The sequence below is a fragment of the Clostridium sp. genome, from assembly GCF_029258205.1.
In the GTDB taxonomy this organism is placed as follows: domain Bacteria; phylum Bacillota; class Clostridia; order Clostridiales; family Clostridiaceae; genus Sarcina.
The window spans coordinates 1-41,340 of sequence record NZ_JARHZJ010000025.1 but is presented as its reverse complement, the minus strand read 5'-3'; the positions used below and the strand labels follow the sequence as shown (position 1 = coordinate 41,340).

37 protein-coding genes, 1 tRNA gene and 1 riboswitch are annotated in these 41,340 nt (G+C 27.0%); of the genes, 9 read left to right on the top strand and 29 right to left on the bottom strand.

Annotated elements, in window-relative coordinates:
* Positions 1-752: 7alpha-hydroxysteroid dehydrogenase (hdhA, locus tag Q1J60_RS03420; RefSeq protein ID WP_300258532.1), on the bottom strand; the 752-nt coding region annotated here is incomplete at its 3' end.
* 231 nt (positions 753-983) lie between these two features.
* Between hdhA and Q1J60_RS03415 the strand changes: the two genes are divergently transcribed.
* Positions 984-1,610 (top strand): GntR family transcriptional regulator, encoded by a 627-nt coding sequence (locus tag Q1J60_RS03415; RefSeq protein ID WP_300258529.1) that lies wholly within the window; start codon positions 984-986, stop codon positions 1,608-1,610.
* A gap of 51 nt (positions 1,611-1,661) precedes the next feature.
* On the opposite strand, the gene Q1J60_RS03410 is transcribed toward Q1J60_RS03415, so the two are convergent.
* Positions 1,662-2,414: an MJ1433 family protein gene (locus tag Q1J60_RS03410; protein WP_300258527.1), complete on the bottom strand. Its 753-nt coding sequence runs from the start codon at positions 2,412-2,414 to the stop codon at positions 1,662-1,664.
* 229 nt (positions 2,415-2,643) lie between these two features.
* Positions 2,644-3,147 (bottom strand): GNAT family N-acetyltransferase, encoded by a 504-nt coding sequence (locus tag Q1J60_RS03405; protein WP_300258524.1) that lies wholly within the window; start codon positions 3,145-3,147, stop codon positions 2,644-2,646.
* A gap of 498 nt (positions 3,148-3,645) precedes the next feature.
* Positions 3,646-3,749: riboswitch (TPP riboswitch) on the top strand.
* Between the two features lie 91 nt (positions 3,750-3,840).
* On the opposite strand from Q1J60_RS03405, the gene thiT reads away from it, so the two are divergent.
* Together thiT and Q1J60_RS03395 are read left to right on the top strand one after the other, a co-directional pair.
* Positions 3,841-4,536: an energy-coupled thiamine transporter ThiT gene (thiT, locus tag Q1J60_RS03400; protein ID WP_300258521.1), complete on the top strand. Its 696-nt coding sequence runs from the start codon at positions 3,841-3,843 to the stop codon at positions 4,534-4,536.
* A gap of 108 nt (positions 4,537-4,644) precedes the next feature.
* The gene (locus Q1J60_RS03395; RefSeq protein ID WP_300258518.1) at positions 4,645-5,721 is read left to right on the top strand and encodes a pyridoxal phosphate-dependent aminotransferase; all 1,077 of its coding nucleotides are present in this window, start codon (positions 4,645-4,647) and stop codon (positions 5,719-5,721) included.
* 142 nt (positions 5,722-5,863) lie between these two features.
* Here the strand turns inward: Q1J60_RS03395 and cax are convergent, their stop codons facing one another.
* The 5 genes from cax to Q1J60_RS03370 all read right to left on the bottom strand — a co-directional run bounded on the left by cax (position 5,864) and on the right by Q1J60_RS03370 (position 11,067).
* A complete protein-coding gene (gene cax / locus Q1J60_RS03390) occupies positions 5,864-6,910 on the bottom strand; it encodes a calcium/proton exchanger (protein ID WP_300258516.1) in 1,047 nt (348 codons plus the stop codon).
* 399 nt (positions 6,911-7,309) lie between these two features.
* Positions 7,310-8,593: an alkaline phosphatase family protein gene (locus Q1J60_RS03385; RefSeq protein WP_300258513.1), complete on the bottom strand. Its 1,284-nt coding sequence runs from the start codon at positions 8,591-8,593 to the stop codon at positions 7,310-7,312.
* Between the two features lie 308 nt (positions 8,594-8,901).
* The gene (locus Q1J60_RS03380) at positions 8,902-9,315 is read right to left on the bottom strand and encodes a hypothetical protein (protein ID WP_300258510.1); all 414 of its coding nucleotides are present in this window, start codon (positions 9,313-9,315) and stop codon (positions 8,902-8,904) included.
* 349 nt (positions 9,316-9,664) lie between these two features.
* Positions 9,665-10,570: a DUF368 domain-containing protein gene (locus Q1J60_RS03375; RefSeq protein ID WP_300258507.1), complete on the bottom strand. Its 906-nt coding sequence runs from the start codon at positions 10,568-10,570 to the stop codon at positions 9,665-9,667.
* A 410-nt stretch (positions 10,571-10,980) separates the two neighbouring features.
* Positions 10,981-11,067: transfer RNA gene (locus Q1J60_RS03370), tRNA-Leu, on the bottom strand.
* A gap of 193 nt (positions 11,068-11,260) precedes the next feature.
* Between Q1J60_RS03370 and Q1J60_RS03365 the strand changes: the two genes are divergently transcribed.
* On the top strand, positions 11,261-12,202 hold the full coding sequence (locus Q1J60_RS03365; RefSeq protein WP_300258504.1) for a DUF6414 family protein: 942 nt from the start codon (positions 11,261-11,263) through the stop codon (positions 12,200-12,202).
* 38 nt (positions 12,203-12,240) lie between these two features.
* Here Q1J60_RS03365 and Q1J60_RS03360 read toward each other — a convergent pair whose 3' ends face one another.
* Positions 12,241-13,110 (bottom strand): methionyl aminopeptidase, encoded by an 870-nt coding sequence (locus tag Q1J60_RS03360; protein ID WP_300258501.1) that lies wholly within the window; start codon positions 13,108-13,110, stop codon positions 12,241-12,243.
* A gap of 516 nt (positions 13,111-13,626) precedes the next feature.
* Here Q1J60_RS03360 and Q1J60_RS03355 point away from each other — a divergent pair.
* Positions 13,627-14,565, top strand: a complete 939-nt coding sequence (locus Q1J60_RS03355) for a hypothetical protein (RefSeq protein ID WP_300258499.1) — start codon at positions 13,627-13,629, stop codon at positions 14,563-14,565.
* A gap of 294 nt (positions 14,566-14,859) precedes the next feature.
* On the opposite strand, the gene Q1J60_RS03350 is transcribed toward Q1J60_RS03355, so the two are convergent.
* From Q1J60_RS03350 to tig, 10 genes are all read right to left on the bottom strand, one after another.
* Entirely contained in the window at positions 14,860-15,432 is a 573-nt protein-coding gene (locus Q1J60_RS03350) for a hypothetical protein (RefSeq protein ID WP_300258496.1), read from the bottom strand.
* Positions 15,433-15,516: 84 nt separating this feature from the next.
* Positions 15,517-15,774: a hypothetical protein gene (locus Q1J60_RS03345; protein ID WP_300258494.1), complete on the bottom strand. Its 258-nt coding sequence runs from the start codon at positions 15,772-15,774 to the stop codon at positions 15,517-15,519.
* 20 nt (positions 15,775-15,794) lie between these two features.
* Entirely contained in the window at positions 15,795-16,016 is a 222-nt protein-coding gene (locus Q1J60_RS03340; RefSeq protein WP_300258491.1) for a hypothetical protein, read from the bottom strand.
* Between the two features lie 35 nt (positions 16,017-16,051).
* A complete protein-coding gene (locus Q1J60_RS03335) occupies positions 16,052-16,498 on the bottom strand; it encodes a hypothetical protein (RefSeq protein ID WP_300258488.1) in 447 nt (148 codons plus the stop codon).
* 216 nt (positions 16,499-16,714) lie between these two features.
* Positions 16,715-17,308: a ribosome biogenesis GTP-binding protein YihA/YsxC gene (gene yihA / locus Q1J60_RS03330; RefSeq protein WP_300258485.1), complete on the bottom strand. Its 594-nt coding sequence runs from the start codon at positions 17,306-17,308 to the stop codon at positions 16,715-16,717.
* Positions 17,308-19,638, bottom strand: coding sequence for an endopeptidase La (gene lon / locus Q1J60_RS03325; RefSeq protein WP_300258482.1), 2,331 nt, complete (start codon positions 19,636-19,638; stop codon positions 17,308-17,310). The genes yihA and lon overlap by 1 nt, the downstream gene beginning before the upstream one ends.
* Positions 19,639-19,759: 121 nt before the next feature.
* Positions 19,760-21,472, bottom strand: coding sequence for an ATP-dependent protease LonB (lonB, locus tag Q1J60_RS03320; protein ID WP_300258479.1), 1,713 nt, complete (start codon positions 21,470-21,472; stop codon positions 19,760-19,762).
* A 109-nt stretch (positions 21,473-21,581) separates the two neighbouring features.
* Positions 21,582-22,889: an ATP-dependent Clp protease ATP-binding subunit ClpX gene (gene clpX, locus Q1J60_RS03315; protein WP_300258476.1), complete on the bottom strand. Its 1,308-nt coding sequence runs from the start codon at positions 22,887-22,889 to the stop codon at positions 21,582-21,584.
* Between the two features lie 39 nt (positions 22,890-22,928).
* Positions 22,929-23,513, bottom strand: coding sequence for an ATP-dependent Clp endopeptidase proteolytic subunit ClpP (gene clpP / locus Q1J60_RS03310; protein WP_300258473.1), 585 nt, complete (start codon positions 23,511-23,513; stop codon positions 22,929-22,931).
* A 191-nt stretch (positions 23,514-23,704) separates the two neighbouring features.
* On the bottom strand, positions 23,705-24,991 hold the full coding sequence (tig, locus tag Q1J60_RS03305) for a trigger factor (protein ID WP_300258470.1): 1,287 nt from the start codon (positions 24,989-24,991) through the stop codon (positions 23,705-23,707).
* 1,014 nt (positions 24,992-26,005) lie between these two features.
* On the opposite strand from tig, the gene Q1J60_RS03300 reads away from it, so the two are divergent.
* Complete coding sequence (locus tag Q1J60_RS03300) at positions 26,006-27,592, top strand: DEAD/DEAH box helicase (protein WP_300258467.1); 1,587 nt, start codon at positions 26,006-26,008, stop codon at positions 27,590-27,592.
* Between the two features lie 34 nt (positions 27,593-27,626).
* Here the strand turns inward: Q1J60_RS03300 and Q1J60_RS03295 are convergent, their stop codons facing one another.
* Positions 27,627-27,869, bottom strand: coding sequence for a hypothetical protein (locus Q1J60_RS03295; protein ID WP_300258465.1), 243 nt, complete (start codon positions 27,867-27,869; stop codon positions 27,627-27,629).
* A 179-nt stretch (positions 27,870-28,048) separates the two neighbouring features.
* Here Q1J60_RS03295 and deoD point away from each other — a divergent pair, with 179 nt between their 5' ends.
* Entirely contained in the window at positions 28,049-28,756 is a 708-nt protein-coding gene (deoD, locus tag Q1J60_RS03290; protein ID WP_300258462.1) for a purine-nucleoside phosphorylase, read from the top strand.
* 40 nt (positions 28,757-28,796) lie between these two features.
* Here deoD and Q1J60_RS03285 read toward each other — a convergent pair whose 3' ends face one another.
* The 5 genes from Q1J60_RS03285 to Q1J60_RS03265 all read right to left on the bottom strand — a co-directional run bounded on the left by Q1J60_RS03285 (position 28,797) and on the right by Q1J60_RS03265 (position 35,228).
* Positions 28,797-30,080: a zinc ribbon domain-containing protein gene (locus Q1J60_RS03285; RefSeq protein ID WP_300258459.1), complete on the bottom strand. Its 1,284-nt coding sequence runs from the start codon at positions 30,078-30,080 to the stop codon at positions 28,797-28,799.
* A 10-nt stretch (positions 30,081-30,090) separates the two neighbouring features.
* Entirely contained in the window at positions 30,091-30,435 is a 345-nt protein-coding gene (locus Q1J60_RS03280) for a hypothetical protein (RefSeq protein WP_300258456.1), read from the bottom strand.
* A 179-nt stretch (positions 30,436-30,614) separates the two neighbouring features.
* A complete protein-coding gene (locus Q1J60_RS03275) occupies positions 30,615-31,523 on the bottom strand; it encodes an exonuclease domain-containing protein (protein ID WP_300258453.1) in 909 nt (302 codons plus the stop codon).
* Positions 31,524-31,765: 242 nt separating this feature from the next.
* Positions 31,766-34,687, bottom strand: a complete 2,922-nt coding sequence (locus tag Q1J60_RS03270; protein WP_300258451.1) for an insulinase family protein — start codon at positions 34,685-34,687, stop codon at positions 31,766-31,768.
* Between the two features lie 271 nt (positions 34,688-34,958).
* The gene (locus Q1J60_RS03265; RefSeq protein ID WP_300258449.1) at positions 34,959-35,228 is read right to left on the bottom strand and encodes a hypothetical protein; all 270 of its coding nucleotides are present in this window, start codon (positions 35,226-35,228) and stop codon (positions 34,959-34,961) included.
* Between the two features lie 169 nt (positions 35,229-35,397).
* Between Q1J60_RS03265 and Q1J60_RS03260 the strand changes: the two genes are divergently transcribed.
* A complete protein-coding gene (locus tag Q1J60_RS03260; RefSeq protein WP_300258446.1) occupies positions 35,398-36,552 on the top strand; it encodes an amidase domain-containing protein in 1,155 nt (384 codons plus the stop codon).
* A gap of 136 nt (positions 36,553-36,688) precedes the next feature.
* Here Q1J60_RS03260 and Q1J60_RS03255 read toward each other — a convergent pair whose 3' ends face one another.
* The gene (locus Q1J60_RS03255; protein WP_300374880.1) at positions 36,689-37,414 is read right to left on the bottom strand and encodes an N-acetylmuramoyl-L-alanine amidase family protein; all 726 of its coding nucleotides are present in this window, start codon (positions 37,412-37,414) and stop codon (positions 36,689-36,691) included.
* A 159-nt stretch (positions 37,415-37,573) separates the two neighbouring features.
* Here Q1J60_RS03255 and Q1J60_RS03250 point away from each other — a divergent pair, with 159 nt between their 5' ends.
* Positions 37,574-38,152, top strand: a complete 579-nt coding sequence (locus Q1J60_RS03250; protein WP_300258440.1) for a flavin reductase family protein — start codon at positions 37,574-37,576, stop codon at positions 38,150-38,152.
* Positions 38,153-38,284: 132 nt separating this feature from the next.
* Here Q1J60_RS03250 and Q1J60_RS03245 read toward each other — a convergent pair whose 3' ends face one another.
* The 3 genes from Q1J60_RS03245 to Q1J60_RS03235 all read right to left on the bottom strand — a co-directional run bounded on the left by Q1J60_RS03245 (position 38,285) and on the right by Q1J60_RS03235 (position 41,306).
* Positions 38,285-39,856: a ClC family H(+)/Cl(-) exchange transporter gene (locus Q1J60_RS03245; RefSeq protein WP_300258437.1), complete on the bottom strand. Its 1,572-nt coding sequence runs from the start codon at positions 39,854-39,856 to the stop codon at positions 38,285-38,287.
* A gap of 682 nt (positions 39,857-40,538) precedes the next feature.
* Positions 40,539-40,796 (bottom strand): DUF1653 domain-containing protein, encoded by a 258-nt coding sequence (locus Q1J60_RS03240; protein WP_300258434.1) that lies wholly within the window; start codon positions 40,794-40,796, stop codon positions 40,539-40,541.
* Positions 40,797-40,868: 72 nt separating this feature from the next.
* A complete protein-coding gene (locus Q1J60_RS03235) occupies positions 40,869-41,306 on the bottom strand; it encodes an ACT domain-containing protein (protein WP_300258431.1) in 438 nt (145 codons plus the stop codon).
* Positions 41,307-41,340: the final 34 nt, after the last annotated feature.

Sequence of the window (41,340 nt, the reverse complement as noted above, 5' to 3'; positions counted from 1 at the left end):
GGCATTCCAAATCCACCTGATACATCAATAATTTGTCCTGTAGTAAATTTAGAGTCATCACTTGCAAAATATAATACTGTTCCTGCAATTTCTTCTGGTTTTCCCATTCTCTTAATAGGAGTGTGTTTTAAGAAAAACTCTTTAAATTCATCAGTTAATTTATCATTTACTGCATCTGTTGCTGTCATTCCAGGTAATACTGCATTGCAACGAATATTCTCTCTAGCACATTGTACTGCTATTAACTTTGTTAAATAATTTATTGATGCCTTACTTGTCCCATATGCAATTTGCGAAATATCTGGATATAAACCTCCAATAGAAGATATATTTATAATACTACCACCACCATTTGATGCCATATGTGGTATAACAGCTTGTGAAGTTATAAATACACTTGCAAGATTTATATCAATAGTTTTTATATACTCTTCATAACTTGTATTTTTTATATCTAAATCTTTTTTTGGATCTGATGTTCCAAAATTATTAACTAAAATATCAATTTTTCCTTCTTTTTTTATAACTTCATCTACCATAGAAATATAAGTTTCTTTTTTTGAAGCATCATTATAAACAACTTTTACATTAAATCCTTTATCATTTAATTCTTTTGCTCTCTCATTAGCACGCTCTAAATTTCTTGCTGCCATGTAAACAATCGCACCTTCTTTTGCAAAGCGTTTTACACATTCAAGTCCAATTCCTCTAGTTGATGCTGTAACCAATGCTACTTTATTTTTTAACACCATAATAACCTCTCTTTTTTATAATATATTTTTGTAATTACAAATATTATATATAACATCTATAACTTAGTAAAGTAAATAATTGTTTTTGTAGCAATGCAAGTTAATAAAATATCCCTATTAAAAGATTTATCAAAAAATTAAAAACCAATCTAATATAATTTACAAATACATTATCTAAGTGATAAAATCAATTTAGTGCAATATATTAATCATATGGAGCGTGATATTATAATGGCTAAACGTACAAAAACGCCAAACTACATAAAAATAGCTATTGATATAGCTAATAGAGTTTTAAATAATGATTTTAAAGAAGGAAGTAAAATTACAGGTCGTACAACCCTAGTTAGCATATATAAAGTTTCACCTGAAACTATAAGACGCTCATTAGCCTTACTTAAGGATATGAACGTAGTATCTGTTAATGAAAAAAGTGGAATAATCATAAATAGCAAAGAAAATGCCAAGGACTTTTTAAGTAAGTTTAAAGCTCAATCTGACTTTACAACACTAAGTAATGATACTTATAAAATATTAAAAGCTAAGAATGAATTAGATAAACAACTTGAGAAAAATATAGAAAATATAATAGAATTTGCTACGCAACTTAGAAATGTAGGAACTGTTATCCCCTTTGAGAGCATTGTTGAAAGTGAAAGCTTTGCTGTTGGAAAAAGTATTGGTGATCTAGATTTTTGGCAGAATACAAAGGCAACTATAATAGGAGTTAAAAGAAAAGGAGAAATGTTCCTTTCTCCAGGACCTTACTTCAAAATAATGGCTGATGATATAATAATGTATGTTGGAGAAGATGAAGTTTTAAAAAACGTAAAAAACTACATATCAAATAATCAATAATTTTCAATAAAAAAAGTATGATATAACCTTTAAGAGGATATATCATACTTTTTATAAATAACTACATTCTTTTTCTTTTAATGATCTTTTATCAAAAGGATTTGTAATTAATGCTTTTAAGAATAACTGTGGATAATTAGATTTTAATTGTTTCATATATTGAATCCATTCAAAGGTTAAATACCTATAAGCAACATTTATATCTTTTGCTAAATGTTGAATTTCGTAATCTTCTAATTCATGAGAACATCTACTACTTAACTCTTCTCTTAAATGTAGTATTGACATAAGCATATCTGAAAACTCTTCGTGCTCTATTAACATTGGATTAGTTATTAAGTTTATAACCAAATCTTTTTGAGCATTTAATTTCTTTTCTAAAGCTATTAAATTAACTTTTTTAATATTTATATCATACTCATATTGATCTACTAATTTTTCTAAATTTTTAAATTCATTTTTATTCCATTCCTTAGTTACTAAAGCCTCTTTAGCAATTATTTCAGTATTATCATCTGCATAAACAAATATATTTAAAATATCTGTTCCTAGTTCACTAAAAAATACTCCTATAAGCATACTTAGCTTATCCCTTAAATGCTCTTTTTCCCTTTTTTCAAGTAATTTATCAATTACTAAAGTAGTGAAGAATACTTCCATAGGTATAAAGGCTATATCTGCAAAAAGAAATATTAATGTATGATGTAAATCTTTAAATATAAGATAATGCACATAATGTAAAATTATAGATAATCCTATTAATCCAATTCCAATCATAAGAAACTCTTTCTTTTGTTTACTCATTCTTGTCCTCCTCATTTATTATTAAATATTCTCAATTAGTAATGTCTAGATTTTTATACTATCATATTATATCACTGATTTTAAAGGTTTTTTAAACTTTTTTAAATTCAACTTATAAAGTATATATATTTTTATATTATTTCTAATTTTACATAACCTTAGTGCAATTTTAACAATAAAAAAACCAATTCATAGTCTATATAAAACTATAAATTGATTCATATCATAATCACATTATTGATTTTTCAAGACATAAGAAAGGTTCTACTATATCTCTCATAGACATCATTTCTCCTACATGTACATATCCTAAGTTTTTATATAAATTAACTGCATTTTCATTTTTATGATAAGCACTAATTCTTATAGAATTGCATTTTTTTTCCTTTGCCATTTCTTCTACAAAATCTATCATTTTTCTTCCATATCCTTTTCTCCTATGAGATGGTGAAACAGCTATTCTATGAAATGATAAAAATGGTCCATCAACTTTCCATTCAATATCATTATAAACATCATAAGCATAATCATTAATAGTTGCAACAGCTACTATTTCTCCAGATGCTTCTATTCCATAGAGATGTTTATTGGAGATATCTTTAAATATTATTTCAGTATTAGGATAACTTTCATTCCAATTATAAAGTCCTCTTAAATTCATTTCTTTTACAACATTATCATAAATATTTTTAACCTTGTTTAATTCATGTTCTTCTATTAATCTTATTTTCATTCCTCTTTTTACCTCTTATAATAAATTAATTTAAAATAATGTTTTATTCAAAAATTAAATCAAAACTTCACCCCATGTTCATATCTCCTTTAAATATTAATAATAAAATAGATTTAATTAGATAAAGTTTCATTTGTAAATTATCTTCTTTAAAGATTGTTGATTACTTATCGTGGAATAATTTTATTTTATTCAACAGAAAAAGTCAAAGAATTTTCTGTTAACATTTTTCTATTTAAAAGTTATTAATATTTATCTTTCATTTGCTTTTTATATGCCACATTTAATGGTGTTAAGTGAAATTTATGTTAAAAAAATTAATTTTCATATAAATACTAAATGATAAAATAAGGATTATATTAATTAATACATCTATACAAAACAATTTATATATTTTAAGATTTAGCTAAAAATATTAATTTAAACATTATTTATAATATTTAGAAGAATATTGCTTGACCTAATTATTATTAGCATATAAAATAAACTTAGAATTATTTCATGTGCTAGGGGTGCCTTTAGGCTGAGAGATGATTAATTATCATTAACCCTCAACACCTGATCTGGTTAATTCCAGCGTAGGGAAGCGTTTAGGGCTGTATTAAAACCGGATCTATATTTAGATTCGGTTTTTTTATTTACATTCTTTAGACTCTCTGAGCACACTTAAAGTTTAAGGAGGGAGTAAAAACTATGATGTCATTTTCACAAATAATAAATGATTTTATTCAAAGTTTTTCATCAATTAATTTAGGAGGAAATTTTAAGGAAATTGTAACTAATCCACTAACAATTCTTACTTTAATAGGAGTCCTAATAATATTAGTTTTACTTATAAAGAGTAAAGACATCAAATTTGATGCAAAAATGCTTACAACAATAGGAATTGCTTTAGCACTTACTGCTGTATTAAACATGCTAAAGATATATAAATTTCCTCAAGGTGGTGGAATAACTTTAGGTAGTATGATTCCTATAATACTTATTGCTTATGCTTATGGTCCATTAGTTGGAATGCTTACTGGATTTTTATTTGGTATAATTTCCTTATTCATAGATCCATACATACTTCATCCTGTACAAGTACTATTTGATTATCCTATACCATATATGGCTTTAGGAGTAGCAGGATTCTTTAATAACCATAGAATTTTCGGAGCTGTAGTAGCAATATTTTTAAAATTTTTAGCTCACTTTATTTCAGGAGTTGTTTTCTTTGGATCCTTTGCTCCTGAAGGAATGTCTCCAATTCTATATTCATTTTTAGTAAATGGTTCTTTAATAGGTGCTGATGGTTTAATATGTGTAGTGCTTTTAGGCATTTTACCTGTTAATAGACTTATTAAAGCTATAAGTTCTAAAAGCGTAATAAATAAATACGCAGCTTAAAATAAAGTAAGGTCTAGATTTCATTAAAATCTAGGCCTTTTTATTTTTTAATTAAAGAATTATACTATAGTTAAGAGATAAAAAGTTATATAAACTTAGGAGGTACTTATGAGTATTAATCACGGTGCTAATTTATTTGATTTGTCAAATGAATTAGGTCTAAATAAAACAGATATTAAAGATTTTAGTTCAAATATAAATCCCTTTGGAGCATCTAAAAAAGCTAAAAATTCAATTTTAAATAATATTGATATTGTTTCTATATATCCAGATCCTAAATATACAGACTTAAAGAAATCAATCTCTCAATATTGTCATTGCAAAAAAGAGAATATTATAGTTGGTAGTGGAGCTACAGAACTAATCTCCTCTTTTATAAGCATTATTAATCCTAAAAAAGCTTTATTGCTTTCTCCATCATATTCAGAATATGAAAGTGAACTAAAAAAAATAAATTGCAAAATAACTAAGTTTTTTTCAAAGGAAGAAAATAACTTTAAAATAGATGTTAACAATTTAATAGAAAACATAAACTCTTCAAAATTTGATTTAGTTATAATTTGTAATCCTAATAATCCTACTGGATTTGCTTTTTCAAAGGATGAAATTTCTCTATTATTAAAAAATACTTCACCAATATTCATGGTTGATGAAACTTATGTTGAGTTTACAGAACCTGAAATTTACTCCTCTACTCCACTTGTAGATATATTTAACAATCTATTTGTAATTAGAGGAACTTCTAAATTTTTCTCAACTCCTGGTATAAGATTAGGTTATGGACTAATTTCTAATAAAGAAATTAAAAAGTCAATGCTTGAAAAACTTGATTTATGGAACATAAATATCTTTGCTACAACAATGGGAGAAATTATGTTTAAAGATAAAGAGTATATACTATCAAACACATCAAAATTAAAAAATGAAAGAGATCATCTATTTAGAGAATTAAGTTCAATAAAAGACTTAAAAGTATATGAAAGTTATAGTAACTTTATACTTTGTAAAATTACATCTAAAAAATTTACTTCTACAGAACTTTATAATAAGCTTTTAGAAAAAGGATTGATAATAAGAAATTGTTCTTCTTTTGAAGGTTTAAATGAATATTTCTTTAGAGTTTGTGTCTTAAAACCTGAGGATAATAAACTTCTTCTAGAAAATCTTAAAAATTTCTTTTTATAATTTAATATAAAAAGAAGTTGCATATATAATTTTATTATTAATTATATATGCAACCTCTTTATTTTGAAAGTATAACCTATTTTTATTTAATATTATAATTACTTTTTAAAAATTACCTAGTTTATTTAATTGATCTTTTAATTTAAACAATCATAAACATAGCTGCTATTATTATATAAACAGCTAAAAGTTGAACTCCTTCAAGCCAATTTGATTCTCCATCATTAACAACTCTATTAGCTATAAGTACTGAAACTATTAAAGCTACCAATTCAAAAGCATTAAATATTATACTCATAGGCTTAAATATAAGACTTAAAAATATTAAAACTGGAGCCACAAATAAAATAACTTGTAAACTTGATCCTATGGCTATTTCTATTGAAACATCCATTTTATTTTTCATTGCCATTATTATTGCTGTACTATGTTCTGCAGCATTACCTATTATAGGAATTAATATTATACCTACAAAAAGTTTACTTAATCCAAGAGTATCTGTCATTGGTTCAACTGCTCCAACTAAGAACTCACTCTCTATGGCAATTATTACTGTAGCTACAATAAGTACTGTTATGGCTTTTTTTAATGACCACTTAGCTTCTCCATCTTCTTCATCTTGTTCTACTGCATATATATCCTTATGAGTAAAAAATGAGAATATTAAGCTTAATATGTATATAGCAAACATTACTACAGCAACTATTACACTTATACTTTCATACTTTGTATTTAAAAATTCTGATTTTATTGTATGCATAAATATAGCAGGAATTGTTAGTCCAATAACAGCAAATAATAACATACTTGAACTAGTTTCCATTACTTTTTTATTGAAACTTTGTGTTTTATATTTTAATCCTCCCGCTAACATACTAGCGCCTAATACTAATAATATGTTTCCTATTACAGATCCTGCGATAGAAGCTTTAACCACATCAAACAAACCATCTTTTAACGCAAAAAATGATATTATAAGTTCTGTAGCATTTCCAAAGGTAGCATTTAAAAAACCACCTAATTTTGGCCCAGTATAAAATGATATTTCCTCTGTTGCCTCTCCCATAAGACCCGCTAAAGGAATTATTGCCAATGCAGATAATATAAACATAAGAGTTGGAGAAAAATGCATAAATTCACCTATAATACTTATAGGTATGAATATTAAAAGCCATTTTAGTATTTTCATCTTTAGTCCTCCATATATAAAATAATTTTTACCAAAGATAATTATATCACTTTTATTAAAATTTTAACATTTTATTCTTATTTTATCTATTTAAAATAGTAAAGTTAAATTTTATTTTTAACCAAAATTAATCTATGAAGTATATTATGTAAATTAATATTACCTTTTATATAAGCCTTTAATTATACATTTAGTAAATTTCTCTCATAAAACTTTCTCTAAATTATTATTTAAAAGTAAAAAAAACGCTATTTTAAGCGTTCTTTTAATTAATTACATATCTACATTGTGAAATAATTTTTGGCAATACTTTTTCTACTATTTTAAAATATCATAATTTTGCGACAATTTCAACAATTTTATTTAATTAATTATTTTATTCAAAATTATAGAAAATTATTATAAATTCAATATCCTTTCTTCAACTATTCCATCTGCATTTTGAAAAGTAAAGCCTAATATTTTTCCTAAAGTTGGTCCATGATTTATAAGCTTACCTTCATCTAAAACAAAACCTGATTTTACTCCTCTTCCAAAAGCTAAAAAAAATGTTCCATAATCTTTTTTTCTAGGTGAATATCCATGAACAGCTTTGTAAGTATGTTTATTCCTTATATCTTTAGTTTCCTCAATAACTTTTCCTTCATATTCATTTGAAAAATAATATCCTCTAGTAGCCTCTACCATAAAATCACATTTATCATTAGCTCCAGCTTTTATAGCTTCTTCTCTATTTAATATATACTCTAAAACTCCTTTTTCCTTAAGATCCTCTAAAACCTCTAAACATTTTTCCTTATCTTTTGGGTTTTTATCATTTAAATAAATATAAGCTGAGCCTCCACATTCTCTAGCCATTGCTTTAAAACTTTTAAGTTTTCCATCTTTTAATTCTATTAAACCAGCTTTCCTAAGAGCACTGTTAAACCTTATTACCTTATCAGTATCTATTGCACTATGGTCTCCTAGCAAAACCAATGTTGTATTTTCATATATTCCTGCATCTTTTAAACACTCTATTATTTCTCCTACTCTAATATCATGTCTCTTCAAAGCCTCTAATGCCTCCAAACTTTCATATCCATAATCATGCCTATGAGAATCCACATCTATTAGATGAACCATAGTTAAATTAGGCTTGTATTTTTTTATTGTTTCTTTAGCACATGCTGTAACAAAATTATCTAAATAAGGCTCTTTTGTACCTTTTCTAAGAGAACTAAACTTTTTATTCATATTAAATTGATAGATTTTGCTTCCAGCTAAAGCAGACATAATTATTTGATTATGCCAAGGTTTTGTCTCAAATATTTCTGGCATATTATAATCTATTTTCATTTTTCCTGTAACTGGCCAAACTACTGAAGCTGTTGTAAGTCCATTTTTCTTAGCTAATTCAAAAAGAGTTTCTCCCTTTATTTTATTTCCGTACCAGTTCCAATTTGGATTTTCGTCCTTAAAATTCAATACTATATTATTTGTGATTCCATGATTAACTGGATATTTTCCAGTTACAATAGATACATGAGCCGGATATGTCAAAGAAGGATATATTGTTTCTACATTCTTTATAAGGGCACCTTCCTTCATTAGTTTAGATATATTAGGTAATTCCTTCATTATTTCAATGTCTTTTGAAGATACTGCATCTAAAGATATTACCACCATGTATTTATTATTCATTTTTCTTATCATCTCCTGTTCCTATTAAACTATTTTAATTATTGTATCTTATATGTCAATAATAAATTTCATATTACTCAATATTTTAATAACTCTTTAAGTTCTTTATAGATAGACTTATATCTATCTGTTTGTAATTCACTTGAAATTTTTTACCTTCATCAAATCTTGCATTTCTCACATTTTCTAAAAAAATACTTACTCTCCATTATACTTTCATTTTCTTACTCAAAAATATAAAATAAAAAGGCTTATATCAAAATAACTTTTGTTATTATATTTTGATACAGCCCATTCTAGATTTTTTATTATCCTATTATATCTTTTGCCATTTCCTCTAATTTTGCTTCTCCATCTTTTTCTGAGAAGTTATAGAAACAATTAGCTACTTGTATTTTTTTAGCTCTTGATATATTTAAATCTTTACTTATTTTTTCTAAGAAATCAACTTCTTCTATATCACAATCCTCATCAACAAGCCCTATTCTAACAAGTTCAAAATAAACAATATTTTTAACCTTTTCTGATGATTTTTTTATTATTTCTATTGATTCTTCATATGAAAGATTTCCTAATTCCTCTTCTTCTAAACCTAATTCCTTCATATATGTACGAATTAAATCTTCTTCTTCTTTTTTGATATTCTCATCAGCTACAGCAAATTCAGTTACTAAATTTATAAGCGCTAATCCTTGTTCTTTATTTAATTCTTTTAAAAACATTGCTTATCCCTCCATACAAATAAATTTTAGCTTATTAATAATATACTATAAAAAATTTAGTATAACAAAGTCTTTATAGTTAATTTTCAATTAATAAACGACTAAAATACTCTATTTCCCTTATTATATTCTAAAAATCTACAATGTTAAAGAAATTAAGTTGTATTAAAACTATAATTTGGTGAAATTATCAAGGAAATTCCCAATAAAAAATAACCAGTAGAATTTTAATTTTTCTACTGGCTTTATTATTAAATCTATACATTTTATTAATTATTCGAATTGTATAAGTTATATTTAAAAAACTATCTATATAATAAAATACACAGTAAGATATTTTATTATATACTTATAAACTTTTTTCTTTCCTCTCAAGGTATCCTTTTAACTGTTGTAGACCTAAAATTAAAGCTCCACCTATAATAAAGAATAAGAAATTAAAATTACTTAAATTCATAGCAGCCTTTGGAATCTTTAGTGTAGTTGGTCCCATAAAAACTGCATATATAGATCCAATCATTAATCCTATTATAAAATAAATCATTTGAGATCTATAATTTGAAAGTAAGAATTTTATTAATCTTATTGTAGTTATTATTCCTACAATTACTCCTATTCCAAAAATTATAAGCATAGGTAAATAACTAAAATTAAATGTTAGAACTTCTTTAACTCCATTTATTACTGGTGCATAAAGACCAAATATTAAAAGTAATGTTGAACCTGATATACCTGGTAAAACCATTGCTGATATAGCAATCATTCCAGCAAAGAAAACATATAATGCAAGTGGTAATGAAAATTCATTTAATACTAAGCTTGTTCCTTCAGCACTTCCTGTAGCTGGATTAAAATATGTTATTGCAGCTACAATAGCCATTCCTAAAATAGAATATATTATGTACCCATAGTTTTTCTTTAATGATTCTTTATCTTCACTAATTATTATTGGTATAGAAAATATTATAAATCCAGTAAATAAAGAACTGATTTTATATATTTCTTTATCAAATATTGATGCTATAAATAGTATTGATAAAATCATACCAGTTATCCAACCTATTCCTAATTTTAATAGAAATATTATAGCATCTTTTTTGCTTACGTCAGTTTTTTTTGCAGATGTTAAAGCATTTAATGAACTTATAAACTTATTATAAAATCCCATTATAAAAGCTATAGTACCACCCGAAACTCCTGGAACACTATCTGCCAGAGCCATTAAGAACCCTCTTATAAAGTTAATCACATACATAACCTGTCTCCTTTAAAATCTTATATTTAATATATTATTTTACTATATCCAATTCATTATATAATTCTTCTAATGTAAGATTATTATTATAACAATATTTACTTACTTCTAAATATACAATAAATTAAAATCATATATTTGATTAAAATTTAGCAAAGTTTAAAATTACTTAAAAAAGTACTAAAAGATTTTAACTTTTAGTACTTTTGATTTATTTCGCATCTTTTAATATACTTCTTATGTATCTATCTGTTTTAAAGATAAGATTAATTTTAAATAGTATTATAACTCTCGTACAATAAATTAAGTATAATCCTACTGAAAGCAAATTCACTAAGATTAAATAAATAGCAACAATTATAATCTCTATGTCTTATTAATAAAAAAACATCTGATAATTCTCAGATATTTGGTGCCGAAGACGGGACTCGAACCCGTACGAGTGTTAGCCCGGCGGATTTTGAGTCCGCTGCGTCTGCCAATTCCGCCACTTCGGCTTGAACATTTTCATTATATATCAATTGTACCTCTATGTCAATACATATTCTTCCATATATAAACTTTAAATTTTAATATTAAAAATACTATTAAATTTATTAAGTTTATTATACTTTTATCTTTAATATTCATAGCATGGAAATATTTATAATATAAATTATAATATCATAATTTTAATTTAGGAGAATAATAATGAATGATCTTTTAAACCTATTTATATACATAGATGAATACTTAATAAAAAGTCTATCTTCTGTATATCTAAATGGATATATAGATATACGTACTTCTAAAAGAATTTGTGACAACACCTTAGCAGGAAGAATTCATTTAGATGAAAATAATAAAATATTCTGTAGTGATGGAAAAAGTCGAATATATAATAAAGGCTTTAAAACTAGTAACAGATCAAATGACTTTAATGAAACAAATTTTTATGGAAATGATAAAAGTATAGAAAATAGACTATTCGGAAGAACTGAAGAAGAAATCAAAAGAATCTATACCTCTTTTGAAATACACCATACTATGCTTAAAAGAATGACTACATCAAAAGTTCTTAAGAACCTTGAGAATTCACATTTAGTTGATTCTAATATTTCTGAAGGAGATTTTATAACAACAAAAGGACGCATAACGGAAACTTCACTCTCTGCTTACTTAGATTCAATAATAAGCTTAATAGAATGTTTTCCATTAGACATATTAGATTCCCTTTTAAAAGACAAAAACTTAGGTAAATTAAACTTTTCTATAATATTAAATTTACTAAAATCAATTAAAGATAAACTCTCTTTAAATTCAACTGAAGATATAATTATGAATTGTTCTAGCTATACTGCAATACTTAATACTAATTCAAAATACTTTTTAAATGGTGATTGTTACGTTTTTGATAAATGTAATTGTAATTGCAATGTTTTAGGAAAAGTTATAAAAGTATGTACAAATAATAATGATTGTATAAATTTATTAAGAAAACTTACACAGGAAAATTATTATATTGATTTATTAAAGTTAATTCATCCCTATTTAGATTTATTCAAAAATCTAAATATACCAATCCCTAAATGTCCAGAAACTAAAGTTAAATCACCAGCAATACTAATAGCACCAATAAGCATGTATTTTTAAAGCCCTCTAAATTTAATTAGAAGGCTTTAAAAATTTTATTATTTAGCTATTATTTCAATTCCATCCTCTGTCACTAATATTGTATGTTCCCATTGAGCTGAAAGTGATCCATCCATAGTTAAAGCAGTCCAATCATTTTCTGCATCTACAAACACATCATATTTCCCTTCATTTATCATAGGCTCTATTGTAAAGATCATACCTGGTACTAATACCATACCTTCTCCAGCGTCTCCATAATGGTATACAAATGGATCCTCATGAAATTTTAATCCTACTCCATGGCCTCCAAAATCTCTTACCACTGAATATCCATTCTTTTCTGCATGCTTTTGAATTGCCTCTCCTATATCACCCAAGAATCCCCAAGGTTTAACTGCTTCAATACCTTTTTCTAAACATTCTTTCGCTACTTTAACTAATCTTTTTGCATTTTCACTAGCTTCTCCAATAATAAACATTCTTGAAGCATCCGAATAATATCCATTATATATAGTAGATACATCAACGTTTATTATATCTCCTTCTTTAAGAATTATATTTTCATCAGGAATTCCATGACAAACCTCATCATTTATAGATGTACACACACTTTTAGGAAATCCACCATAGTTAAGGGGCGCTGGAATAGCTCCTCTACTTACAGTATAATCATGCACTATTTTATTTATATCTTCAGTACTCATTCCTGCTTTTATTTTTTCTTCAACTAAATCTAAAACAGCATTGTTTATTTCTGCACTTTTTCTTATACCTTCTATTTGTTCTTCATTTTTTATTATATCTCTAGTAGGAACTTCAAATCCTTCTCTAGCTAAATTTTCTATTCTCTCATCAAACTCCATATGACATTTTTTATATTTCTTACCACTATTGCACCAACATAAATCATTTCTATTTATTCTCATTTTACTGTCTCCTTATAAAAACTTTAAATAAATCTTAAAGTATATATTTATACTTTTAAGTATATACTAAGTTATACTTTTTTCAAGTTTATACCTTATTAATAATATTATAAAAAATCTAAGGTTAATGTAATCTATAATCTCCAATACCTATAATACTAAAATAACAATCTAAGCTTTATCACCTTTATCTATAAAAAGAGCTATATTTTCTTTTATTATACTCATTATAATTCATCAAATTATATATAACTCCCTTTATATTAATCCTCTTTGCAAATATTATCATACTAAGTTCCTCCCATTTATCCTTTTTATAATAATATGTAATATTTGTTTCAATTATTAAAAATTATTGTAGTTTTATTTTAATACTTGTCTTTTATCATTTTCTTCTATAGACTCTAAAATATATCTATCAACTGAATTATTTAGTATATTTTATTCAAAGTATAAAAAAATTACAATAATAATAAAAAATAAATTATATGCATATAATTTATTTGAGGTGATTTTATGACTTTAAAAAACAAAAATAATTTAATAAAACAGATTAGTTTTATTACCATTATTTTAATTTCTTTTATTTTAATTTCTTTTATTTTAATATTTACCTTAAAATATAATTCTACTAAATCTGTTATTAATCAAAATACTATTAAAGAAACTGTAAAGTCAGATTTAAATGGTGATGGGAAAATAGATTATTTATATATAGAATTAGGAAGTGAAAATAAATATATGCTCCATGCAAATATTAATGAAAAAAGCTATGAGTTAACTCCAAATAAAACGATTAATTCTCTAGGTAACTTTTCACCTAATTGTCCTATAAAATTAAACTTATTAGATTTAGACAGGAATACTATTCCAGAGATAATTGTTCAATCTTTTGAAGAAAACAATTCTATACAACATTTATTTAAGTGGACTGAAAATGGATTTGAAGATATATTCTGCTCTACAAACAATATATTAGGGATTGTAGATTCAAATAATGGAAAAACTCCTAAGATACTTTCTTTTTCCTTAAGTAACAGTAAAGAAGATATTCAAAAATATATGCTTTTAAATAAAAAGCTTAAAAACATATCCTATGATACGGTTGAACCACCTGGTCTATATTCTATAACTTCTTTTATAGACATAATATCTCTAAATTATGAAATATCTGAACTTCCAAATATATTTGCAAGTTATATATCCAAAGAAGATCTATCTCAAATATGGAGATTAGAAAAAGAATCTTATTATTATGACTTTCAAGATGCTTTTTTTAAGGATATAGATTGGAATAATACTGGAGAAGTTACTAATTGCTCTTGGACCTTAAACTTTAATAAAATTCCCAAAGAAAACACTAATAATAAATCACAAGTTAATTTAATAATTCAATTAGAAAAAATTAATGATATATTTTTAATAAGTTCAATAAATTTAAACCTTAACAAATAAAAAATAGACTGTATAATAATGAGGTGCACCACGTTAAGTAGACACGGCATAAAAGATTAAACTCTACTTAACTGGGTGATTTTTTATGGAGATATGATTACAAATAGGAATTGTTTAATGATATAGAAATATATCTTGCTACAATACCGATAGATTTCAATCGAAACTAAAAAAAACGCACTTCAGTTGAATACCTAAGTGCGGCTTAAAATAATGTAGCTTTTTTTAGTTATTTCTACTTTATTAGGTCCATATAATTTTGATAACTTCCCTTTTTACTAAAATATATATAATCTAATAAGTTATTTTTCCTTCCTTATACATCTTTAAAACCTTATCTAAAAATCTAGCTCTTTGAGGATCAACAAAATTTCTAAGTGAAAGTATCATAGTAACTATTGGATCCATACTTACATCACCACTAACATTATTTGATGCTCCTAAATTTCCTCCTCCCATATTTCCGCTCATCATGTTAGCAAGAGCTCCTAATCCCCCCATGTTTCCCATTTGATTCATTGCTGGAGATCCACTACCTAATAATCCCATAAGTGAACCTAAATCCCCCATAGGGTTTCCACTTCCCATTATATCTGATAAAGGATTATTCTTGTTGTTCATATTTCCATTCTCGCTACCTTTATTCTTTGAATAATTATTTTTCACTCCATCATTATTATTTAAAATAGAATTTATGGAATTCATATCAAATCCATCATTGCCCATGGAAGATAAAACTTCTGATACTTTGTTAACATCAACATTTCCAAGTCCTAACATGTCTAACATCTGAGGATTTAATCCTCCCATAAAATTTCCTTGATTTGAATTTTCGCTAACTTTATTTTTACGTCTACGCTTTGACATCTCCTATCCTCCTCAATAAATTTATATATATGTATTATAATTTTTTATTTTTTAGGAGGGTTAAAAAACCCTCCAAAAATTATTCTAACAACAATCATAGCCGCAGCTATTTGCGTTTACACCACCACATAGCCAGAATAATAAGAATAAGATATATGCTCTATCATTGCATAATAAACCTGATTGACAAAGTATTAGCAATGTTGGTAATGTTGTACAAGCATTAAATCCTGAACAACCAGTGTTTCTACTTTGACTGCAGCAACAATCATGTTTTTTATGCTTGCATTTGCATTGGCATTGGCATTTACATCTGCATTTGCAGCATTTCTTTCTACTCATAAAAATTCACTCCTTTTCTATTAGCAACATCTATTATTGCATCCACAAGCATTAAATCCACCACATAGTAATGATAATAAAATTAAAATATATGCTCTATCGTTACATAATAAACCTGAACATTGTAAAACTAAAAGAGTTGGTAGTACTGTACAAGCATCCATTCCTGTACATCCGCCATGTCTACTATGTCTATCATAGTTATCATGACTATTACAGCAACATTTTTTCTTTCTACTCATTTCTCTTTACTCCTTTTCTATTTTCTAAACATTTATTAACATCCACAATTTCCTAATAATCCATTACAATTATTGTTTCCACAATTATTTCCGAATCCACCACATAAAGTTGCTAAAATAATTATCCATATTATAGAGTTACATCCAAATCCGTAATTTCCGCCTCCACAGCAACATTCATCTTCACAGCAGCAACAACATCTATTATTACCATATCCGCCGTATCCGCCACCACATAGCAATAATAACCAAATTAATGTCCATATTCCGCCTCCGAAGCCAAAGCCACAGTTATTTCCAAATCCACCACAATTGTTTCCAAATCCACCACAAGAATTATTTCCTAATCCGTTAAAATTATTAACTCCTCCTATAGATTGTCCACAATTATCAAAAGAATTTCCAACACCTGAAGTATTACAGTATCCTGAATTACCATAATTGTCATTTGACATTCCTTCTAAGATTTCATTTAAGTCCATAAATGTTACCTCCATATATTTTCTTTATACTATATAGTATTCCCTTTACAAACTTTTGACACATATTTATGGAATATTTTCTACTTTTTGTAATAAAAATTAATAAAAGTGCATATACTTCAAAAAAGAAGCTGTGAAGATAAAATCTTCACAGCTTCTTTAATAATATATTCTAGAAACATCTAAAAATTTAATTTTATATTTTAATTTATGCAATTAAATTTCTTGAACTAAATTATCAAAAAGATAATCTACAAGCTCATCTTTTCCTTTTTTATTTAATGAAGAGAAGAACTTAAGTTTATAATCCTTAGGCAATCCTAGAGTTTCTTTTATAAGCTTTTCGCTTTTTCCCATTTGGTTATTAGATATCTTATCACTCTTTGTTGCAATAACTTCAACTTCATATCCATAATGCTTTATCCATTCATACATTTGAATATCATCAGCAGTAGGCTTATGTCTACAATCTACTAATAAAACAACCTTCTTTAGAGGACCTCTATTTAATAAATATCTTTCTATTGTAGCACCCCAAGATGCTTTCTCTTTTTTAGATACTTTTGCGTATCCATAACCAGGTAAATCTACTAAATAAAAATCCTTATTTAATAAGAAGAAATTTATTAATCTAGTTTTTCCTGGAGTTTGACTTACCTTTGCTAATCCTCTTCTATTAGTTAATGAATTAATTATAGAAGATTTTCCAACGTTTGATCTACCAACAAAAGCTATTTCTGGTAGATTATCATCAGGATATTGTTCTCTCTTAACCGCTGATATTATAAATTCCGAACTTTTTATTTTCATTATTTTTCAACTCCAACCAATGCATTTTCTAATACATCATCAATTTTATCTGCAAGTATTATATTTAAACTATCCTTAACTGTTTTAGGAAGTTTAATTACGTCCTTTTCATTTTCCTTAGGAACTATAACTGTATCAATCCCTACTCTTCTTGCTGCCAAGCATTTTTCTTTTAAACCACCAATAGCTAAAACTTTTCCAGTTAAAGTTATTTCTCCAGTCATAGCAACATTATGTTTAACCTTTTTACCAGTTAATGCTGATACTAAGGCAGTAGTCATAGTAACCCCTGCAGAAGGACCGTCCTTTGGAACTGCACCTTCTGGAGCATGTATATGAATATCTTTTTTAGAATAAAATTCATCCTTTATTCCTAATTCTTTCATATGAGCTCTCACATAAGAATATGCAGCTCTTGCAGATTCCTTCATTACATCTCCAAGTTGTCCAGTAAGATCTAATCTACCCTTACCATCCATAACCATTACTTCTACTGGTAAAGTATCTCCACCATAAGCAGTCCAAGCCATTCCTGTAACTACTCCAACCTTATCTTCTTTATCAATTTTTTCATAGCTAAAGATTTTTGGACCTAAGTATTTTTCAACTAACTTAGTAGATACATTTAAATTTTTCTTATCTTTTTCTATTATATCCTTTATTCCTTTTCTTATAACATTAGCTATTTGTCTTTGAAGATTTCTTACTCCAGATTCTCTTGTATAGCTATCTATAATAAGTTTTAAAGCAGAATCAGATATAGTAATTATTTTATTATCAACACCATGTTCTTTTAATACCTTTGGTACTAAATATTTCTTAGCTATTCTGAATTTTTCTTCATAAGTGTATCCTGATACTTCTATTAATTCCATTCTGTCTAAAAGAGGTCTTGGAATTCCATCTAAAGAGTTTGCTGTTGTTATAAACATAACCTCTGATAAATCAACATCTACCTCTAAATAATGGTCTCTAAAAGTTTTATTTTGTTCATTATCAAAAACTTCTAGTAAAGCATCAGCTGGATTTCCTTTAAAATCCATTCCTAACTTGTCAATTTCATCTAGTAAAAATACCGGATTCATACTTTTAGCTTCCTTTAATCCAGTAACTATTCTTCCTGGAATTGCTCCAACATAAGTTCTTCTATGTCCTCTTATATCTGCTTCATCTCTAACTCCGCCTAAAGACATTCTTACAAAATGTCTATTTAATGAAGTTGCAACACTTTTAGCTATAGAAGTTTTACCTACCCCAGGAGGTCCAACTAAACAAAGAATAGGACCTCTTAATGAATTACTTATTTGCTTTACAGCTAAATATTCAAGAATTCTATCCTTTACATCCTTTAATCCATAATGATCTTTATCTAATACTTTTCTAGCATCTTTTATATTTAAAGTATCCTTAGTAAATTCTCCCCAAGGCATGTCTAATAAATTTTCTAAGTAAGTTCTTGTAACTCCGCTATCTTGAGAATATGAAGATGAAGACTTAAGCTTTGAAATTTCATATTCAGCTTTTTCTTTAACCTGATTTGGTAATTTTTTCTCATTTATAACTTTTTCAAACTCAATTACAGCTTTCTTATTATCATCATCTTCTCCAAGTTCTTCTTGTATTACCTTCATTTGCTCTCTTAAATAATATTCTCTTTGTCCTTTATCCAAATTCTTCTTAACCTTAGTTCCAATTCTCTTTTCTATTTTAGCTACTTCAATCTCTTGTTTCACGTAAAATATTAATTTTTCTATTCTTTTCTTTAAATCTAAAGTTTGAAGAATATCCTGCTTGTCCTCTTGTTTTATAAGAGCATATGAAGAAATTAAATCTGTAACCTTATTTAAATCTTTTTCTTCTTCTAGATTATCAAATAAATCAACACCATTTATTCCACTACTTGCTGTAATATCTAAAAACTCAAAAAAGTCATCCTTTAACTTTCTTGATAAAGCTTCAAATTCATGGTCAATTTCATTATCAATCTCTATTTTTTCTATTGATGCTTCAAGTAATTCCTCTTTATCAAAGAATTCATCCATCTTTGCTCTTTCAATACCTTCTACTAAAACCCTTATAGTGTTTTTTGGCATTTTTACAATTTGCTTTATTTCACATATTGTACCTGTCTTAAAGATGTCATCTTCACTTGGATTGTCAATCTCTATATCTTTTTGAGCTGCTAAAAATATCTTTTGATCTCCTGCCATAGCTTTTTCAACAGCTTCTATTGACTTTTCCCTACCAACGTCAAAGTATATAACCATATTAGGAAATACAGTTAAACCTCTTAGAGGAATTAAAGGAAGAATTAATTTATCTTCTTTCATAAATATCCCCTCCAAAAAAATTAATAACCACATATTATATAAATATATAGCCTTTAACAAGTATACACATATTACAAGTTTTTTTCAAGCTTATTTAATTTCATAAAAGAAAACTAACACTTTAAGTATTAGCTTTCTTTAGAGATTCTGCATTTAAAGCACTGGTACCAAAAAATGATGTATTATCTTTTAGTGTTAAGCTATCTTTTTCTATACATTCTTCTTCACAAAGTGCAATATTTAATACCTCTTCAACCACTTTAACTCCAACTATTTTTATTCCATCAATGTCCCTAGTTATACTACTTAAATTTTCCTTTGGAACAATTACTAATTCTACTCCTGCTCTCTTTGCTGCTAATATCTTTGCATTTACTCCTCCTATTGGTTTTACCTTTCCTTTTATTGATATCTCACCAGTCATAGCTACTCTATTATTTACAGGAACTCCTTTTATAGCACTATATATAGCTGTAGCTATACTTATTCCAGCCGATGGGCCATCTACTGGTATTCCTCCAGGAAAATTCACATGTATATCATAGGATTTTGAATTTAAATTAAATATGTTATCTAATACTGTTAATACATTCTGTACAGAACAATATGATGTACTTTTTCTCTTTATTTTCTTCTCTCTACCTCCTAGTTCTTCATCATCAACTATTCCAGTAATTTTTATACTACCTATACTATTACTTGATAGCTTTGCAGTAGCTTCTATTTCCATTAAAGCTCCATTATTAGCTCCATATATAGCTAACCCATTTACATATCCAATTTCAGGTTTATCATTTATCACCCTTTCCATTCTAGGATTGTATTGACCATTTTCAATGACCCAATAAATATCACTCTCTTTTATATAATCTCTATTTTCATTTATTGCAAGGCCAGAACATAATTGTACCAAGTTTATAACTTCTCTTCCATTAGTACAATATCTAGATACTATGTCTAACCCTTCATCACTTATTTTATAGCCAACCTTATTTATGGCATTTAAAGCAATTTTTCTAATCTCTTCAACTGTTAATCCCCTAAAAAATATTTCTACGCATCTTGACCTTATAGCTGGAACTATTTCTTCTGGACTCCTTGTAGTAGCGCCAATCAATCTAAAGTCTGCTGGTAATCCATTATCAAATATTTCTTTTATATATCTAGGAGTATTTGGATCTTCTGAACTATAATAAGCTGAGTCTAAAAAAACTTTTCTATCCTCTAACACTTTGAGAAGTTTATTTAATTCAATAGGATGTAATTCTCCTATTTCATCTATAAAAAGTATTCCTCCATGAGCTTTTGTTACAGCACCTGGTTTAGGCTGAGGTACCCCTGCAATCCCTAAGGATCCTGCTCCTTGATATATTGGGTCATGAACAGAACCTATTAATGGATCGGCTATCCCCCTCTCATCAAATCTCAAAGTTGTGGCATCTATTTCAACAAATTTAGATTCATTATTAAAAGGTGATGCTACCATTTTCTTAGCCTCTTCTAAAATTATCCTGGCAGCTGCAGTTTTTCCTACCCCTGGTGGTCCATATATTATTACATGTTGTGGATTTGGACCACAAAGTGCTGCTTTAAGCGCTTTTATCCCCTTTTCCTGTCCTATTATTTCTTCTAAATCAATTGGTCTACTTTTTTCTGTTAAAGGTTCTGTCAGTTTTATCATTCTTAATTTATTTAATTTTTCCATTTGTTTTTCATTTTCTTTTTCTAATATACTATTATCTTTCTTCTTATTGGCAAATGACTTGCTCATATATATATAGAATAAAATTGATATAAGTAATTGTAAAAACATTATAAATGTATAACTATTCATCTCTAATACCTCCCGTTATATAAGGTTAGTATTTACCTATTTTTGTGATAATATTCCAACAAATTCATAAAATCAAAAAAAGATGCATAAATAATATGCATCTTTTTTATTAAGCAGTTTCTATATCTTTCCTAGCTTTATTTTTCTTCTCAGTTCTTAAATTCGGTCTAACTTCTCCTTCTGGAAGCTTTTCAAGCTCTGGACCTTTTCTATCTTTTATTGTCTCTTCAGTTATAGTAGCTTTTACAATATTCTCCTCTGATGGTATATCAAACATTATATCCATCATAGTTTCTTCTACTATGGATCTTAATCCTCTTGCACCAGTTTTTCTATTTATTGCTTCATCTGCAATAGCTTTTAAAGCATCCTCTGTAAAATCTAGTTTTACATTATCAAGCTCAAATAACTTTTTGTATTGTTTAACTAGAGCGTTCTTTGGCTTAGTTAAAATACTTACTAAAGCTTCGTTATCTAAAGCTTCTAAAGTTACTAAAACTGGTAATCTACCAATAAATTCTGGTATTAAACCGAATTTTAATAAATCTCCAGGCATTATATCCTTTAAAAGCTCTCCAACATTCTTTTCGCTTTTTCCTTTAACCTCAGCACCAAAACCTATAGAACTCTTAGTTTCTCTTTTTTCTATTATTTTATCTATTCCATCAAAAGCTCCACCACAAATAAATAAAATATTTGAAGTGTTAATTTGTATAAACTCTTGATGTGGATGCTTTCTTCCACCTTGTGGTGGTACTGAAGCTGTTGTACCCTCTAATATTTTTAATAAGGCTTGTTGAACACCCTCTCCAGAAACATCTCTTGTAATAGATGGATTTTCTGATTTTCTAGCAATCTTATCTATCTCATCTATATATATTATACCTTTTTCAGCTCTTTCAACATCATAATCTGCATTTTGAATTAGCTTTAAAAGTATATTTTCAACATCTTCACCAACATATCCTGCCTCTGTTAATGTTGTAGCATCTGCTATAGCAAATGGAACATTTAACATTTTAGCAAGAGTTTGTGCAAGTAGTGTCTTACCTGAACCTGTAGGTCCTACTAAAAGTATGTTACTTTTTTGTAATTCAACATCATCTTCTGCCTTATTAGCATTTATTCTCTTATAATGATTATAAACAGCTACTGCTAAAGATTTCTTAGCTCTATCTTGACCAACAACATATTGATCTAAATAATCCTTGATTTCTTGTGGCTTTGGAAGATTGCTAGCTTCTAATGGTGATGATTGTGTATTTCCTTCAAATTCATCTTCTATGATCTCTGAACAAAGCTCTATACACTCATCACATATATAAACACCAGGACCTGCGATTAATCTCTTAACCTGTTCCTGACTTTTACCACAAAAAGAACATCTTAATTGCTTTTTATCTTCAAATTTTCCCATTTCATCCACCTCAACTTTCAATGAGACTTAAGTTGTAGATTATTTTCTTTCTATAACTTTATCTATTAATCCGTATTCTACTGCTTCTGATGCTTCCATGAAATAATCTCTCTCAACATCTATTTTTATTTTTTCAAGAGGTTGATTTGTATTTTCACTTAAGATTTGATTTAATTTATCTTTTATCTTTAGTATTCTCTTAGCATGAATATCTATATCAGTCGCTTGCCCTTGGAATCCACCTAAAGGTTGGTGTATCATTATTTCAGCATTTGGCAATGCAAATCTCTTTCCTTTTGCTCCTGAAGATAATAAGAATGCTCCCATAGAAGCGGCCATTCCAATACAGATTGTAGATACATCAGGCTTTATATATTGCATAGTATCATAAATTGCCATTCCTGAAGTTATTGAACCTCCTGGCGAATTTATGTAAAGATGTATATCTTTATCTGGATCTTCACTTTCTAAGAATAATAATTGTGCAACAACAAGATTAGCAGTTACATCATTAACCTCTCCACTTAACATTATTATTCTATCTTTTAATAATCTTGAGAATATATCGTAACTTCTTTCGCCTTTACTTGTTTGTTCAACTACCATAGGTACTAAATTACTCATTAAATTCCCTCCTTTTTTTAAAAAACTCTAATTATAATATTGACATATATATTATAAAAACATACATTATCATAATTATTATATAAAAAAAATATCTATTTGTTAATTAATCTTTTTCTAAACAAACTTTTAATTTTAAAATAATTGCCAAGAAATACTTCCTGGCAATTATCTGAAAGTTTATTTATTTATTATTTTAAAGATTCAAATAACATTTTTAAAGTTTTTTCTCTCTTAACATCTAACTCTAAAGCATCTCTTTGAGCATTTAATAATAAATCAACCATTTTCTCAGTTTCTGCTCCATTTGAGTACATTTTAGCAACTTCTTCTGCTTTTGCTTTTAATTCTTCTTCAGTAGCTTCTATAGCTTCTGCTTCAGTTACAGCACTTATAACTAAATCAGTTTTTACTTTTCTCTCAGCATTTTCTTTCATGTAAGATTTCATCTTATCTTCAGTGCTTCCAGTAAACTCATAGTATTGCTCTAAGCTTAGTCCTTGTTGTCCTAATCTCATTTCTAAATCTCTTACCATATTTTCAACTTCTCTGTTGATCATAGCTTCTGGAATTTCTACTTTTGCGTTATCAACTACAGCGTTTATAACTTTTTCTTCCATTTCTCTTTTAGCTCTTAATTCGTTAGCTTTTACAGCTTTTTCTTTTAAGTCAGCTTTTAATTCTTCTAAAGTATCAAATTCTGAAACTTCTTTAGCAAACTCATCATCTAAAGCTGGTAATTCTTTAACTTTTATTTCTTTTACAGTTACTTCGAATTTAGCTGGTTTTCCATTTAAGTCTTCTTTTCCATAAGCTTCTGGGAATGTTACATTAACATCTTTACTTTCTCCAACTTTTAATCCAACTAATTGCTCTTCAAAGTTATCTATGAAGCTTCCTGAACCTATTTCTAATGGATAATCTTTTCCTTCTCCACCTTCAAATGCTACTCCATCTATGAATCCTTTGAAATCTATAACAGCTATGTTTCCATTTTCAACTGTTCCTTCTTTCTTAGTTTCAACTCTAGCATTTCTTGCTTGCATATCAGCTAATTGTTTTTCTATATCTTCATCTTTTACTTCGTAAGATACTTCTTCAACTTTTAATCCTTTGTAATCTCCTAAAGTAACTTCTGGGTAAGTAGTAACTTTAGCTTTGTAAACTAAGTCTTTTCCTTCTCCAACTTCTACTACTTCGATTTGTGGATAATCAACTGGTCTTACGTTGTTTTCTTCTAAAGCAACTCCATAAGTTTTATCTATACAAGCGTTTATTGCATCATCAAATAAAACTTCAACTCCATAGAATTTTTTAACCATGTTCATTGGAACTTTTCCTTTTCTGAATCCTGGTATGTTAAACTTCTTTGAGTTTTTATTATAAGACTTTTTTAACGCCTCGTTAAAGTCCTTAGCATCAACTTTAATTTCTAATTCTACAACATTTGTGTCTATTTTGTTCATTTTAGATTCCATTGTATATTCCTCCTGTAAATAGCCTTTAAAATTCATGTTTTATGAATGAACTCAGCCAATTATAACATATAATTTCTTTTTTTATCAAATATTTCTTTATTATTTTATTCTTACATTTATACATTTTATCATACTAGTAGTTTTTTTTCTATAAAATCTTTAACATCTTTTAATTCTTCGCAAGTTTTAAAATTATCCCTATAAACTTCTATTATTAATGGAGCTTTATAGGCTAAACTTTTTAGTTTATTAATTATAGGTTTATAATTTACTTTTCCATGACTATGTAGTAATTTTATATTCTTGTTTTATATAACAAGTAAATTTAATATCATATTTTATGTTATCTTTTAAATACTTCAAAAATTCTATATCTTAAGACATATACCAATAAACATTTTTTCTTGAGATAAATATATATTATTTCTCTTTCTATGTGAGCTAATTCATTATATATCTAAAATTTCCTTTTTATAATAGTATTAAAATCTTGTTTTTTCATACCATAAAAGTTGTATAATTAAACTCCTAATTTATTAGTAGCTTTGCATATACTTTTTAAAAGCTCTAAAGAATCTTTTCTTCTCTCATCTTTATCAAATTAAGGTTCATTTATAGATGAAAAAAATTTACTGATTTTATATTAAAGTTATTTTTCTCTTTTTCTTCAATTAGTTTCTTTACAAAATAATCACTATAAGTATTTAAAAATAATTCTCCTGTATCTAAATCCAATTCTTTCATTATCTTAATTGATTTTTTCAATTCAAAATCTGGATAAAAACATGCTTAAGAAATCCCAACTTCCAAATTAATTTCTCTCATTCATTTTTAACTCCTAATTATTATAACTTATAGTAAACATTTAAATAAATTTTTTAATCTTCATTTTAAATAATACTATTTGATTATATGAAGATACTATGTTATGATAAGCTTTGTTTGATTGTGAGAATTTTAAAAATAAAATAAATTTTAAAAACTAAAAATATACAAAAAGAAAGAGGATAAAGAATGAATAATATAAAATTTGATGACTTAGGTCTTAAGGAAAGCTTACTTAAAGCTATAAAAGATATGGGATTTGAAGAACCATCTCAAATTCAAGCTGAAAGTATTCCTGTAGCCCTAGAAGGACACGATATAATCGGTCAAGCTCAAACCGGTACTGGTAAAACAGCTGCTTTTGGATGTGCTATAATAAATAATGCTAATTTTTCAGGAAAAAAGAAAACTCCAAAAGCACTTATTTTAGCACCAACTAGAGAGCTTGCTATACAAGTTAACGAAGAACTTGTAAAACTTGGAAAACACGAAAAACTTTCTGTTTTACCAATATACGGTGGTCAACCAATAGATAGACAAATTAGAGCTTTAAAAAATGGTGTTGATATAGTTGTTGGAACACCTGGTAGAGTATTAGACTTAATAAGAAGAAAGAGTTTACCTCTTAACGATATAGGATTCCTAGTGTTAGATGAAGCTGATGAAATGTTAAACATGGGATTCATTGATGATTTAGAAGAAATTGTTAAATCATTAAAAACTGATAGACAAACACTTTTATTCTCTGCTACTATGCCTCCACAAATAAAAAAATTAGCTAAAAATTACATGAAAAAAGATACTAAGCACATCGCAATAAAGAAAAGTTCTTTAACAGTTTCAAAAATAGAACAATTTTATTTTGAAATAAAACATAGAGATAGATTTGAAACACTTTGTAGAGTTTTAGATTTTGATGAACCAAATGCTGCAATAATTTTCTGCAAAACCAAAAAAGGTGTTGACGAAGTTGTAGAAAAAATGCAAGCTAGAGGATACATGGTTGAAGGTATGCACGGAGATATGAGCCAAAACCATAGACTTCAAACTTTAAGAAAATTTAAAGAAGGAAGCTTAGACTTCTTAGTTGCTACTGACGTTGCAGCTAGAGGAATAGACGTTGAAAGCGTAACTCACGTTATAAACTATGATCTACCACAAGACAATGAAAGTTATGTACATAGAATCGGAAGAACAGGTAGAGCTAACAGAGAAGGAGTTGCTTATTCTTTAGTTACTCCAAAAGAATATATGATGCTTAAGCAAATTCAAAAGCATACTAAGAGTAAAATAATAAGAAAAGCTGTACCTACAGTTGATGAAATATTCCAAAATAAACATAATAACATAATAAACAATGTAAAATCTACTATAGAAGAAGCTTCTGAAGATTTCCAAAAGTTTATTCCAATAGCTACTCAATTAGATGAAGATTATAGCTTAGTAGATGTTGCAGCTGCTCTTTTAAAAATAGTATTTGATAAAGAATCTTCTTTTGATTACACTTCAAATTCTATAGAAGCTCCTGTAATGGATGAAACTAGACTATTTATGTCTGTCGGAAGAAGAGATGGTATAACTCCTAAATCTCTTGTTAATTTCTTAAAAGAAACTGCTAGAATAAGCCCTAAACAAGTTGGAGATATAGACATAAAAGAAAACTTCTGCTTTGCTAACGTTGATGCTGATGTAGTAAATAATATAATGAAAAAATCAATGGGCAAAAAACTTAATAGAAGAACTGTTAATATAGAAGTTGCAAAAAAAAGAAAATAATACAAAAAGACATACTCATATGAGTATGTCTTTTTTATTTATTCTTACAATAGCTAGAACCCTTTGAACATCTACATCCACTTGAGGAACACCCTGCACAATTTCCATTTGATTTTTTAGAACATGCTCCTCTATTTCCACAGCAACTTTTTTTGAATCCTAACTCTTCTAACTCTTCTTCACTTAAGTATTTCAGTGGAAATTCATTTTCACCAAAGCTTTCATACTCAGGCGTATCTTTAATTTCATTTCTATCTATATTTAACAAAATTATCACCTCATTTTCTTATAAATACCAAATTAATAAACTATTATTTTGTATTACTTATTAATATAACATACTAAATAAACTTTAACTACTTAAATTAAAATTTTAATTTTTATAATTTTTAGCATTTTTTATTTATTTATGATAAAATTTACTTATAAAACATTTACATTATTAGGAGGTACACTATGAGTATTCATATAGGTGCAAAAGAAGGTCAAATAGCTGAAACAATTTTATTGCCTGGAGATCCTTTAAGAGCTAAATTTATAGCTGAAACATTTTTAGAAAATCCAGTTTGTTACAATGAAGTTAGAGGAATGTTAGGATATACAGGAACATATAAAGGAAAAAGAATATCAGTTCAAGGTACTGGTATGGGTGTTCCTTCAATTTCTATTTACGTTAATGAACTTATAAGAGATTATGGAGTTAAAAATTTAATAAGAGTAGGGACAGCTGGCGGTATGCAAGAAGATATAAAAGTTAGAGACTTAGTTTTAGCTATGTCATCTCATACTGATTCTGCAATAAATAAAGTTAGATTTAATGGTTTAGATTTTGCTCCTACAGCATCATTTAAAATTTTAAAGGCTGCTTACGATACTGCTGTTGAAAAAGGATATTCTCCTAAAGTTGGTAGCGTATTCACAGCTGATAGTTTCTATAATGATAATCCTGAAGCATGGAAACAATGGGCTAAATTTGGTACTTTAGCTGTTGAAATGGAAACTGCTGCTTTATATACCTTAGCATCTAAGTATGGTGTTAATGCCTTAACAATACTTACTATAAGTGATCATTTAATTACTGCTGAAGAAACCACTGCTGAAGAGCGCCAAACTACATTCACAAAGATGATGGAAGTTGCTCTTGATACTGCCATAACTTTATAAAATAAAAAACAGATTGATTATTCAATCTGTTTTTTATTTATTAATTATTCTTATCTTCTTCTAAACCTGGTAATGAAAAGTCTTGTACATTATAAACTATCCACTTTCCATTTTCATACTTCATATTTGTGAAAAAGTTTTTTTCCATTGATTCACTTTTAACATCTATTCCCAATATTTTCTTTTTTATCTTATAAGAAACATTAACCACAATCCTCGCTTCATAAACACCATGATTACGTTCTATCGAACTATTTTCCATCTTAATTTGAAGATCACTTATATCATAGCCATTCTTTAAAAGAAAATATTTTTGACTTAATGTATTATATATATTATTCTTAACTTCATCTTTAGCATTTTTTATATCATTTTTATCCTCTGAATTTAAAGCCTGAAATACGCTATTATAAAATTCTTTTACAACTTTTTCAACATCATCTTTTATAATTGTATCTTTTAAATCTAGTTCTATATTTATTTCTGGATGGTCTTCTATATAAACCTTTTGGCTATCTATTTCTCCCCAAGGAGTATTGCATTTTATAGTTAAATATGTTGAACCATCCTTAGGGAAAGGTCCAACATCCTTAAAATCTTTTACCTTTATACCTGAGTCCTCTCCATTTATATATACATTACTATCCTCAAAACTACTCTTAACTGTAACTAACATTCCATTTAAGGGTATATTTATCTTATTATTATCCATGAAAATTATATTTTTTTCTTCTACTAAATTAGAATTATATGCTTTTTTCTCAATTTTAACATCATATACTCCCGGTATTAAATTAGGTATTTCTAAACTTCTACTAGTATTAGTTGTCCCTATAAAATTACCATTTAAATATACACTAGCTTCTGGAAAATTAGATAATACAACAAGCTTCTTTTTTTGTATTACAACATACCATTTTTCTCCCCAAAAACTTTTTTTAGACTCTAACTTTGTAGAATATACCTCATCACCATTTTCTAAAGAAGATACTAATTTATTAATTCTACTTTTATCTGATTTAAAAAAATCAATATATGGTATTAACTGTTCTTTTGTTATTGCTGAACTTTTATTTCCTTTTTCTATTAAATTCATCAAGGCTCTTTCATTTCCTTTACTTAATGAATTAGATAATTGTTCAATTACATCTCTCTTTTTACTACTGACATTACCATATAGAAATACTATAATTAAAGCTAAAGCAATAATACAAATTAATATCACCTTAGGATCCTTTTCTTTTATAATTTTATTTTTTACTCTTTTATAAAAGCTACAAATGTTATGACCTATCCCTGCAATAATCTCTTTCAATTTATCCATATGTTAAAGCTTACTCCTCTAGTAAATTTATAATCCACTTATTACAGGATGTACATTTATAAACTTGTATTCCAAAAGGATATAGTATTTCATCTTTAAATCTATTATAATCACTTCTTAACTCTTTTAATGAATAAAATTCATCATCTTCAGTTAAAGCTCCTACTAATTCGCATATATAATTTTCTTTAGTTTTAAAACAGCAATCATTCTCATCTGTACACTTTATTTTCTCTAATTTTAATTCTTCTTGAAAATCTTGTAATATAGGTATTATATCTTGAAATTCACTTATATCATCTTGAAAATCCTCTGCTAAAAAATCCACTCCACTTATAGTAAATAATTTATCCATTTAACCACCTCTAATTTCCTAACTAAAATTTACTAACTAATTCTAGTATTACATAAATTAATTTTACCAACTTATTTTAGCATAATAAATATTATTGTAAATAATTTATTGTTAACAAGAGCAAAAATAGCCACTAAATGAGCTATTTTTTAATATTTATATTTAAAACAAAAGTTTATTTATTCTATTATAGATAAGAACTCTTCTTCATTTATTATCTTAATATCAAAATTTTCTTTTATTAAATTTTCTGCTTTTTTTAATTTAATACTCTTTTCGTTTTCTTTTAATTTATTTAAATCTCTAATTCCTGTAATTAAGTAATTTGTCTTTTTACTTACAGAGCTTGAGACAAACCCTCCACATCTTATTACATTCCCTATGGCTTCTCCTCTAGACATAGAGCTTAAAGGCCCTGTAAAAACTACATTTTTACACTTTAAAGATCTTTCTTCCTCTTTCTTCTTTTCTTTAAGCCTTAAATTGCTTGAATATTTACATTCACCCTTTTTTCCAGAAGATTTATATCCATTTTTATAAACAGCACCTATTCTTATGGCAAGCTTATCTGAAAGTTCTTCAACTGATTCTATCTCTAAGTCTTTGCATATATTAAGTAATATATTAGCACATGCCCTTGCATCTTCCCCTGCATGGTGATGAGAAAATTCAAAACCTAAAGCTTCACTTACAGTTCCTAATTTATGATTTGGTAATGATTTATAATAATTCTTTGCCATAACTACTGTACAGGCATATTCAAAATCTGGATAAGGTATATCATAAAAATCTAAAGTTTTTCTAAGAACGCTAATATCAAAAGCTGCATTATGAGCTATTACTAAATTCCCATCTATGTAACATTTTATTTCTTCCCATATTTTATTAAAAGTTCTCTCATTTTCAACATCCTCTGGCCTAATTCCATGTATCCATATATTCATAGGCTGAAATCTCATTTCACAAGGCTTTATTAAAAAATATTTTTCCTCAACAATTTTATTATTTTTAACAACAGTCAACCCAATAGAACAAGCACTATTTCTTTTCTCATTAGCAGTTTCGAAGTCTATTGCAACAAAATCCATTTATGTCTTTCTCCCTTTCTATGTAACAATAAACAATATTATATCACATTTTATTTTATTATTTTAATTTAAAATAAAAAGACCTTACTGTAGAAATAAAATATTTCTACAGTAAGGTCTAAATTTCTGCTTTAAGACTATTTTTAAGTTGTATTTATAGATTTCACTTTATATTTATAATTAAAAAACTCTAAAAGTAAACTTACTTCTTAAACAAAAAATTTTAAAATCAAATTAAAAGTCTATTTAATTACACTTTTAATATTATTAAATATCTCTTTATTCTCTTTTATCTTTTCTTCATTACCTAGTACACAGATGTAGTCTTCCTTCATTAGATCTTTAATCATAGGTGCAAAACTCTTAATTTTTTCTACATCTGCATTTATAATTTCTTCTCTTTCTTTTTGAAGATCTTCATAAGTAAAGTTACTTAAATAGTATGAAACTGCTATATCACCTTTTATACCATTGCTTATAGGTTGATCATATTTTCTTATTGTACCTATAATGTATTTAGTCATTTCTCTTTCATCAGCTTCAAAATCATTTAAATAGTTAGGTATATTATCATAAGCTTCTAATGTACTTACTATATTAGGATCTCTATATGAAACTATATATGCTCCACCATCTCTTCTAAAGTTAGAAAACACTCCATAAGCTCCACCTTTAACTCTTACAGAATTCCATAAGTAGTCAAACCCTAGAATACTTTCTAATAAAGATAAGGCACCAGAATACTTATATCCATCAATTTTGTAGTTTCCACCTTTAGCTACATATTGTACATTGCCTTGAGTTAAAAGTCCTTCATTTTTCTTTACTAACTCAAATCTATATTCTTCTTTTTCAAAATTATTATTATTTATTTTGCTTATTAAATATTTTACTTTTTTCTTAAAGTTTTTATATTCATCTTCTTTTCCTGAATAACTTATAAGCATATTTTGCTTATTAAAGATTAAGTCTCTTACCTTTTTTAAATTATCTGATATTATGGATTTTTTATCTTCCTTATCTATATTTACTAAGAAATCATAATAATCTAATCCACTTATTTTTTCATCATAAGCTCCTCTATTTGTGCAATATGATAAAACTTTTTTCATAGCTATTCTATGACCACTATCAAATATAGCTCCTTCTAATCTAGCTCTTTTTTCTCTGATTATTTGCATAATTCTATCCATATCATCTAAGTCAGTGTGATTTACAATCTCAGAAACTAACTCTATAGCTTTATTAGTCTTACTACTTAATGCTTTATATGAAATTTCTAAATATGGACTAAACTCATTATTTTTCTTTAGATTAGCAAAAGTTATAGCACCAAAGCTTATTCCACCTGTATTTATATTTATAGCATTTGATAATTTAGAATAATCATAATCTTTTGTTCCACACTTACCTAATATATCACATAGTAATCCAATATAAGGTATTAAATCTTGAGGAACACTATTTGTATTAAAGAAGAAATTAACATAGTCTATTTTATTAGTATGAAAATCATGGTGTAATGTTGTAATTCCATCTATATCCTTTTTTTCTGTAGGAATTTTAGTTGCTTCTTTATCTATATCCTCTAAAGATAACATAGGAATACTTTCTAAATCTTCTTTCTTATCAGGTGTACTTTGTCTTTCTTTTAACTTTTTACAATTATCAATTATTTCATTTAAAGTCTTTTCATCAAAACTATTTTTAATCTCTTCTAACTTCTTCTTTAATTCAGCAGACTTTTTCTCATTTATTCCTTTTTCAGGATTAAGAGAAACAAGTGAAGAGTGAGTATTATTTATCATATATTTTTCAATTAAATCTTCAAAATAATTACTTGTTAAAGCAGATTTTATTTTTTCAAGATTTTTTTCATATTCTAAATGAGCATATGGATCACCATCATAAAGCCAGCTATCCATAACTTTTAAATAATAAATTAATCCATTAGGATAAGAGCCATAATCTCCTTCCCTTAATTCAAATTCAACTCTATTTATAGAAGCTTCTATAAGTTCTTTATCTATGCCATTTTCAACTAAATCCTTCAAAGTGTTCATTACTACTTTTTTAAATTCTTCTTCTTTGTTTAGCTCTGCATTCTTAACTAAAACAGTAAAGGCTGATTGTTTAGTTGAGTTATCAAAGTCTCCTGATACAGCTTTCCCTATTCCTGCATCTATTAATGCTTTCTTTAATGGAGCTGCTGTACTTCTTGTTAGAAGATATGCTAAAACATCAAAAGCTAAGCCTTTTTCACCATCTGTGGCATCTCCAATTACAAAGTTTAAGCTATAGTAACTTTTATGATTTAAATCTTCACTTTCAGCTATTCCATAAGTAAAGCTTTCTTCTTTCATATTCTCAAAAGATTTTTGTTCTTTTATTTCTGAATCTATCTCTTTATATTCAAAATTCTTTAAATACTCTTCATTTATAAATTCTAATTCTTTCTCAGTATCTCCATTACCATATAAGAAAATATATGAGTTTGAAGGATGATAATATTTCTTATGAAATTCTAAAAACTCTTCATAAGTTAAATTTGGTATTTCATCAGGATCCCCTCCTGAAGATAAGGCATAGCAAGTATCTGGATATATTGTTTGTGGTATTTTTCTATAAAGTATAGAATCTGGAGATGAGTATGCTCCCTTCATCTCATTATAAACAACACCATTATACTTTAATTCATCATCCTTATTTTCTATATAATAATGCCATCCTTCTTGCATGAATATTTCCTTATGCTTATATATATTTGGATATAATACAGCATCTAAATAAACATCCATAAGATTCATAAAATCTTTTTCATTTCTTGATGCTACTGGATATATTGTTTTATCTGGATATGTCATAGCATTTAAGAATGTATTTAAAGACCCTTTTAAAAGTTCTACGAATGGTTCCTTAGTATTAAATTTTCTAGAACCACATAAAACTGAATGCTCTAAAATGTGAGGTACTCCTGTACTATTATCTGGTGGAGTTCTAAAACCTATTGCAAAGCACTTATTATCATCTTCACTTATGATTTTTATAAGCTTAGCCTTAGTTTTTTCATGCTCAAACCTTAAACCTACTCCACCTATTTGATTTAAATTTTCTATGTTTAAAAGTTTAAATCCACTATAAATATTATTCTCTTTAAAATTCATTTTTCACACTCCTATGGAAATGTATTTTGTTAATATATTTATTTTAATAATTGTACCACAATTACCCTATATTAAAAAGTTTGCTAGTATATATATATATTTATTTCCAAATATCTTTTTATTTATTTAATTTTATAAAAAGAAATGATATAACTAAATCTATATCATTTCTCTTTTAGCTTAAGATTATTCTTAGTGGTTAATTAAATTTTATTAAATTTACTAATATTCCTTTTTAAAATATTGAACTAAAAATTATATATAATAATTTTTATAGTATTCCAAAATATCTAGCAATAACATATAGAATTATTGCTCCCCCACCCAAAAAACTAACCTTTGCATTTCTTTCGTTATTAGCCATAACTTTTTCAAATATTCCTCTAGCTATAAGTAAACTTCCTGCTACAACACCAACCCATTGATTTGTTGTAAACCATTCTGGATTAAGATATGTATAAAAGTATCCAATTACAAGTGGAAAAATAAAGCATCCAAAAATACTTCTTATAAATGGAATTTTTCCTTTTACTAATTTCATCTTATGTAATTCTCCTTTACTCTCTTATTACATATTAATTTTATCAACATTTTAAAAAATTTAAAAGCATATATCTCTTATTAAGTTAATATTTACTTTTATTTATTATTTTTTTTAGTTATTAATCATATACATTATTGAATTATGTATTAAAAATAGGAGGAACTTAATGAAAAAAAAACAAACAATATTATTAGTAACTTCTTTATTTCTAATAGTAGTATTATTAATCTTATCCATACATTCATACTTAAATAAAAAGAAACCCGCTGAATTTTCAGAAGCCATAAATTTATTAAAAGAACCTGAGAAGAAGGAAGATGATGAATTAAAGGCAAAATTTGAAGAAGTACTTCAGGATTTATTTAAAAATACAAATATAGCTATATTAAACAATGACCTAGATGAATTAAAGAAATTTTATGATTTACAAAAAAAACCTAGCCTTTGGGCATATGAAAGTGAAAGTAAAAAAGTTAAGTATTTAAATAACTGGTCTCAAAAGCAAGGAGTTGTATTTAATGAAATAAAATCAAAAACTGAAATAAGAAAAGCTAGAGAAAGAGAAAAGGACCTATACGGAATAATATGTGTTGTTTCAAGTGAATTTACATATTATTATCTTAATGATCCACTTAAAACTAATACATTTAGATTAGGTACTTATCACTATTTAAATTTAAAAAATGAAGGAGACAGATATATTATCACTAAGGAATGGTATACTGATCCCTTTGCTGATTCTCTAGATTTAAATAATATAAAATCTGATGAAATTAAATCCTATATATTAAATAGTTCTAGTCCATCTTATTCACCTGATGAAAGAACAAAAAATGCTATAGACTATGCACACAACTATTGTGGCGCTGCCGCAGATGATGAACTTGGTTTTAACTATAATAAAAAATATACAGACTTTAACCCTCAAGGGGGAGACTGTGCAAACTTTGCCTCTCAAATTCTTTTTGAAGGTGGTGGATTTAAGAAAAATTCAACATGGAACTATTCTAATGGTGACGGTTCTAAAGCTTGGGTAAATGCTCAAGCATTTAAAAATTACATGGTTAATAGTGGACGTGCTTCCTATATTGCTAAAGGTAAATATTCAGAAATATATAAAGCTGCATATAATTTAAGACCTGGTGATTTTGTAGCTTATGAAAAAAATGGACGAATAACTCATATTTCAACAGTTACAGGCTTAGATAGTAAAGGTTATCCTCTAGTAACTTGCCATAACACAGATAGACTTCTTGTTCCTTTCGATTTAGGTTGGAGCAATGACAATATAAGTTTTCACCTAGTAGATGTTTATTATTAATTTATATATAAAAATGATATGTATAAAAATAACGAAAAAATAAAACTTATAAATAATTTTTTAGAATTATTCAGATATTCTACTCATACTTATTTATAAGTTTTATGTTCAAGTTTTAATACATATCATTTTTTAACTATAGTTCTAATCTATATTTTTCTAATGACTTAACTATTAAATCAGCTATTTTCTGTTGATATAACTTATCTCCTAGCAAAGCATCATCTTCCCAATTGCTCATAAATCCCATCTCTAAAATTATTACAGGTCTTTGTGACCAGTTAAATCCTGTCATATCTTTTCTTTCAAAAACTCCATTAACTTTTACTCCACCATCTTTCAAAGTTTCATTTAAAATTTCTCCATATTTTTTACTTTCTTCATATATACCTTTTAACTCCTTTGTTTCAGAAGAAGGAATTAAAATTGAAGCTCCTCTTTTCCCTGAATTATTTGAACCATCACAGTGAAGTTTTATTGAAATATCTGCCTTTGATTCATTTCCTATTTCTGCCCTTTCTCTATTACTTAAGCTAACCTGGTTTTTTTCTCTTGTCATAATTACTTTATAGCCTTCTTTATTTAAAAGTTCTTTTAAAATCATAGCTACTTGTAAATTTATTTCATACTCTGTATTTTTTGTACCAACTCCAGCTGTTCCTGAAGATACTCTAGGCTTTTTTTGATTAGACCAAGGTGCTATAGGTTCAAGCTTACTATCTCCTTTTTCTTGATGACCTGCATCAATACATATAGTAATCTCTTCTTTTTCTTTTCCTAAAACATTCTTTACTAGTAAATTAGTAATAACTACGTTTACCAAAAGAAAAATTCCCAATAAAAATATACATCTCTTTTTCATAATAAAAATCCTTTCTAGTGTTTAAATAATAAATAGTATTTATCTAAACTCTAAAAAATATTATCTACTGTAGTTTTACATATAAATTTTTCATGTTATAATTTTAAAGTCTTAAATTATGTCTAATAAAGAATTTAATATAAATTAAAGGAGATACATATGAAAAAAGTTAATTTTAAAGGAAGTGTAATGTTAAATCCTACTCCAGTAGTTCTTATTACTTCTAAAAATAAGGAAGATAAAGTAAATGCTTTTACTGTTGGCTGGGTTAGCACAGTTTGCACTAAACCTCCAATGATTGCCATGGGAATAAGACCGGAAAGATTATCTCATGAGTATATAAAAGAAAGTGAGGAATGTGTTATAAATTTACCATGTAGAGATATGGTTAAATTTGTTGATTTTTGCGGTGTTAAATCTGGAAGAAAAGTTGATAAAATTAAACACTTTGGATATACTCTTAATAAAGGAATTGCTATAAGTACTCCTTCTATTGAAAAAGCACCTGTAGCTTTAGAATGTAAACTTAAATCAATAACACCTTTAGGTACACATGATATGTTTTTATTTGAGGTTGTTAATGTAAAAGTTGATGAAAGTCTTATAGATGAAAAAGGAAAAATTCATTTTAATAAAGCTAATCTATTAGCATATAGTCACGGAGAATATTTTGGTCTTAATTCTAAACCACTAGGCTCTTTTGGTTATTCAATTAAGAAAAAGAAAAAATCAAGATAGTATTCTAACTAAATATTCAAAAAAGACACTAGGAAATTGGTTTTAAAAAATTCCCTAGTGTCTTTTTTAAATTTTTATATATGCTTCTTAACACTCTTTACAACGTTTATTACTATCTTTTCATATGTATAATTAAAATTCTTCTTTAGCAGATGTTAAGAATTGAATTTCTTCTAAAACAGAGCTTGCTCTACTCTCATCAACCATAACTACTAAATAATCTCCACTTTGTATTTCAATAGAACCCTTAGGTATTATTTCGTTATTTCCTCTTTTTATTGCAACTAAAAGAGCTGATTTTGGCCAATTAACATCTTTTATTTCTTTTCCCTCAGCTTCGCTACCAAGTTCTATTCCAACCTCTAGTAGAGTTTTATTATTAGAAGGTTCTTCTACTTCTGAACCAGCCTTTTCTATCCATCTTTCTAATAAAGATTCATATATTGGTTCACTCTTTAGCAAGTCAGATGTTACATATGAAATTATTACAACTACAGATAAAGATAGCATATGTTCAAAAGAGCCTGTCATCTCTGTAATAAGTATTATACCTGTAATCGGAGCCTTTACTATTGAAGCAAAGTTACCTGCCATGGCTAATATTATAAAATCTATTATATATTGATTTGGAACTCCAAATGCATTACAACTTACTATTCCAACTATATTACCTAATACTGCACCTAAAAGTAATAGTGGAAAGAATATACCACCTGGTGTACCTGCACCGAAACTTATAATAGTTAACAAAAATTTAACCAAAAGTACAACTAAAAGAATTTTTATTGGAAAGTTCTTAGTTGTTAAATCCATTATAAGTTCATGTCCACCACCTAGTATTATTGGTGCAAAAATACCTAATATACCTGTTAATAAGAAAGGAATCATTACCTTAACTTCTACAGGAACCTTTTTGAAATTTCCATATAAACTTTGTACTTTTAAAATTCCCTTTGAGAATATTGCACCTCCTATACCTAAAAGTACTCCTAATATTATTAGCACCCAATAATATTTTAAAGGTAATACAGGAACCTTCTCAATACCTAAGCTAGGATTCATTCCTAAAAATTGTTTTGAGACAAAATCAGATACTAAGGATGCAGCCATTGCAGATACTAAAACTAAAGGTGAGAAACTCTTATGTACCTCTTCTAAAGCAAATATTACCCCTGATAGAGGCGCATTAAATGCTCCAGCTAAACCTGCTGAAGCACCTGATGTTATTAAATATTTTTTCTCTACATTTATTCTTTTTAGACTATTACTAAATCCTTCTCCTACAGCAGCTCCCATTTGTACTGATGGACCTTCTCTACCTAAAGACAATCCAGCTCCTAAGGAAATTACTCCTCCTAAGAACTTATAAATTAAAATCTTTAGCCAGTTCATTTTAAGTTTACCAATTAATTCTCCTTCAACTTGAGGAATACCACTTCCTGAAATCATAGGTTCTCTTCTAACCATAAACCCAACAAGAGCTCCTAAAATAGCTAATACAACTAAAACTATAATCATGTTAGTTACACTTAATGCTGCCCATTCATAAAGCTTTTTAAAAAGCGGAAATAAATAATTAACAATAATTCTATTTAGTACTAAAATTAAAGAACATAAAAGTCCTATGGCAGCACCTTCTAGAACTAATTTAAATCTTAAATCCTTTCTATGTGACAGTATTTTTTCTGTACTCTCATTACTCAAAGATTCCACCTCCTTACACTTAACATTTTATTAACATATTTATTATACTCTTATGTTTTTGCAGATTCAAATTTAATTAAACTTCAATTTTAAATTATTTTTTAAAATATCATTGTAAACATTATCCACTCCTCATAACAATAGTTTTATTCTTTTAATATAAAATCTTATTAATTAAAATATGTATTTTATTAAAAATTTTATACATAGTATTAAAATATAAATTTTATGTAAAATGGTGTGTATCAATGAGTCTTTTTACCTTTTAAAAATGACTTCATACAGCTTATGATGAAGAACTTACTAAGTATAAAATCACAAAATTTTTGACCCTAAAATTTACTTGTGCCTGTTATTAATCATTATATTAAACCTAAAGCCTTTATTAATTAAAAATAATTTTTAAAGTTGTATAGAAATTAATATATTTGATAATAATATTAGCTGTAGAGTTATTTAATCTATACAGCTGTTTTCATATAATATTTCTCTACTTTAGAGATTAAATTTAAAACTACATTCTAAAATGTACGCGTTATTATTTTAGGGTTTTAAATTTCTCTAAACTCATTTTTCGTTATAGCTAATTTGCTGTAACCTCTTATTCATTAAGATAGCTCAGAAATTTCTGAGCTATTACGTTTCTACTTCAAAGTTCTACTAATAATAAATTCTAAAATTATTATTTTCTATTTAAGCTTTCAACTTCAAATTCTTGAAATCTATATTTTTGTCCTGTAGGATTTTCTTTTTCCTTTGGAACTTTCTCTAAAAACATATCATACGGTCTTACAAATTGACCACAATCTCCATATAAAGCTCTATATAATACCATTTTTTCTCCACTTTCTGAATTAGTAACTACACCCTCTACTAAGTAAAAATCACCTTTAAAGTGTCTAAATATTTTTCCTATACTTTTTTCAATATTTCTATCCATAATAACTCCTCCTAAAAACAAAAGGGGTTGTATCAAAATATAGTAATAAAGCTATTTTGATACACTCCCTTTTTATTCCATGGCAACAAATTCTACCTTTTCAACACCATGAACTAATTCTATTTCGTTTAACATTTCTTTTATATCACACTTCATAGTTGATATGTCTATTGTGAAACTTACATGAGCTAATCCATGTATAGGTAGCCCTTGATCTATTGTAAGTATGTTTCCCCCAACATCTGATAATATATTTAAAACTGATGATAAAACTCCCTTTTCATGAGTAACCACCATATTAAATATAACTTTTCTACCTTGAATAGTCTCTACAAATTCAAATATATAGTCTTTATACTTATAATAAACACTTCTACTAATACCAACTTGCTTCACAGCTTCTGTTATCTCTTTAACTTTTCCTTCTTTTAAAAGTCTTTTAGCGTTTATTACCTTTTCAAAAACTTCTGGCAATACTCTTTTATCTATAACTAATAAATTTCCTTCCATTGGAACTATTCACCTCTTCACATCTATAAAATAT

Bases quoted from the DNA above. Each gene is read 5' to 3' on its own strand.
- Q1J60_RS03415 (WP_300258529.1), top strand. From the start codon at position 984: ATGGCTAAACGTACAAAAACGCCAAACTACATAAAAATAGCTATTGAT.
- Q1J60_RS03410 (WP_300258527.1), bottom strand. From the start codon at position 2,414: ATGAGTAAACAAAAGAAAGAGTTTCTTATGATTGGAATTGGATTAATA.
- Q1J60_RS03405 (WP_300258524.1), bottom strand. From the start codon at position 3,147: ATGAAAATAAGATTAATAGAAGAACATGAATTAAACAAGGTTAAAAAT.
- thiT (WP_300258521.1), top strand. From the start codon at position 3,841: ATGATGTCATTTTCACAAATAATAAATGATTTTATTCAAAGTTTTTCA.
- Q1J60_RS03395 (WP_300258518.1), top strand. From the start codon at position 4,645: ATGAGTATTAATCACGGTGCTAATTTATTTGATTTGTCAAATGAATTA.
- cax (WP_300258516.1), bottom strand. From the start codon at position 6,910: ATGAAAATACTAAAATGGCTTTTAATATTCATACCTATAAGTATTATA.
- Q1J60_RS03385 (WP_300258513.1), bottom strand. From the start codon at position 8,593: ATGAATAATAAATACATGGTGGTAATATCTTTAGATGCAGTATCTTCA.
- Q1J60_RS03380 (WP_300258510.1), bottom strand. From the start codon at position 9,315: ATGTTTTTAAAAGAATTAAATAAAGAACAAGGATTAGCGCTTATAAAT.
- Q1J60_RS03375 (WP_300258507.1), bottom strand. From the start codon at position 10,570: ATGTATGTGATTAACTTTATAAGAGGGTTCTTAATGGCTCTGGCAGAT.
- Q1J60_RS03365 (WP_300258504.1), top strand. From the start codon at position 11,261: ATGAATGATCTTTTAAACCTATTTATATACATAGATGAATACTTAATA.
- Q1J60_RS03360 (WP_300258501.1), bottom strand. From the start codon at position 13,110: ATGAGAATAAATAGAAATGATTTATGTTGGTGCAATAGTGGTAAGAAA.
- Q1J60_RS03355 (WP_300258499.1), top strand. From the start codon at position 13,627: ATGACTTTAAAAAACAAAAATAATTTAATAAAACAGATTAGTTTTATT.
- Q1J60_RS03350 (WP_300258496.1), bottom strand. From the start codon at position 15,432: ATGTCAAAGCGTAGACGTAAAAATAAAGTTAGCGAAAATTCAAATCAA.
- Q1J60_RS03345 (WP_300258494.1), bottom strand. From the start codon at position 15,774: ATGAGTAGAAAGAAATGCTGCAAATGCAGATGTAAATGCCAATGCCAA.
- Q1J60_RS03340 (WP_300258491.1), bottom strand. From the start codon at position 16,016: ATGAGTAGAAAGAAAAAATGTTGCTGTAATAGTCATGATAACTATGAT.
- Q1J60_RS03335 (WP_300258488.1), bottom strand. From the start codon at position 16,498: ATGGACTTAAATGAAATCTTAGAAGGAATGTCAAATGACAATTATGGT.
- yihA (WP_300258485.1), bottom strand. From the start codon at position 17,308: ATGAAAATAAAAAGTTCGGAATTTATAATATCAGCGGTTAAGAGAGAA.
- lon (WP_300258482.1), bottom strand. From the start codon at position 19,638: ATGAAAGAAGATAAATTAATTCTTCCTTTAATTCCTCTAAGAGGTTTA.
- lonB (WP_300258479.1), bottom strand. From the start codon at position 21,472: ATGAATAGTTATACATTTATAATGTTTTTACAATTACTTATATCAATT.
- clpX (WP_300258476.1), bottom strand. From the start codon at position 22,889: ATGGGAAAATTTGAAGATAAAAAGCAATTAAGATGTTCTTTTTGTGGT.
- clpP (WP_300258473.1), bottom strand. From the start codon at position 23,513: ATGAGTAATTTAGTACCTATGGTAGTTGAACAAACAAGTAAAGGCGAA.
- tig (WP_300258470.1), bottom strand. From the start codon at position 24,991: ATGGAATCTAAAATGAACAAAATAGACACAAATGTTGTAGAATTAGAA.
- Q1J60_RS03300 (WP_300258467.1), top strand. From the start codon at position 26,006: ATGAATAATATAAAATTTGATGACTTAGGTCTTAAGGAAAGCTTACTT.
- deoD (WP_300258462.1), top strand. From the start codon at position 28,049: ATGAGTATTCATATAGGTGCAAAAGAAGGTCAAATAGCTGAAACAATT.
- Q1J60_RS03285 (WP_300258459.1), bottom strand. From the start codon at position 30,080: ATGGATAAATTGAAAGAGATTATTGCAGGGATAGGTCATAACATTTGT.
- Q1J60_RS03280 (WP_300258456.1), bottom strand. From the start codon at position 30,435: ATGGATAAATTATTTACTATAAGTGGAGTGGATTTTTTAGCAGAGGAT.
- Q1J60_RS03275 (WP_300258453.1), bottom strand. From the start codon at position 31,523: ATGGATTTTGTTGCAATAGACTTCGAAACTGCTAATGAGAAAAGAAAT.
- Q1J60_RS03270 (WP_300258451.1), bottom strand. From the start codon at position 34,687: ATGAATTTTAAAGAGAATAATATTTATAGTGGATTTAAACTTTTAAAC.
- Q1J60_RS03265 (WP_300258449.1), bottom strand. From the start codon at position 35,228: ATGAAATTAGTAAAAGGAAAAATTCCATTTATAAGAAGTATTTTTGGA.
- Q1J60_RS03260 (WP_300258446.1), top strand. From the start codon at position 35,398: ATGAAAAAAAAACAAACAATATTATTAGTAACTTCTTTATTTCTAATA.
- Q1J60_RS03255 (WP_300374880.1), bottom strand. From the start codon at position 37,414: ATGAAAAAGAGATGTATATTTTTATTGGGAATTTTTCTTTTGGTAAAC.
- Q1J60_RS03250 (WP_300258440.1), top strand. From the start codon at position 37,574: ATGAAAAAAGTTAATTTTAAAGGAAGTGTAATGTTAAATCCTACTCCA.
- Q1J60_RS03240 (WP_300258434.1), bottom strand. From the start codon at position 40,796: ATGGATAGAAATATTGAAAAAAGTATAGGAAAAATATTTAGACACTTT.
- Q1J60_RS03235 (WP_300258431.1), bottom strand. From the start codon at position 41,306: ATGGAAGGAAATTTATTAGTTATAGATAAAAGAGTATTGCCAGAAGTT.